Annotated in this window: 50 protein-coding genes (1 of these 50 cut by a window edge); 20 read left to right on the forward strand and 30 right to left on the reverse strand. The window is 71.5% G+C overall.

Features of this window, described 5'->3' with window-relative positions:
* Positions 1-468: 468 nt before the first annotated feature.
* From B7K25_RS08160 to B7K25_RS08195, 8 genes are all read right to left on the reverse strand, one after another.
* Positions 469-1,752 carry a sugar ABC transporter permease gene (locus B7K25_RS08160; protein ID WP_084105301.1) on the reverse strand — a complete coding sequence of 428 codons (1,284 nt, stop codon included), beginning with the start codon at positions 1,750-1,752 and terminating at the stop codon, positions 469-471.
* Positions 1,749-2,498, reverse strand: coding sequence for an ATP-binding cassette domain-containing protein (locus B7K25_RS08165; RefSeq protein WP_084105303.1), 750 nt, complete (start codon positions 2,496-2,498; stop codon positions 1,749-1,751). The genes B7K25_RS08160 and B7K25_RS08165 overlap by 4 nt, the downstream gene beginning before the upstream one ends.
* Positions 2,499-2,598: 100 nt before the next feature.
* Entirely contained in the window at positions 2,599-3,645 is a 1,047-nt protein-coding gene (locus B7K25_RS08170; RefSeq protein ID WP_234988137.1) for a sugar ABC transporter substrate-binding protein, read from the reverse strand.
* Positions 3,646-3,856: 211 nt separating this feature from the next.
* Positions 3,857-4,972 carry a glutamate 5-kinase gene (gene proB / locus B7K25_RS08175; protein ID WP_084105307.1) on the reverse strand — a complete coding sequence of 372 codons (1,116 nt, stop codon included), beginning with the start codon at positions 4,970-4,972 and terminating at the stop codon, positions 3,857-3,859.
* 54 nt (positions 4,973-5,026) lie between these two features.
* Positions 5,027-6,550, reverse strand: coding sequence for a GTPase ObgE (gene obgE, locus B7K25_RS08180; RefSeq protein ID WP_084105309.1), 1,524 nt, complete (start codon positions 6,548-6,550; stop codon positions 5,027-5,029).
* A 93-nt stretch (positions 6,551-6,643) separates the two neighbouring features.
* Positions 6,644-6,898, reverse strand: coding sequence for a 50S ribosomal protein L27 (gene rpmA / locus B7K25_RS08185; RefSeq protein WP_084105310.1), 255 nt, complete (start codon positions 6,896-6,898; stop codon positions 6,644-6,646).
* 14 nt (positions 6,899-6,912) lie between these two features.
* Positions 6,913-7,221 (reverse strand): 50S ribosomal protein L21, encoded by a 309-nt coding sequence (gene rplU, locus B7K25_RS08190; protein ID WP_084105311.1) that lies wholly within the window; start codon positions 7,219-7,221, stop codon positions 6,913-6,915.
* 138 nt (positions 7,222-7,359) lie between these two features.
* The gene (locus B7K25_RS08195; RefSeq protein WP_234988138.1) at positions 7,360-9,942 is read right to left on the reverse strand and encodes an Rne/Rng family ribonuclease; all 2,583 of its coding nucleotides are present in this window, start codon (positions 9,940-9,942) and stop codon (positions 7,360-7,362) included.
* 420 nt (positions 9,943-10,362) lie between these two features.
* On the opposite strand from B7K25_RS08195, the gene B7K25_RS08200 reads away from it, so the two are divergent.
* Genes B7K25_RS08200 through B7K25_RS08220 form a run of 5 tightly spaced genes read left to right on the forward strand, consistent with a single transcriptional unit; the run spans position 10,363 to position 17,736 of the window.
* Complete coding sequence (locus tag B7K25_RS08200; RefSeq protein ID WP_084105315.1) at positions 10,363-11,832, forward strand: cytochrome ubiquinol oxidase subunit I; 1,470 nt, start codon at positions 10,363-10,365, stop codon at positions 11,830-11,832.
* A 9-nt stretch (positions 11,833-11,841) separates the two neighbouring features.
* Positions 11,842-12,888 carry a cytochrome d ubiquinol oxidase subunit II gene (gene cydB, locus B7K25_RS08205; protein WP_084105317.1) on the forward strand — a complete coding sequence of 349 codons (1,047 nt, stop codon included), beginning with the start codon at positions 11,842-11,844 and terminating at the stop codon, positions 12,886-12,888.
* A 3-nt stretch (positions 12,889-12,891) separates the two neighbouring features.
* Entirely contained in the window at positions 12,892-14,478 is a 1,587-nt protein-coding gene (locus tag B7K25_RS08210) for an ABC transporter ATP-binding protein/permease (protein WP_084105319.1), read from the forward strand.
* Positions 14,475-16,133 (forward strand): thiol reductant ABC exporter subunit CydC, encoded by a 1,659-nt coding sequence (gene cydC, locus B7K25_RS08215; protein ID WP_084105321.1) that lies wholly within the window; start codon positions 14,475-14,477, stop codon positions 16,131-16,133. The genes B7K25_RS08210 and cydC overlap by 4 nt, the downstream gene beginning before the upstream one ends.
* Entirely contained in the window at positions 16,126-17,736 is a 1,611-nt protein-coding gene (locus B7K25_RS08220; RefSeq protein WP_084105323.1) for a GAF domain-containing protein, read from the forward strand. The genes cydC and B7K25_RS08220 overlap by 8 nt, the downstream gene beginning before the upstream one ends.
* A gap of 7 nt (positions 17,737-17,743) precedes the next feature.
* Here the strand turns inward: B7K25_RS08220 and B7K25_RS08225 are convergent, their stop codons facing one another.
* The 9 genes from B7K25_RS08225 to B7K25_RS08265 form a co-directional block, all read right to left on the reverse strand.
* Entirely contained in the window at positions 17,744-18,361 is a 618-nt protein-coding gene (locus B7K25_RS08225) for a response regulator transcription factor (protein ID WP_234988139.1), read from the reverse strand.
* 35 nt (positions 18,362-18,396) lie between these two features.
* Positions 18,397-19,320 (reverse strand): bifunctional DNA-formamidopyrimidine glycosylase/DNA-(apurinic or apyrimidinic site) lyase, encoded by a 924-nt coding sequence (mutM, locus tag B7K25_RS08230; RefSeq protein WP_084105325.1) that lies wholly within the window; start codon positions 19,318-19,320, stop codon positions 18,397-18,399.
* 9 nt (positions 19,321-19,329) lie between these two features.
* Positions 19,330-20,040, reverse strand: a complete 711-nt coding sequence (gene rnc / locus B7K25_RS08235; RefSeq protein WP_084105327.1) for a ribonuclease III — start codon at positions 20,038-20,040, stop codon at positions 19,330-19,332.
* 29 nt (positions 20,041-20,069) lie between these two features.
* The gene (gene rpmF, locus B7K25_RS08240) at positions 20,070-20,264 is read right to left on the reverse strand and encodes a 50S ribosomal protein L32 (RefSeq protein ID WP_084105329.1); all 195 of its coding nucleotides are present in this window, start codon (positions 20,262-20,264) and stop codon (positions 20,070-20,072) included.
* A gap of 2 nt (positions 20,265-20,266) precedes the next feature.
* Positions 20,267-20,644, reverse strand: coding sequence for a DUF177 domain-containing protein (locus B7K25_RS08245; RefSeq protein ID WP_371328296.1), 378 nt, complete (start codon positions 20,642-20,644; stop codon positions 20,267-20,269).
* Positions 20,645-20,951: 307 nt separating this feature from the next.
* Positions 20,952-21,440 (reverse strand): pantetheine-phosphate adenylyltransferase, encoded by a 489-nt coding sequence (coaD, locus tag B7K25_RS08250; protein WP_084105333.1) that lies wholly within the window; start codon positions 21,438-21,440, stop codon positions 20,952-20,954.
* A gap of 227 nt (positions 21,441-21,667) precedes the next feature.
* Positions 21,668-22,216, reverse strand: coding sequence for a 16S rRNA (guanine(966)-N(2))-methyltransferase RsmD (gene rsmD, locus B7K25_RS08255; RefSeq protein WP_084105335.1), 549 nt, complete (start codon positions 22,214-22,216; stop codon positions 21,668-21,670).
* Positions 22,213-23,460 (reverse strand): AGE family epimerase/isomerase, encoded by a 1,248-nt coding sequence (locus tag B7K25_RS08260; RefSeq protein WP_084105337.1) that lies wholly within the window; start codon positions 23,458-23,460, stop codon positions 22,213-22,215. The genes rsmD and B7K25_RS08260 overlap by 4 nt, the downstream gene beginning before the upstream one ends.
* Before the next feature lie 47 nt (positions 23,461-23,507).
* Entirely contained in the window at positions 23,508-24,242 is a 735-nt protein-coding gene (locus tag B7K25_RS08265; protein WP_084105339.1) for an SDR family NAD(P)-dependent oxidoreductase, read from the reverse strand.
* A gap of 184 nt (positions 24,243-24,426) precedes the next feature.
* Between B7K25_RS08265 and B7K25_RS08270 the strand changes: the two genes are divergently transcribed.
* Together B7K25_RS08270 and B7K25_RS08275 are read left to right on the forward strand one after the other, a co-directional pair.
* Positions 24,427-25,428 (forward strand): TIGR03557 family F420-dependent LLM class oxidoreductase, encoded by a 1,002-nt coding sequence (locus tag B7K25_RS08270; protein WP_084105341.1) that lies wholly within the window; start codon positions 24,427-24,429, stop codon positions 25,426-25,428.
* A 21-nt stretch (positions 25,429-25,449) separates the two neighbouring features.
* The gene (locus B7K25_RS08275; RefSeq protein WP_084105343.1) at positions 25,450-26,238 is read left to right on the forward strand and encodes a coenzyme F420-0:L-glutamate ligase; all 789 of its coding nucleotides are present in this window, start codon (positions 25,450-25,452) and stop codon (positions 26,236-26,238) included.
* On the opposite strand, the gene B7K25_RS08280 is transcribed toward B7K25_RS08275, so the two are convergent.
* The 4 genes from B7K25_RS08280 to B7K25_RS08295 form a co-directional block, all read right to left on the reverse strand.
* Positions 26,223-27,002, reverse strand: coding sequence for an ABC transporter ATP-binding protein (locus B7K25_RS08280; RefSeq protein ID WP_084105345.1), 780 nt, complete (start codon positions 27,000-27,002; stop codon positions 26,223-26,225). The two genes, B7K25_RS08275 and B7K25_RS08280, sit on opposite strands and share 16 nt — an antisense overlap.
* Positions 26,999-28,039, reverse strand: a complete 1,041-nt coding sequence (locus B7K25_RS08285; protein ID WP_084105347.1) for an iron chelate uptake ABC transporter family permease subunit — start codon at positions 28,037-28,039, stop codon at positions 26,999-27,001. Before B7K25_RS08285 ends, B7K25_RS08280 begins: the two co-directional genes overlap by 4 nt.
* A gap of 3 nt (positions 28,040-28,042) precedes the next feature.
* The gene (locus B7K25_RS08290; protein ID WP_084105349.1) at positions 28,043-29,077 is read right to left on the reverse strand and encodes a putative F420-0 ABC transporter substrate-binding protein; all 1,035 of its coding nucleotides are present in this window, start codon (positions 29,075-29,077) and stop codon (positions 28,043-28,045) included.
* Positions 29,078-29,272: 195 nt separating this feature from the next.
* Positions 29,273-30,643 carry an aminotransferase class I/II-fold pyridoxal phosphate-dependent enzyme gene (locus B7K25_RS08295; RefSeq protein WP_084105351.1) on the reverse strand — a complete coding sequence of 457 codons (1,371 nt, stop codon included), beginning with the start codon at positions 30,641-30,643 and terminating at the stop codon, positions 29,273-29,275.
* 150 nt (positions 30,644-30,793) lie between these two features.
* Between B7K25_RS08295 and B7K25_RS08300 the strand changes: the two genes are divergently transcribed.
* The 8 genes from B7K25_RS08300 to B7K25_RS08335 all read left to right on the forward strand — a co-directional run bounded on the left by B7K25_RS08300 (position 30,794) and on the right by B7K25_RS08335 (position 39,285).
* Positions 30,794-31,642 (forward strand): nitrilase-related carbon-nitrogen hydrolase, encoded by an 849-nt coding sequence (locus B7K25_RS08300; RefSeq protein ID WP_084105353.1) that lies wholly within the window; start codon positions 30,794-30,796, stop codon positions 31,640-31,642.
* A 10-nt stretch (positions 31,643-31,652) separates the two neighbouring features.
* Positions 31,653-33,089: a dihydropyrimidinase gene (gene hydA / locus B7K25_RS08305; protein WP_084105355.1), complete on the forward strand. Its 1,437-nt coding sequence runs from the start codon at positions 31,653-31,655 to the stop codon at positions 33,087-33,089.
* Between the two features lie 55 nt (positions 33,090-33,144).
* Positions 33,145-34,161, forward strand: a complete 1,017-nt coding sequence (locus B7K25_RS08310) for a TIGR03842 family LLM class F420-dependent oxidoreductase (RefSeq protein ID WP_084105357.1) — start codon at positions 33,145-33,147, stop codon at positions 34,159-34,161.
* Positions 34,158-35,084: an ABC transporter permease gene (locus B7K25_RS08315; RefSeq protein WP_084105359.1), complete on the forward strand. Its 927-nt coding sequence runs from the start codon at positions 34,158-34,160 to the stop codon at positions 35,082-35,084. The genes B7K25_RS08310 and B7K25_RS08315 overlap by 4 nt, the downstream gene beginning before the upstream one ends.
* Complete coding sequence (locus tag B7K25_RS08320; protein ID WP_084105361.1) at positions 35,081-35,881, forward strand: ABC transporter ATP-binding protein; 801 nt, start codon at positions 35,081-35,083, stop codon at positions 35,879-35,881. Before B7K25_RS08315 ends, B7K25_RS08320 begins: the two co-directional genes overlap by 4 nt.
* The gene (locus B7K25_RS08325) at positions 35,878-36,657 is read left to right on the forward strand and encodes an ABC transporter permease (RefSeq protein ID WP_084105363.1); all 780 of its coding nucleotides are present in this window, start codon (positions 35,878-35,880) and stop codon (positions 36,655-36,657) included. Before B7K25_RS08320 ends, B7K25_RS08325 begins: the two co-directional genes overlap by 4 nt.
* Before the next feature lie 53 nt (positions 36,658-36,710).
* Positions 36,711-37,904: an ABC transporter substrate-binding protein gene (locus B7K25_RS08330; protein WP_084105365.1), complete on the forward strand. Its 1,194-nt coding sequence runs from the start codon at positions 36,711-36,713 to the stop codon at positions 37,902-37,904.
* Between the two features lie 82 nt (positions 37,905-37,986).
* The gene (locus B7K25_RS08335) at positions 37,987-39,285 is read left to right on the forward strand and encodes an aminotransferase class III-fold pyridoxal phosphate-dependent enzyme (protein WP_084105367.1); all 1,299 of its coding nucleotides are present in this window, start codon (positions 37,987-37,989) and stop codon (positions 39,283-39,285) included.
* Between the two features lie 8 nt (positions 39,286-39,293).
* On the opposite strand, the gene B7K25_RS08340 is transcribed toward B7K25_RS08335, so the two are convergent.
* Both B7K25_RS08340 and B7K25_RS08345 read right to left on the reverse strand, forming a co-directional pair.
* Complete coding sequence (locus B7K25_RS08340) at positions 39,294-41,495, reverse strand: ATP-dependent DNA helicase RecG (protein ID WP_084105870.1); 2,202 nt, start codon at positions 41,493-41,495, stop codon at positions 39,294-39,296.
* Between the two features lie 47 nt (positions 41,496-41,542).
* A complete protein-coding gene (locus B7K25_RS08345) occupies positions 41,543-43,057 on the reverse strand; it encodes a DAK2 domain-containing protein (protein WP_084105369.1) in 1,515 nt (504 codons plus the stop codon).
* Positions 43,058-43,303: 246 nt separating this feature from the next.
* Between B7K25_RS08345 and rpmB the strand changes: the two genes are divergently transcribed.
* Positions 43,304-43,495, forward strand: coding sequence for a 50S ribosomal protein L28 (gene rpmB / locus B7K25_RS08350; protein ID WP_061962473.1), 192 nt, complete (start codon positions 43,304-43,306; stop codon positions 43,493-43,495).
* 88 nt (positions 43,496-43,583) lie between these two features.
* On the opposite strand, the gene B7K25_RS08355 is transcribed toward rpmB, so the two are convergent.
* The 3 genes from B7K25_RS08355 to B7K25_RS08365 form a co-directional block, all read right to left on the reverse strand.
* Complete coding sequence (locus B7K25_RS08355; protein ID WP_084105371.1) at positions 43,584-44,330, reverse strand: hypothetical protein; 747 nt, start codon at positions 44,328-44,330, stop codon at positions 43,584-43,586.
* A gap of 75 nt (positions 44,331-44,405) precedes the next feature.
* Complete coding sequence (gene thiL, locus B7K25_RS08360; protein WP_084105373.1) at positions 44,406-45,350, reverse strand: thiamine-phosphate kinase; 945 nt, start codon at positions 45,348-45,350, stop codon at positions 44,406-44,408.
* Positions 45,351-45,365: 15 nt separating this feature from the next.
* Entirely contained in the window at positions 45,366-46,730 is a 1,365-nt protein-coding gene (locus B7K25_RS08365; protein ID WP_084105375.1) for an MATE family efflux transporter, read from the reverse strand.
* A 65-nt stretch (positions 46,731-46,795) separates the two neighbouring features.
* Between B7K25_RS08365 and B7K25_RS08370 the strand changes: the two genes are divergently transcribed.
* From B7K25_RS08370 to B7K25_RS08380, 3 genes are all read left to right on the forward strand, one after another.
* Complete coding sequence (locus B7K25_RS08370; RefSeq protein ID WP_084105377.1) at positions 46,796-47,263, forward strand: DUF3515 family protein; 468 nt, start codon at positions 46,796-46,798, stop codon at positions 47,261-47,263.
* 530 nt (positions 47,264-47,793) lie between these two features.
* Positions 47,794-51,114 carry a PQQ-dependent sugar dehydrogenase gene (locus B7K25_RS08375; protein WP_084105379.1) on the forward strand — a complete coding sequence of 1,107 codons (3,321 nt, stop codon included), beginning with the start codon at positions 47,794-47,796 and terminating at the stop codon, positions 51,112-51,114.
* 111 nt (positions 51,115-51,225) lie between these two features.
* Complete coding sequence (locus B7K25_RS08380) at positions 51,226-52,167, forward strand: sugar phosphate isomerase/epimerase (protein WP_084105381.1); 942 nt, start codon at positions 51,226-51,228, stop codon at positions 52,165-52,167.
* A gap of 52 nt (positions 52,168-52,219) precedes the next feature.
* On the opposite strand, the gene B7K25_RS08385 is transcribed toward B7K25_RS08380, so the two are convergent.
* Genes B7K25_RS08385 through murA form a run of 4 tightly spaced genes read right to left on the reverse strand, consistent with a single transcriptional unit; the run spans position 52,220 to position 56,355 of the window.
* The gene (locus B7K25_RS08385; protein ID WP_234988140.1) at positions 52,220-53,311 is read right to left on the reverse strand and encodes a D-alanine--D-alanine ligase family protein; all 1,092 of its coding nucleotides are present in this window, start codon (positions 53,309-53,311) and stop codon (positions 52,220-52,222) included.
* Positions 53,312-53,328: 17 nt separating this feature from the next.
* Positions 53,329-54,330 (reverse strand): NAD(P)H-dependent glycerol-3-phosphate dehydrogenase, encoded by a 1,002-nt coding sequence (locus tag B7K25_RS08390; protein WP_084105383.1) that lies wholly within the window; start codon positions 54,328-54,330, stop codon positions 53,329-53,331.
* On the reverse strand, positions 54,327-55,040 hold the full coding sequence (locus B7K25_RS08395; protein WP_084105385.1) for a 1-acyl-sn-glycerol-3-phosphate acyltransferase: 714 nt from the start codon (positions 55,038-55,040) through the stop codon (positions 54,327-54,329). Before B7K25_RS08395 ends, B7K25_RS08390 begins: the two co-directional genes overlap by 4 nt.
* A gap of 4 nt (positions 55,041-55,044) precedes the next feature.
* Positions 55,045-56,355, reverse strand: coding sequence for a UDP-N-acetylglucosamine 1-carboxyvinyltransferase (gene murA / locus B7K25_RS08400; RefSeq protein ID WP_144018934.1), 1,311 nt, complete (start codon positions 56,353-56,355; stop codon positions 55,045-55,047).
* A gap of 75 nt (positions 56,356-56,430) precedes the next feature.
* Between murA and B7K25_RS08405 the strand changes: the two genes are divergently transcribed.
* Positions 56,431-57,265: the 5' portion of a PfkB family carbohydrate kinase gene (locus tag B7K25_RS08405; RefSeq protein ID WP_084105389.1), read on the forward strand. 53 nt of this gene lie beyond the right edge of the window; the window shows 835 of its 888 coding nt (coding positions 1-835); the start codon lies at positions 56,431-56,433; the stop codon falls past the right edge of the window.

The raw sequence follows: 57,265 nt of genomic DNA on the forward strand, positions 1-57,265 counted from the left end.
GGGGAAGAACACTTAGCGCCCGGATGGTGCGTGGCTGTCGACTTTCGGAGTGCGGCGTCTCACGATGGTGGTTCAGTGTCGCTAGGCGGCGGGACCGCTACGCGCAGCTGGGCCCGCCTCATCCGCGTACGGCGCCGCGTCGCAACGGGTCGAGGCGTGCCATCGCGACTCGACGGGGCTGATGACGGGCCATCGATCAAGGAGCGGCGGTCGTAGGCGACCGGCGCCGACGCGGCGTGCAGTGCGCCACGGACCCTCAGCCTCCATCACATGCCGGGCCGCTAGCGAAACCGACGACCAGCCACCAACCCGCCGCTCGGATGCGCGACCGCCCTCTCTCGACGCTCAGCCACCATCAGGTGACGCGAGACGTCCAGAACCGTCAGCGACGCACCATCTGAACGCTAAGGCGAGAGAAAGCGATCTGCGCGCGGGGACATCTGCGCGCGGGGTCATGTGCGCTGGGGATCAGGCGTTCGTCGAGCCTCCGCTCCTTCGCCGTGCGAGCGCGTCGACCGTCGCCGCGAGGATGAGCACGCCGCCCGACACCGCGAGCGTCGCTCCCGCCGAGAACCCCAGCAGGCCGAGGCCGTTCTCGATGGTCGCGATCACGAACGCACCGACCGCGGCATGCATGAGGCGCCCGCGGCCGCCGAAGAGGCTGACGCCACCCACGACTGCGGCGGCGACGCCCGACAGCACGATCTCGCGACCGGTCGACGCGTCCGCGGATCCGACGCGGGAGACGTAAAGCAGACCCGCGAGGACCGCGAGCGAGGAGCAGACCACGAACGCCGCCCACTTGACCGCTGTGACGTTGACGCCGGAGCGTCGTGCCGCCTCGCGGTTGCCGCCGATCGCGTAGATGTACCGACCGAACTTGGTCCGGTCGAGCACGAACGTCCCGATCAGACCGATGATGAGCACCACGGGGACCACGATCGGCACTCCCATGATCGCCTGCGCCGCGCGACCACGGTCGAGGCTCATGAACGCGACGAATCCCGCACCGAGGATCGCGATGGTGCCGAGCTTGAGGAGCATGATCGACACAGCAGGATTGGGCGCCCCGGAACGCGCGCGTCGCCAGCGGTCCCACACGGCGACGAGGACGAGGAGTCCGACGAGGCCGGCGAGCATCGCCCAGCCCGCCCACACGGGCATGTTCGAGTTCTGGATCGCCTTGATCGGCTCCGGGATGAGTCGGTACGTGCCGCCCGCACCGATGATGATGAGGATCACGCCCTGGAGGCCAAGGAACAGTCCTAGCGTGACCACGAACGATGGCACACCTATCTTGGCGACGAAGAAGCCGATGGTCGCACCCACCGCGAAGCCGATGCCCATCGCCAGCGCGAGGCCTACGGGCCACGACAGCCCGTCGGGTTGCGTGTACTTCACGAACACCGCCATCGCGACGCCGAACGTGACGCCTGCGGACAGGTCGATTTCCCCGAGCAGCAGCACGAACACGAGCGCCATGCCCAGGACCACGAGCGGGGCTGCTTGGGTCAGCAGGTTCGCCATGTTGCGCGGCGTGAGGAACGCGCTGTGCGCCGCGCCGAAGATGATGAACAGGACGAGCAGACCGCCGATCGCCGGCAAGGCGCCCATCTCGCCGCCGCGCAGCCGGCGCAGGTACGAGCGGGCATGCTCGAACACGCCCTGTTCCACGCCGCTGCCCAGAAGGCTCTGCGCCTCGGGACTCGTGCCGGCGGGCTCGACCACGGAGCTCTGCGGGTTCGCGCTCATGCCGCCGCCCCCCTGGTCTTGGTGCCGGTGATGTAGCCGACGACCTCGTCCGGATCGGTCTCCGCCGCGCGCACCCGAGCCGTCATGGTGCCGAGGTACAGCACGGCGATGTCGTCCGCGACCTGGAAGACGTCCTGAAGGTTGTGGGAGATGATGATGACCGCCACACCCGAGTCGGCGAGGCGGCGCACGAGGCTCAGCACCTGTGCGGTCTGGGCGACGCCGAGAGCCGCGGTGGGCTCATCGAGGATGACCACCTTCGCCTGCTTGACCACCGACCTGGCGATCGCGACCGTCTGGCGTTGTCCTCCGGACAGCGAGGCGACCTTCTGGCGCAGCGACTTCACGGTCTTGACGGACAGCGACTGGAGCGCGGCTGCCGCCTCGACCTCCATCCGACCCTCGTCGAACGTGCCCTGCGCCATCTCCTCGCGCCCCAGGAACATGTTCTGAACGATGTCGAGGTTGTCGCACAGCGCGAGGTCCTGGTAGACGACCTCGATGCCGTACCGAGCGGCCTCGCGCGGGTGATGGAGGTGCACAGGCTCGCCGTCGAAGAGCACGACCCCGCCGTCGTACGGCTGCACGCCTGCGAGGCCCTTGATGAGCGTGGACTTGCCGGCGCCGTTGTCGCCGACCAGGGCCGTGACGCGGCCCGCGTGGGCCTCGAAGTCGATGCCCTTGAGCACGTCCACGGGACCAAAGCTCTTGGTGACCTGCTTGAGTTCGATGATCGGCTGGTTCACGCCGGGTGTCTCCTTTGACGCTCGGGGGGGATGAGGGACGCCGAGGAGGGTTCCGCGCCGAGGCTCGGCGCGGAACCCTCCCCCTGATGGCGTGAGCGGGCTACTCGCCCGCCGACAGACCGACCTCGTCGCAGGCTGCCGCGACGTCGCCGGAGCAGATCTCGTCGTACGACGCGTTGCCGTCGTCGATGACCTGCTGCACCTCGCTCGGTCCGACCAGGATCGGGTCGACGGCGATGAACGGCGTGCCGTCGACCTCCATGCCGGGATCCTCAGGCGTCTCGCCATTCAGGAGCTGGATCGCCAGCTCCGACGCGGCCTCGGCCTCGACCTGGAAGGGCTTGTAGACCGTCGCGGTCTGCTTGCCGAGCAGCACGTTCTGCAGACCGGCCACCGAGGCGTCCTGTCCGGAGACCGGAACCGTGAGGCCGTTCTTGTCGAGGATGGTGATGACACCCGCGGCGTTCGTGTCGTTCGCGGCCCAGACCGCGTCGACCTCTCCGCCGAGGTCCGTCAGCGCCTGCTCGAAGACCGTCGCCGAGTGCTCGCCGTCCCACAGGCCCGGGGGCTCGGCGGCCGCGGTGATGCCCGCGCCCTCCATCACCGAGGTGGCCCCCTCGTAGAACATCGCGGCGTTGCCGTCGGCGGGGTCGCCGCCGATGTACACGACCACAGCCTCGGCCGGGTCGACGCCGTTGGCCTCGAGCCCGTCCAGCACGGCCTGACCCTCGAGCTCGCCCACGCGGACGTTGTCGAAGGACACGTAGTAGTCCGCGCCAGCGATCGGCCGGTCGTAGGCGATGACCGGGATGCCCTCGGCCTGGGCGTTCTCCATGACGGAGACCGCGGCGCCCTGCAGGTCGACCAGCAGCATCACGTCGCAACCCTGGGTGAGCTGCTGCTCCGCGATGGTCGCGTACTGGCCGGTGTCGCCCTCGGCGTTCTGGATGTCGACCTGGAAGCCGGCATCGGTGATCGCGGCCTCGAGGGCGGGTCGGTCACCGTTCTCCCAGCGCGGCGAGGATGCCGCGTCCGGGAGGATCACGCAGGCGCGGGCGTCGCTGTCGCCGCCGCCACCGCCGCTGTCGCTCGAGCAGCCCGCGATCGCCACCGCCGCGAGCCCGGTCGTCGCGACCAGTGCTGTCAATGAGTTCTTCCTCACATCACACCTCTCTGTGTCATGGAGGACCTCCCCCGGCCACTCGTCATTGAGTGACGTCTGTCACAGTAGCGATGTCGACCGCCCTCGCCTAGGGGCAGGCGCGCCGAATCGCATACGATTCGGTCACAATTTGATCAAGGCGTGAACAATTGAATCGCAACGATTCGCGCGAGATGGGACGTTCGCGACGTCCGACCTACATCACCACGAGGTCGTCGATGTGGATGAGCTCGCGGGCGAAGGCCTCGCCCAGGGACTCCCCCAGCACCTCGGTGCTGAGCCCCTGCATCTGGCGCGCCTCGTCGGCGGAGAAGCCGGCGAACCCGCGCGCGACGAGCGCGCCGTCCGGGCCGAGCAGGTCGACGGGCTCACCCGACTCGAACGACCCGCGAACCTCCGTCACGCCGGCCGCGAGCAGCGACGCGCGTCGACCGCGCAGCGCACGCGCCGCGCCCTCGTCGACCACGATCGCGCCGCGCGTGCGCGCGGCGTGCGCGAGCCACTGCAGGCGCGTGGTGTCGCGCTTGCCCGTCGGGTGGAACAGCGTTCCCACGGAGTCGCCCGCGACGGCGGAGGCCGCGTCCGCGCTCGACGCGAGCACCACCGGGATGCCCGAGGTCGTCGCGATCGACGCCGCCTCCAGCTTCGTGATCATCCCGCCGGTGCCGAGGTGGCTGCCGCGCCGGGAAACGTCGACGCCCACGAGGTCCTCGGGGCCGTGCACCTCGACGATGCGCGCGGCGCTGGGCGTGCCCGGCGCCGCCGTGTAGAGGCCGTCGACGTCCGTGAGCAGGACGAGCGCATCGGCGTGCGCGACGGTCGCGACGAGAGCCGCGAGGCGGTCGTTGTCCCCGAAGCGGATCTCGTCGGTGGCGACGGCATCGTTCTCGTTGACGATGGGCAGCACGCCGAGGTCGAGCAGCCGGTTGAACGCGCGCTGCGCGTTGCCGTAGTGGGACCGACGCACCATGTCGTCAGCCGTCAGCAGCACCTGGCCGACGGCGATCTCGTGGCGGGCGAACGCCCCGGAGTACGCCGCGACGAGCGCTCCCTGGCCGACCGACGCCGCCGCCTGGGCGGTGGCCAGGTCCTTCGGCCGGGTCGGCAGGCCCATGGGGCCGATGCCGGCGGCGATGGCTCCCGACGTCACGAGGATCACCTGACGACCACCGGCACGCAGCCCCGCGAGCACGTCCACGAGGCGCTCCACGGCGGCGAGGCTCAGGTGGCCGGCGCCGTCGGTGAGCGAGGACGAGCCCACCTTCACCACGACGCGACGCGCGGACGCGATCGCCTCCCTCGTGCCGGTCACAGAGCCTCCCGCTCGGTCGTGGTGTGCATCATGCCAGTGCGCGCGAGGCGCGGGTCACTCGTCGGCGTTCGGGTCCGTCCAGTGGCCGGCGTTGCGCTCGGTCCACAGCTCCTCGCGGGCCGCGGCCTTGGCGTCCATGCGCTCCTTGTGATCCGCGCGCTTCTCGGCGCGGGTCGCGCGCCCGGACCGCTCGTGCTCCTCGATGCGCAGGTCGGAGCCGCGCGAACCGAGCAGCTCGGCGCCGGTCGCCATGGTGGGCTCCCAGTCGAAGATGACGCCGCCCTCGCGGGGACCGATCACCACCTCGGAGCCCGGCACCGCGCCCGCGCGGAACAGCTGGTCCTCGACGCCGGCCTTGGCCAGGCGGTCGGCGAGGAAGCCGACGGCCTCGTCGTTGGCGAAGTTCGTCTGGCGCACCCAGCGCTCGACCTTGACGCCGCGCACCTGGTAGTAGTCCTCGGCGCCGTCGCGCACGTGGGTCACCGTGAAGCCGGAGTCGTCGACCGCCTTGGGGCGGATGATGATGGGCGCCTTCTCGAGCTCGGGCTCGGCGGCGCGGTGCTCGGCGACCATCGACGCGAGCGCGAACGACAGCTCGCGCAGCCCCTCGTGGCTGACGGCGCTGACCTCGAAGATCGGCATGCCCGTGGCCGCGAGCTCCTCGCGCACCATCTCCGCGAGCTCGCGGCCGTCCGGCACGTCGACCTTGTTGAGGACGATGATCTGCGGGCGCTCGGCGAGCGGAACGCCGCTGATGGCCTCGTCGCCGGTGTAGGCGCGCAGCTCGCCAGCGATGACCTCGAGGTCGCGGATCGGGTCGCGGTCCGACTCGAGGGTCGCCGTGTCGAGAACGTGCGCGATCACGGAGCAGCGCTCGATGTGGCGCAGGAAGTCGTGGCCGAGGCCCTTGCCCTCGGAGGCGCCCGCGATGAGGCCGGGCACGTCCGCCATCGTGAAGCGCGACCCGCCCGCCTCGACCACTCCGAGGTTGGGCACGAGCGTCGTGAAGGGGTAGTCGGCGATCTTGGGCCGCACCTTGCTCATCGCGGCGATGAGCGACGACTTGCCGGCGCTGGGGTAGCCCACGAGCGCGACGTCGGCGATCGACTTGAGCTCGAGGACGACCGTCGCCTCCTCGCCGGGCTCACCAAGCAGCGCGAAGCCCGGCGCCTTGCGCTTGGTGGTCGCGAGCGCCGCGTTGCCCAGGCCGCCGCGGCCGCCGGCAGCGGCGACGAACTCCGCGCCGTCGCCCACGAGGTCAGCGAGGACCTCGCCGTCCTTCGACTTGACGATGGTGCCGCTCGGGACGCCGAGGCGCAGATCGGCAGCGTTCGCGCCGTGGCGGTGGTCGCCGGCGCCCTGCGATCCGTTGGGGGCGTTGCGGTGGGGGCTGTGGTGGTAGTCCAGGAGCGTCGTGACCTGCGGGTCGACGACGAGCACCACGGATCCACCGCGGCCGCCGTTGCCGCCGTCAGGCCCGCCGAGGGGCTTGAACTTCTCGCGGTGGACGGAGGCCACGCCGTGGCCGCCGTTGCCGCCGGTCACGTGCAGCGTGACGCGGTCGACGAACGTCGCCATGATGCCTCCTCGAAGGGACCTTGCCCAGGATAGACGTCAGGGGCGCCACCGCATCGGCGACGCCCCTGACGAGAAAGACTGTGTGTGCGGCTCTTAGCCCGCTGCCACCACGTCGACGACGTTGCGGCCACGACGGCGACCGAACTGCACGGTGCCCGCCTCGAGGGCGAACAGGGTGTCGTCCTTGCCGCGGCCGACGTTCTGGCCGGGGTGGTGGTGGGTGCCGCGCTGGCGGACGATGATCTCGCCGGCCGACACGACCTCGCCACCGAAGCGCTTCACGCCCAGGTACTGGGGGTTCGAGTCACGACCGTTGCGCGAGGAGCTCGCGCCCTTCTTGTGTGCCATGAGTGTGTCCTCGCTTACTTGATGCCCGTGACCTTCAGGCGCGTGAGCTCCTGACGGTGGCCGATGCGCTTGCGGTAGCCGGTCTTGTTCTTGTACTTCAGGATGTCGATCTTGGGGCCGCGCTCGTCGCGAACGACCTCCGCGGTCACCTTGACCTTCGACAGCGCCTTGGCGTCCGACGTGACCTTCTCGCCGTCGACCAGGAGCACGGGGGTCAGCTCGACGGAGTCACCCGCCGCTGCCTTGAGACGGTCGACGACGATGACATCGCCCTCGGAGACCTTCTCCTGGCGGCCACCGGCCTTCACAATCGCGTACACCATGAATCTGAATCCTCTACGTCTGGATGGTTTCCTGCCGCTGCCGCATGGGGCGCAGGCAGGACCGTGGCGCTCGCGCGCCGACGTACAAATGTACCTGCTCGCCCCCGTCCCGGTCAAACCGGGCGCGCGGGTCGCGGACTAGCTCTGAGGCTTGTCCTCGTCGGGGTTCGACCCCTCGGTGGGCTCCGCCTCGGACGGCTGCTCCGACCCCTCGGCAGCCGGCTCCTGCGCGACGGCCGGGGCCGCCTCGTCGGACGACGGTGCGTCGGCCTCGACAGCGGCCTCAGCAGGGGCCGGCTCGGCCCCCTCCGACGCCTGCGCTGCGGGTGCTTCAGTCGCGGGCGACTCAGCGGCCGGGGCCGACCGGTCAGGCAGCACGATCTGCGGCTCGGACGCGGTCACATCGGCCGATGCGCCCTCGGGGGCGTCCTCGTCGTGGTGGTGCGCCTTCTCCGCGGCCGCTGCGATCGACGCGAGGGTGGCCTTCACCGCCGCGCGCGCCTCCTCGCGGTCGTCGAGCGCGTGCGTCTCGCCCTTGGGCTGCGTGTGCACGTGGTCGTCCTGAGGCTTCTTCGCGGGAGCGCCCCCGCCATTGCCGCCACCGCCGCCGTTGCCGCCACTGGCGTTGCCGGACTGCCCGCCGCGGCCGCCACGGCCGCTGCGGCGACGCTCGGGCTGCTTCTCGCTGGCCTCGGCCACGGGCTCGCCGTGCACGAGGAAGCCGCGGCCCTTGCAGTGCTCGCAGGTCTCGGAGAAGGCCTCGACGAGGCCCTGGCCCACGCGCTTGCGCGTCATCTGGACCAGGCCCAGCGACGTGACCTCGGCGACCTGGTGCTTGGTGCGGTCGCGACCGAGGCACTCGATGAGGCGGCGCAGGACACGGTCGCGGTTGGCCTCGAGCAGCATGTCGACGAAGTCGATGACGATGATGCCGCCGATGTCGCGCAGGCGCAGCTGGCGCACGATCTCCTCGGCCGCCTCGAGGTTGTTGAGCGTCATCGTCTCCTCGAGCGTGCCGCCCTTGCCGACGAACTTGCCGGTGTTGACGTCGATGACGGTCATCGCCTCGGTGCGGTCGATGACGAGCGAGCCACCGGAGGGCAGCCAGACCTTGCGGTCCATGCCCTTGGTGAGCATCTCGTCGACGCGGTGCTCGGCGAACACGTCGCCGTCGCCGGCGAACTTGTGGAGCCGCGGCATGAGGTCGGGGGCGACCTGGCCGACGTACGCGCTCAGCGAGTTCCAGGTGTCGTCGCCCTGGATGGTGAGCGACTCGAAGTCCTCGTTGAAGATGTCGCGGACCACGCGGATGGCCATGTCGGGCTCGCCGCGCAGCAGCTTGGGGGCCTTGCCGGTCTTGGCCTCGGCCTCGATGCCCTCCCACTGGCGCTTGAGGCGGTCCACGTCGGCGCGCAGCTCCTCCTCCGAGGCGCCCTCGGCGGCGGTGCGCACGATGACGCCGGCGTCCGCGGGGATGACCTCGCGAAGCAGCTTCTTCAGGCGCGCGCGCTCGGTGTCGGGAAGCTTGCGGCTGATGCCGGTGACGCCGCCGCCAGGAACGTAGACCAGGAAGCGGCCGGCGAGCGAGATCTGCGAGGTGACGCGCGCGCCCTTGTGTCCGATGGGGTCCTTGGTGACCTGGACCATGACGGTGTCGCCGGGCTTGAGCGCGAGCTCGATGCGGCGCGGCTTGCCCTCGAGCCCCGCGGCGTCCCAGTTCACCTCGCCGGCGTACAGCACGGCGTTGCGGCCGCGGCCGACGTCGACGAACGCGGCCTCCATGCCGGGCAGCACGTTCTGCACGCGGCCCAGGTACACGTTGCCGGCCATCGACTGCTGCGCCTGGTGAGACACGTAGTGCTCGACGAGGACGTCGTCCTCGAGCACGGCGATCTGGACGCGGTGGTCCTTCTCGCGCACGACCATGTCGCGCTTGACGGCCTCACGGCGCGCAAGGAACTCGGCCTCGGAGATCACGGGGCGGCGGCGCTGGCCGTCGCGGGACTCGCGGCGGCGCTGGCGCTTGGCCTGCAGGCGCGTGGAGCCCTGGAGCTGGTCGTCGGAACCGCCGGATCCGCCGGACGAACCGCCCGAGCCGGAGCCGGAGCGGGAGCCGCGGCGGCGTCGCCGGCGGCGCGAGCCGCCCTCGCCGTCGCCGGCCTCGTCGTCCTGGTCGCCCTGCTTGCCCCCGCCGGACTCGCCGTCGGCGTCCTGACTCGAGGGCGCATCGGCGCTCTGGCCGTCCTGACCGTCGCCGCTGGCGTCGCCCTCGGGCTTCTTCTTTCCCCGTCCACGGCCGCCGCGGCGGCGACGACGCTTGGGGCCGTCGCCGGACTCGCCGTCGCCGGAGCCTGGGCCATCGGAGTCGGCCGATGCGCTCGCCGGCTTCTCGTCCGACGTCGCCTGGGGCTCGTCCTTGGCTGCGGCGCCATCGGCCTTGTCAGCCTTCGCGCCCTTGGAGCCCTTCGAGCCCTTCGCCGAGCCGCCCTTGCCGGAGCCGCCCTTCGCCGAGCCGGCATCGCTCGCCTTCTTGCGCGAGCGCTGCGGCTTGTCCTCGGCCGTCGCCTTGTCGGCGGCGGGCGTGTCACCCTGCGCGGCGGCGGGCTTCGACGACGCGGGCGGACCCGCGGGAGCCGAGGCGCGGCGCGGCTGCGCGGGCTCGGGCGCCTGGAAGATCACGGCGGTGGTGGGAGTGTCTGTGGTGGTCTTGTCCTCGCTCAACGCGGGTACCTCGGGACGACGCGGCCCACACACCGCATCGACGCTCTCTCGTCGTTCGTGATCAGCGATCTGCTGCCACGGAAGTCTTCAGGTCGCGGCGGACAGCGGCGCCTGCTCTGGAGCGCCTATCCCCGATGTCTCCGCCTGCCGGCTGTAGCCCGGCGGGACCAGGACGGGACTGGCTGCTACGCAGTCGCTGCGTCTGTCGCGCGGTTGGCACCCGGTGTGGCTGGGTGCGACCTGCCCACCATTGTGACACACGGCGCGCGCGACGCCGTGGAGCTGGCCCGTCCGGCGATTCGGAACGCCTGGAAGAACGCCCCTCCTGGGACCAAGGTCCCGATGCGCGACCCCCGGCTCACCAGGTAGGTTGACCCCAAGAAGAATGTCCCGCTTCTGCACTTGGGAGAGAGTCCTCAGATGGAAGTCATCGACCTGGCACGGTGGCAGTTCGGCATCACCACCGTCTACCACTTCATCCTCGTCCCCCTCACGATCGGGCTCTCGACGCTCGTCGCGATACTCCAGACCGCGTGGGTGCGCACGGGCAAGGACAAGTACCTCAGGCTCACGAAGTTCTACGGCAAGCTGCTGCTGATCAACTTCGCGCTCGGCGTCGCCACCGGCATCGTCCAGGAGTTCCAGTTCGGCATGAACTGGTCCGAGTACTCACGCTTCGTCGGGGACGTCTTCGGCGCCCCGCTCGCGATGGAGGCGCTCGCCGCGTTCTTCCTCGAGTCCACGTTCTTGGGCCTGTGGATCTTCGGCTGGGATCGTCTTCCCAAGAAGGTGCACCTCGCGACCGTGTGGGCCTTCGCCATCGGCTCGATGCTGTCCGCGTACTTCATCATCGCGGCCAACTCGTGGATGCAGCACCCCGTGGGCGCTGAGTACAACCCCGAGACGGGCCGCGCCGAGATGACCGACATCTGGGCGGTGCTCACGAACAACACGACGCTCGTCGCGTTCCCGCACGTCATCGCGACAGCCTTCCTCGTCGCGGGAACCTTCGTCGCCGGCATCGCCGTGTACTGGATGGTGCGGCACTCGCGCCAGGACAAGGACCACGCCGACCTCCCGATGTACCGCACCGCGGCGCGCTTCGGCGCCGTCGTGATGCTGCTCGCCGGCGTCGGCGTCATCATCACGGGCGACGAGCAGGCCAAGCTCATGTTCGAGCAGCAGCCCCTCAAGATGGCCGCCGCGGAGGCGCTGTGCGAGACCGAGCAGCCCGCCGGGTTCTCGGTGCTCGCGATCGGCGACATGGGCACCACCGACTGCAACGAGGTCAACAACATCATCGTGGTGCCGAACCTGCTGTCGTTCCTCGCGACAGGCACCTGGGACGGCGAGGTCACCGGCCTCAACCAGCTGCAGCCCGAGTACGCGGAGCGCTACGGCGCCGTGGACGAGAACGGCGACGAGATCGTCTACCAGCCCAACCTCGTCGTGACCTACTGGTCGTTCCGCCTCATGATCGGCCTCGCGGCGTTCTCCGCGGCGCTGTGCGTCGCGATCTTCTGGTTCACGCGCAAGAACCGGGTGATCACGCAAGGGTGGCTCGGCAAGCTCGCCGTCATCTCCCTGCCCATGCCGTTCCTGGCGGCGAGCTTCGGGTGGATCTTCACGGAGATGGGCCGTCAGCCGTTCGTCGTCGCGCCCAACCCCACGGGCTCTGACCAGGTGATGCTGATGACCCTGTTCGGCGTGTCCGAGGCGACGTCCGTGGGCGAGGTCGCGACCTCGCTCGCCGTCTTCACCGTCGTCTACGCGATCCTCGGCGTGTTCTGGTTCCGCCTCATGCACCGCTACGCGGTCGAGGGAGCGCCCCACGCGACCTACGAGGAACCGACAGACGATGCCGACCGACCGATGTCGTTCGCGTACTAGGAGCCGACCATGGATCTCGATCTGCCCCTCGTCTGGTTCATCCTCATCGCCATCCTGTGGACCGGCTACCTGGTCCTCGAAGGGTTCGACTTCGGCGTCGCCATGCTCATGGAGAAGGTGGGCAAGGGCGACCGCGGGCGCCGCGTCGCGCTGAACACCATCGGCCCCGTCTGGGACGGCAACGAGGTGTGGCTGCTGACCGCAGGCGGCGCGACCTTCGCCGCCTTCCCCCACTGGTACGCGACGCTGTTCTCGGGCTTCTACCTGCCGCTGCTGCTCATCCTGCTCGCGCTCATCGTGCGCGCCGTGGCGATCGAGTACCGCGGCAAGATCAACGACGACTCGTGGCGCAGGCGCTGGGACTGGGTCATCATGGGCTCCGCCTGGATCCCGTCGATCCTGTGGGGCGTGGCGTTCGCGAACATCGTCCGCGGGGTGCCCATCGACGAGACCATGACCTACACGGGCGGCTTCTTCAACCTGCTCAACCCGTACGCGCTGCTCGGCGGCGCGACGACGCTCGTGCTGTTCCTGTCGCACGGAGCGATCTTCCTGTCGCTCAAGACCGACGGCGAGGTGCGGGAGCGCGCCGAGGCGGTGGCCCGCACGATGGCGCCCATCGCGCTGGTGGTCGCGGCGGCGTTCGCGATCTGGACCCAGCTCGCCTACTCCGTGCCGTGGACCTGGGCCGCAGTCGCCGTCGCCGCGGTCGGCCTCGTGGTCGCCCTCGGTGCAGGACGCGCCCGCCGGTACGGCTGGGCGTTCGCGGGCAACGCCGTGGCGATCGCCGCCGCGGTGGTGCTGATCTTCGGCTCGCTGTACCCGGACGTCATGCCGTCCAGCACGGACCCGGCGTACTCGCTCACGGTGGACAACGCCTCGTCGACGGACTACACGCTCACCGTCATGACGTGGGTCGCGGTGATCTTCACGCCGATCGTGCTGATCTACCAGAGCTGGACGTACTGGGTGTTCCGCCGCCGCCTGTCGGCGGACAACATCCCCGAGCACAGCTCGCTTACGTTCCTGCCCAAGAAGTCGAAGGCCAAGCAGTAGGGCGTGCGACCGCTCGACCCCCGGCTGATCGCGCGCATCGGCCCTGCGCGCCGCTACGTCATCGTGACGGCCGCGCTCGGCCTCGCGACCGCTGTCGCCATCGGCTTGCAGGCCTTCGTCATCGCGCGTGTGATCGGGCCGGTGCTGGCGCCGGCGCCCCTCACCGAGGACGGGCTGGGATGGCTCGGCTCGCTCGTGCCGGTCGCGGCGCGCGACCTCTCCGTCGCGATCGCCTGGCTCGCGGTGATCGTCGGGGCAAGGGTCGCCATCACGTGGCTCCAGGAGCGCCTCGCGCATCGCGCCGGCGTCGATGTGGTCGCGGAGCTGCGCGGACGCGTCGTCGAGCACGCGGCGCGGCTCGGGCCGCGCTGGGCGGCGTCGGGTGACGGCGCGAAGGTCACGACCACCGCGACACGCGGTCTCGACGGCCTGCTCCCCTACTTCGTGCGCTACCTCCCGCAGCTGCTGCTCGCATGCACGGTCACACCGCTCATGCTCACGGTGGTGCTCGGCCTCGACTGGATCTCGGCGGCCATCATCGCGGCGACGGTGCCCCTGGTGCCGCTGTTCATGGTGCTCATCGGCCTCCTCACCCGCGAGCGCTCCGCGCGCCACCTCGACGCCATGGAGAGGCTCGCCGCACGCACCCTGGACCTCATCGCCGGCCTGCCGACGCTGCGCGCGCTCGGGCGCCACGTGGGTCCGGCGAGGCGCGTCCGCGAGCTCGGCGACGCCCAGCGGCGGGCGACCATGGGCTCGCTGCGCATCGCGTTCCTGTCCGGCATGGTCCTCGAGCTGCTCACGACGCTCGCAGTCGCTCTGGTCGCGGTCACGCTGGGCTTCCGCCTCCTCTACGGCGAGGTGAGCGTGGAGACCGCGCTGGCCGTGCTGGTCCTCGCGCCGGAGGTCTACCTGCCGGTGCGCAACGTCGGCACCCACTTCCACGCGTCCGCCGACGGCCTCGCCGCAGCGGACGCCGCGTTCGCCGTGCTCGAGACCGAGCCGGTGGTCGTCGGCGGGAGCGCCGATGCGCCCGACCTCGCGGGCGCGTCCCTCGAGGTCGACGGTATCGCCGTGGCCACGCCCGACGGGATGAGGAACGCGCCAGCTGACCTCACGTTCGAGGCGCGTCCGGGTACCATCACCGCGCTGGTCGGCCCCAACGGCGACGGCAAGTCGACCGCTCTGCTCGTCCTCATGGGCCTGATGGCCGCAGACTCCGGGCGCGTCAGGGCAAGGCTCGCCGACGGCGGCGTCGCCGCGCTCGACGACGTCGACTCGCTCGGCTGGTCGCGACAGTTCGCCTGGGTGCCTCAGCGTCCGGACCTCGGTGTCGCGGGCCGCACGCTGAGCCTCGGTCAGCGCGAGCGCGTGGCCCTCACGCGCGCCCTCGAGTCCGACCGGCCGGTGCTCGTGCTCGACGAGCCCACGGCCCACCTCGATCACGCGGCTCGCGCCGAGATCGTCGCCGCCGCACGGGCGGCGGCCCAGGCGGGGCGCACCGTCATCGTGGCGACGCACGAGCCGGAGCTCGTCGAGGCGGCCGATGCGGTCGTCACGGTCGCAGCCCCACGCGAGGTCGCGCCGTGACCGGCGCGACCGCCGCCACGCGGGGCGCGTTGCGACGAGCGTTGCGCCACGCCGACGTGAGCCGCGGCAGGGCCGCGGTGGCCGTGTGGTGGGGCACGGCGGCCATCGGCTCGGCCGTCGGGCTCGCCGCCGTCGCCGCATGGCTGATCGCCCGCGCGGCCGGGATGCCGTCCCCCGCCGACCTCGCGATCGCGGCCGTCGTCGTGCGGTTCTTCGGCATCGGGCGCGGCCTGTTCCGCTACCTCGAACGCCTCTCCTCCCACGACATCGCGCTGCGCGGCGTCGTCACCCTGCGCGTCCGCGTGTACGAGCGCCTCGCCGCCGGCCACCCGTCGCGCGTGCTGACCCTCAGCCGCGGCCAGGTGCTCGCGCGCCTCGGCGCGGACATCGACGCCGTCGGGGACGCCGTCGTGCGGGGGCTCCTGCCGTGCGCGGTCGCCGTCACCGTGTCCGGCATCGCCATCGCGATCTCCGCGGCGCTCGTGCCCGCCGCGGGTGCGGCGCTGGCCGCGTGCCTGCTCGTCGCCGGCCTCGGCGCCGCCGCGCTGACGCTGCGCTCGGCACGCGCAGCCGCCGGCATGGGGGTGGAGGCCGATGCGCGCATCGCCGAGCGCGCTCTCGCCGCCATCGAGTCGGCCCCCGAGCACCGCGTGTGGGGCACCCAGGACGGTTCCCTGGCCGGACTTGCGGAGGCGGAGGTCGAGGGTCGCGCGGCGCACGAGGCTGCGGCGCGACCCGCGGCGCTGGCGAGCGCCGTCCAGACGCTCGCGGCGGGCGCGGCGCTCATCGCATCCATCGCGATCGCGGTGACCCAGGCGAACGCCGGGCTCATCGGCCCGACGACGGCCGCCGTCGTCGCGCTGCTCCCTCTCGCCGCGTTCGAAGCCGTGGGCGCGATCCCCGCGGCCGTCATGCAGCTCGCGCGCTCGAGCGCCGCGGCCGCGCGCATCGACGAGCTGGCCCCGACGAAGGCGACAGGAACGCCCGAGGCGGCGACCGCATCGGCCCCCACCCAGGCACGGCCGGTCACTCTCGAGGCACGTGACCTGTCGGCCGCATGGCCCGCCATGACGCCCACGACGCCGGTCTCGTTCACCGTCGCCCCGGGCGAGGTGGTCGCCGTCGTCGGCGCGAGCGGGATCGGCAAGACCACCCTGCTCGCGACGCTCGCGGGCGTGCTCGCCCCGCACGCCGGCGAGGCACTCCTGGACGGCCGGCCGGCGTCCGTCGAGGACCTGGGGCCGTCGGTCGCCGTCACGTCCGAGGACGCCCACCTGTTCGGCACCAGCGTCATCGAGAACCTCCGCGTCGCGCGCGGCGACGTCGACGAGGACGAGGCGGCGCGCGCCCTCGCCGCGGTGGGGCTGTCGTCGTGGCTCGACGCGCTGCCGGATGGCCTCGACACCCTGGTGGGCTCGGGCGGAGGCACGGTGTCGGGCGGCGAGCGGCGACGCCTGCTGCTCGCACGAGCCTCGCTCGCGCCGCAGCCCGTCCAGCTCATCGACGAGCCGGGAGAGCACCTCGACGCCGCCGGACGGGAGGCCCTGCGCGCGGTGCTCGACGGGATGCGCCAGCGAGGCCGTAGCGTGGTGATCGTGACGCACGACCTGTCCCTCCTCGACGCTGCGGACCGCACGGTGAGCCTCGATGCCTGACGCCCTGACCCGCGAGCGAGCGCTCGCCGAGGCGATCATCAGCCTCAACTCCGCGCTCGACCTGCCGGCGATCCTTGACGCGTTCCTCGAGGCCGCCACGGACCTCACCGGAGCCCGCTACGCCGCGATCAACGTGCTCGACTCGCACGGACGTTCACAGTCGTTCCACGCCCGCGGGATGGATGCCGCAGTCCTCGAGCGCATCGGCCGGCCGCCGGAGCCCGTCGGCGTGCTCGGCGAGATCCCCGTCGAGGGCACGCTCGCCGTGCACGACGTGCTCACCCACCCCGCGCGCACCGGCCTGCCCGAGGGCCATCCGCCGCTCACCACGTTCCTCGGCACCTCGCTGCGCGTGGGCGGCCGGGTGTTCGGCCAGCTCTACCTTGCGAACAAAGCCGAGGACTTCAGCGACGAGGACCGCCGCGACGTGCGCGCGCTCGCCGCCGCAGCGTCCGTCGCGATCGACCACGCACAGCTCTACGACCTGGCGCTGGCGCGGGAGCGCTGGCTCGCCGCGGCGCACGCGATCACCGCCCACCTGCTCGCGGACGACGACCCCGAGGAGGGGCTGCAGGCCATCATCGACACCGCGCTCGAGCTGTCCGGCGCGAGCGCCGCCGCCCTCGTGCTCCCCGGCGTCGACGACGCGTGGGTGATGGAGGTCACCGCCGGCGATGGCGCCGCGCAGCTCCTGGGACTCGAGCTGCCGCCGGAGGGCACCGGCGTGGGCGTCATCCGCTCCGGCGAGGGACTGATCGCACCCGAGCCGCCTGGCGCAGCGGTGCTCGAGGCGATCACCAGCTACGGCCCGAGCCTCTACGCCCCCCTCGTGACCCAGGGCCGTGCCGTGGGACTGCTGATGCTGTGGCGCGAGCGCGGCGGCGTCGAGTTCGAGTCCTCCGACCTGTCCGTGGCTCAGCGCTTCGCGAGCCAGGCCGCGGTCGCGCTGTCGATGTCGGAGCTGAGCCACGTGCGCTCGGTGTCGGCGCTGCTCGAGGAGCGCGCACGGCTCGCCGACGACCTTCACGACTTCGTCTCGCAGGAGCTGTTCGCCACGGCGATGCAGATCGAGGCCATCGCCGAGGAGGTCCCAGACGAGACGGCCACACGCCTGCGGTCGACCCTCGAGCACGTGAAGCGCGCGCAGCACGAGGTGCGGGGCGTCATGAGCTCGCTCGCGGGACAGCGCAGCACCGAGCCGATCGCGGAGCGACTGCGGCGAGAGCTCATGATCGCGCGCGGGTCGCTGGGCTTCGAGCCGGCCGTCACCGCGGAGTGGCCCGACCTCGCCGATGCGGTCGCCGGGGACTCGTCGCTCGCGGACGACCTCATCGCGGTCGCTCGGGAGCTGATCTCGAACGTCGCGCGCCACGCCGATGCGTCCGCCGTGCGCATCGTCCTGACCGCCGACGACGGACGGGTGGAGGTGCGCGTCGAGGACGACGGCATCGGGCCGTCGGGGGCGACCCAGCGTCACTCGGGGACGTCGAACCTGGCGAATCGCGCCCTGCGCCGCAACGGCACGTTCAGCCTGGTCGAGCGGTGGCCCGAGCGAGAGCGCCCTGGCTGCATCGCCGTCTGGAACGTCGAGGCGGCGCGCTGAGCGACGGCTAGCCGCGGAAGGACTGCGCCTTGCGCTGCGTCGCCCAGGCGACCACCTGGGTGCGGCGCTGGAGGCCCATCTTCGCCAGGATGCTCGTCACGTGGTTCTTCACCGTCTTCTCGGCGATCCCGAGGGAGTCCGCGATCTCCTTGTTGGACTTGCCCTCGCCGACGGCCTTGACGATCTTGCGCTCTGTGGGCGTGAGCGCCGCGATCGCGTCGTCCTCGTGGACGTCGATGTGCTGACCGTGCTCGCGGCCGCTCGCCGCGTCCTTCACGGCCTTCAGCACCTCTGCGGAGCTCGCAGTCTTGGCGACGAAGGCGTCCGCGCCCGCGGCACGCGCCGCGGCCTTCGCGTCGTCGTCGTCGTAGCTCGTGAGCACCACGATGTGGGTGTCGGGGTGGTGGGCGCGGACGTGGGCGATCACATCGAGGCCGGTGCCGTCCGGCAGACGCAGGTCGGACAGCAGCACGTCGGGACGCACGGCGTCGACCCTGCGGATGGCCTGGGCGACGTTCGCGGCCTCGGCCACGACCTCCACCCCGTCGGCACGGTCGAGGACGTCGCAGATCCCGCGACGCACGACCTCGTGGTCGTCCAGCACCAGCACTCGCACATCAGGCATACGAGGCATCGTATCCCTCCGGGTGCACCGCTTCGTCAGGCTCGCGGGGCGTAACGTCGTTGACAGGTGGCGCACCAGTGAGAGGCACGGCCGCCGATGCTGGCTCGCCTCAGGGGGCGGCCGCACCGCCGGCACGCCTCGCCTCCTCGGCCGTAGGCCTCGAGCGACCGTGAGAAGTAGCCGGACTCGCCGTTGACGTTGACGTAGAGCGCGTCGAAGCTCGTACCGCCCTGCGCGAGCGCGCGGGACATCACCTCGCGGCTGGCGTCGACGAGCGAGCGCGCCTGCGACGGGCTCACCGCGTGCGCCGGACGTTCCGGGTGCACGCGAGCGACCCACAGCGCCTCGTCGGCGTAGATGTTGCCGATGCCCGACACGAGGGTCTGGTCGAGCAGCACCTGCTTGATCCCGCGAGCGCCGCGCCTCCAGGCGCGAGCGGCGGCGACGGGGTCGAGGTGCGGGTCGAGCGCGTCTCGGCCGATGTGCGCGACCGAGCCCGGCACGGCGGCGAGCGCCGAGCCCTCTCCCCCGGCGAGCGCATCGGCCGTCTCGACGAGCGGCTCGACGTGCAGGTAGCCGAACGTGCGCTGGTCGAGGAAGTCGAGCGTCAGGGGCGAACCGTCGCGCTCGAGGGTGAGGCGCGCGCGACAGTGCGGGTGCGGATCAGGCGCATCGGCGCCCTCGTGGACGCGGAACTGACCCGACATGCCCAGGTGCGCGGACAGCGCCTCGGCGGGGGCGTCGTCGTCGGCGTGGAGCAGCGGAAGCCACAGGAACTTCCCGCGCCTGACCACGGAGGCGATCCGCGCATCGGCCGTCATGGCGGCGAACTGCGGCGGTCCGCCCGGCAGCAGCCGCACGCAGGAGTCGCGCCGCACCTCGGCGGCGACGATCCGTGAGCCCGCGACGAGGGAGGCGAGGCCCGCGCGAACGGTCTCGACCTCGGGGAGCTCGGGCATGGGGGCCCGTCAGTCGGCGCTGACCGACTGCGCGATGATCGCGGCGTAGGCCGCCTCGGCGGCCTCCTGCTCGGCAAGCTTCTTCGCCGTTCCCGTGCCGGTGCCGAGCACGCGTCCGTCCACCATCACCGTGGCGGTGAAGGTGCGGGCGTGGTCGGGTCCGGTGCCCTCGGCGGAGTAGACGGGCGCGCCGAGGCCGTGCTCGGCGCACACCTCCTGCAGCGACGTCTTCCAGTCGAGCGCGACTCCGGAGCTGGCGGCCGCGACGAGCGTCGGGCCCACCAGTCGCAGGATCACGTCGCGGGCGACGTCGATCCCGTGGGTGAGGTACACGGCGCCGAAGACGGCCTCGAGCGCGTCGCACAGGATCGAGTCCTTGTCGGCGCCGCCCGTCGCGGTCTCGCCCTTGCCCAGCAGGATGCAGGGCCCGAGCTCGATCTCGCGCGCGACCTGCGCGAGCGCGCGCTGCGACACCGAGGCGGCGCGCATCTTGGCGAGCTCGCCCTCCGGGAGGTCGGGGTGATCCCGGTACAGGCGGTCGGTGACGACCACGCCGAGCACCGAGTCCCCCAGGAACTCCAGGCGCTCGTTGGTGGGGATGCCGCCCGCCTCGTAGGCGAACGACCGGTGGGTCAGGGCAAGCACCAGTAGCTCGGGGTCGACGACGACCCCGAGCCGGTGTGCCAGAGCGTCGGCCGCGGCCTGCCCTGGGATGCTCATCTGCTCACCTCGCGCACGTGGCGCGGGTCTCAGCCCTCGTGCTCGGTGCGAACAGCCTCGGCGTACTGACGACCGTTGTAGGCGCCGCACGACGGGCACGCGGTGTGCGCAAGCTTCTCAGCCTTGCACGCCGGGCACGTGGTGAGGTTCGCAGCGGTGGTCTTCCACTGGGAGCGGCGGGCACGCGTGTTCGAACGCGACATCTTGCGCTTGGGAACTGCCACGGCTAACTCTCTTTCTCTTCTATCAAGCTCTGGAGTGCCGACCACCTCGGGTCGATCACGTCGTGGGCGTGGTCGGGATCGTCCGCGAGCCGCGCGCCACACTGGTCGCACAGGCCCGGGCAATCCGGCCGGCACAGCGGGGTGAACGGCAACTGTGTCGCCACCGCGTCCCGCACCACCTCCTCGAGGTCGATGGTCTCCCCATCGAACTCGAAGACGTCCTCTGGCTCCTCGTCCTCGTCGTCGACCTTGGGGTCGTCGAGCGTGAACAGTCCCTGGACCGGGGCCGCGACCTGCTGTCGCACCTCGTCCAGGCATCGTCCGCACTCGCCGACGGCCTCAGCCGTGACGGTTCCGGAGACCCAGATGCCGTCGGACACGGACTCGAGACTCACGTCGAGGCTCACCTCCGCGCCCTGCGGCACACCGATCACGTCGGTGCCGAGGACCGCGGGGGCCGGAAAGACCTCGCTCACCATCTTCTGCGTGCCGGGACGGCGCGCGATATCCCTCGCGGGAATGTGAAACGGTGAGGGAGCGGGACGCTGCGACATTCGCGACTCCCATCCTTCCGGTCCTCCTGGACCTCAGCCCGTGCTCGATCGGCAGGACCGACGAACTACTTTACGCGATGAACCGCCCTGTTCTCAACCTGACGTCCGCCGCGCGGCGGCACACCTGCGGCCGCTACGCACCAGTGTCGCGCACGAGAGCCTTCGCGACCGCATCGGCCACCCCGTCGGGGACGTACGCCGAGATGTCGCCGCCGTGGCGGGCGACGTCGCGCACGAGCGAGGAGGCCACATGGCTGAGCGCGTTGTCGCCGGTGATGAACACCGTCTCGACGCCCGTGAGCGAGCGGTTCATGAGGGCCATCGGGCGCTCGTAGTCGTAGTCCGCTCCCCCGCGCAGGCCCTTGACGATCGCACCGGCGCCGCGCCGCACGCAGAAGTCGACGAGCAGCCCGTCCACGAACTCGACGCTCACGCCGTCGAGGTCGCTCGTCGCGGCGCGCGCGAGGGCGACGCGCTCGTCCACGCTCAGCAGCGGGGCCTTGGTCGAGTTGTGCGCGACGGCGACGATCACCTCGTCGAACAGCGCACGCGCCCGGCGAGCGATGTCGAGGTGGCCCAGCGTCACGGGGTCGAAGGTGCCCGGCAGGACGGCGACGGTCATGGCTCGACGCTACCGGAGCCGCCCGGCGCGCGTCGCGAGCGTCGCTCATCCACCATCAGGAAACGCGGGGTGCGTGAAACCGACGACTACGCACCATTGCCGCGCTCAGATGGGGATCCTGCCGCCTGAGCGTCCCGAAGGTGGCTCAGCGTCGGATCTGCGTGCCCCGCGTCGTGCGATGGTGGCTCAGCGTCGGACTTACGCGTCGCGCGTCACGCGATGGTGGCTCAGCGTCGCTCGGCCCAGTGCAGGCGAGTCTCGCCGTAGTCCTTGGACCGCACCGCCTCGATGTCCGCCGGCCAGGGCGCGTCCCCGGCGCGCGAGGACCACTCGAGCACCACAGGAGCCCCCGAGGCGAGCCGCGGGGCGAGGGCTTCGAGCACCGCCGCCAAGTCGTCGCGCGCGATGTCGTACGGCGGGTCGAGGAACGCGAGGTCCCAGACCTTCGTCGCTCGCCCGAGCCCGCTCAGAGCCTTCTCGCGCACCAGCCGCGCGCGCGGCCCGAGGCCGAGGTCGCGGATGTTGCCCTGGAGCACGCGTGCGGCGGCGCTCGCCGACTCGACGAACGTCGCGTGCTCCGCGCCGCGGCTGAGTGCCTCGAGCCCCAGGGCGCCGGAGCCCGCGTACACGTCGACCACGCGTGCTCCGCGCAGCGCGTCCTCGTGGTCGAGCCGGGAGAACAGCGCCTCGCGCACGCGATCCGTCGTGGGCCGTGTCCCACGCGGCGGCACCGCGATGCGCCGGCCGCCGAGGTCGCCGGCGATGATGCGTGTCACGCCGCCACTCTACGCATGACCTCGAGACACGAGCGGCCGTTGTGGTACGGGCACTTCCACGGGCCGATGCGGCAGCTGCCCTCGGCCTCGACCATGGGCCTGCGGTCGCGGTCGAGCTGGGCCCACCACTCGCCGCCGGCGTGATCGACGATGTGCCTGTCGAGGAACTCCCACGCGTTGAGCGCCGCGGCGAGGTCAGCGTCGCGCCCGCCGATCTGGAACGCGTTGAGCCACCCCACGACGCCCTCTGCCTGGGGCCACCAGTGCTTCTCAGGGTTCGTGACGCCGTCGGGGTCGCCCTCGTACATCACGGAGCCGTCGGCGTCGACGCCGTGCGCCCTCACGGCCTCAGCGAGCGCCAGGGCCGCGTGGCGCGTGCGTCGCTCCAGCTCGGGCGTCGCTGCGCCGGCGCGCTCGAGCGCCTCGTAGGCCTCCCACAGCAGCCAGCTGCCCTCGATGTCGTGGCCGTAGCTGATGGTGTCGACCTGGGAGGTCCAGGCAGCGTCGAAGAACAGCGCGCTGAACGCCCACGGCTCGTGGTGCACGATGTGCGTCAGGCTCGCGTCGAGCAGCGCGGCGAGCGCCTCCGCGACGCGAGCGTCTCCGCTGACGTCGAGCAGCGTCGAGTACGCCTCGAGCACATGCAGGTTGGTGTTCATCGACTTGGGCACGTTCATGTCGCGGTCTGACAGCGCCATGTCGTCGAGCGCGCTCCAGTCGCGGGCATGGGCCTCCCAGTACCCGCCGAGCTCACGGTCGCGCGCGTACTCCTCGAGGAGCGCGAAGAGGTCGAGCGCTCGCGTGAGCGCGGCGTCGTCAGCGGCCGCGCGCGCATAGGCCGCGAGCCCGTAGATCGTGAACGCCTGGGCGTACACCTGCTTGCGGTCCGCCACGACACGACGATCGGCGTCGAGCGCCCACACCACTCCCCCGTGCTCGTCGTCCCAGAACGGGCCCGTCACGAGCGCGTGCGCGGTCCTCGCCACGGCGAGCCAGCGCTGGGACTCACCGCCCGCATCGGCCCGCGCGGCCTCGGCGAACGTCCACAGGATGCGCGAGGCGAGCACCGCGTGGCGCGGGGCTTCGACGTCGACCGTGAGGTCGTCGCGCACGGTGCCCGCGAGCCAGCCGTCGCCGTCGAACGCGCGCTCCTCCCAGAACGGCAACACGTCGTCCACGAGCTCGCGCTCGGCGCGCGCGCGGAGGTCGGACAGGGCCGGGGTGGGGTCGAGCGCGTGGGGCATGCGCTCACGCTACCGCCGCACCGACCGCGCGCGCGAAACGTTTCGCCTCAGGCGCGTCGGTGGATGCTCTGCGCCGAGACCTGGTCGCGCGGCATCACGAGCATGGTGTCGATGTTGACGCGCGCGGGCAGGGAGGCGATCCATCGCACCGTCTCCGCGATGTCTTCCGCGGTCAGCGCGTCCATGCCCTCGTAGAGGCTCGCGGCGCGCGCCTCGTCGCCGCCGAAGCGCACGATCGAGAACTCCGTCTCCACCATCCCGGGGTCGACTTGGGACACGCGCACGGGCTCGCCGCCGAGTTCGATGCGCAGTACGCGCGTCATCGCCGCGACGGCGTGCTTGGCGGCGTTGTAGCCCGCGCCTCCGCGGTACGGCTCGCGCGCCGCGATCGACCCGACGTTGACGACGATCCCGTCACCCGAGGAGCGGATCGCCGGCAGCAGCTCTCGGGTCATCCGCAGCGTGCCCATGACGTTCATCTCGAACATCTGCAGCCACTCGGCGTCGTCCGCCTCTGCGACCGAGGTCGTGCCCAGCGCACCGCCGGCGTTGTTGACGAGCAGGTCGCAGCGCGACAGGCCCTGCGCGAACGCCGTGACCGAGGCGGGGTCGGTCACGTCGAGGTGGAACGCCTCGCCACCGATCTCGGTCGCGAGCGCCTCGAGGCGATCGACGCGACGCGCGCCGAGCACCACGTGCCAGCCGTCCGCCGCAAGCGCTCGGGCCGTGGCGGCACCGATCCCACTGCTGGCTCCGGTGACGACGGCGACGCGCTGCGACATGCTCTCTCCTGGTGAGATGGGGGGGTGCGCCTCCCTGCATCGGGACGGCGATCAGGGCCCCATCTTGACCCCACCGCGGCACCATCGCCAAACCGGCACGCGTGCGTAATCCGCCCGTGTGCCAGGCGTTACACGCCGGAAATCGCGCGAGCCTAGTCTCGAGCCCTCACCCCAAGGAGACGCCATGGCTGACCTCACCATCGGATACGCAGCGATGCTCGAGCAGTTCGCGCCCATGGAGGCGGTGGAGCTCAGCGCGCACGCGGAGTCGCGCGGCTTCAGCGGCGTCATGGCCGCGGACCACTTCCAGCCGTGGGTGCCCCAGCAGGGCCAGTCGGCGTTCGTGTGGAACGTGCTGACGGCGCTCGGCGAGCGCACCGTGGGCGACATCGGGCCGGGCGTCACCGCTCCCACGTTCCGCTGGCACCCGGCGATGGTCGCGCAGGCCTCCGCGACGCTCGCGGCGATGTACCCCGGTCGCCACTGGCTAGGGCTGGGCTCAGGCGAGGCGCTCAACGAGCACATCGTCGGCCAGTACTGGCCCGAGCCTGCCGAGCGCATCAACCGCATGTTCGAGGCGATCGACATCATCCGCAAGCTGTTCACGGGCTCCCTCGCGGGCAAGGACGTCAAGCACACCGGCACGTTCTACAAGCTCGAGTCCACCCGCCTGTGGACCATGCCCGACGAGGCGCCGCCCATCTACGTCGCGACCGCCGGCCCGGTCACCGCCAAGCGTGCCGGCAAGGTCGCCGACGGCCTCATCACGGTCGGGGCTCCGGTCGACAAGATCGCGCACCTCTTCGACCGCTTCCACGCGGGCGCCCGCGAGGCGGGCAAGTCCCCGGACGAGATGCCGAAGGTCCTGCAGCTCCACATGTCGTGGGCCCCCACCTACGAGGAGGCCCTCGCCAACGCCATGACCGAGTGGCCCAACGGCGGCATGAAGTTCCCCAAGGGCGACATCCGCTCCCCCTTCGAGCTCGAGCAGATGGCGAAGCTGGTGCGCCCGGAGGACTTCGAGGGTCGCATGGTCATCAGCGAGGACCCCGATGTCCACCGCGCCCACATCCAGCAGTACGTCGACATGGGGTTCGACCGCATCTACCTGCACAACGTGGGCCGCAACCAGCGCGAGTGGATCGACGAGTTCTCCTCCTCCGTGGTCCCGCACCTGTCACGCTGAGGCCATGACCGCACGAGGACCATGGACGCCCTGAGCATCTGGGCGGTCGACGGCCTGCCCGAGGTGCACGAGGGCGACGACCTCGCATCCCTCGTGCACGCCGCCTGCAACGCCGACCCACGCGGACTCGAGGCAGGTGATGTGCTCGTGATCGCCAGCAAGATCGTCTCCAAGGCCGAGGGCCGACTGATGCCCGCCGAGGACCGCGAGGCCGCGATCACCTCCGAGTCCGTGCGGGTGGTCGCGAGCCGCGAGGGCGCGCACGGCACCACCCGCATCGTCGAGACCCGGCACGGTTTCGTGATGGCCGCCGCGGGTGTCGACGCCTCCAACGTCCCCGACGGCCACGTCCTGCTGTTGCCGCTCGACCCCGACGCGTCCGCGCGCTCGATCGCCACGACGGTGCGTGAACTCGCCGGGGTGCGCGTGGGCGTGATCATCACCGACACGTTCGGCCGCCCGTGGCGCGAGGGACAGACGGACCTAGCGATCGGGGCGGCGCACGTGGCCGTGCTCGACGACCTCCGCGGTAGCGCCGATGCGCACGGCCGCGCCCTCAACGTGTCCGTCACCGCTGTGGCCGACGAGGTCGCGGCGGCGGCGGACCTCGTGAAGGGCAAGGCGTCCCAGCGTCCCGTGGCGGTGGTGAGGGGCCTCGATGTGGTCACCGAGGACGCAGGGCCCGGGGTGCGGGCGCTCGTGCGCGGCGCCGACCGCGACCTGTTCCGCTGGGGCGCGCGCGAGGCCTACGAGCTCGGGCGAGCTGGGGCACCGCTCGAAGCCGATGCTGAGACTCAGCCTCGGAGCTGACCGTCCAGGGCGATCACTGCACGCCCGTCGTCGGGGTGGCTGAGCACGGACGTCGCGACGCCAAAGACCCTCGCGATCGTCTCGGTCGACAGCGCCTCCCGGGGGTCGCCCAGAGCGTCGAGCCGCCCGCGGTCGAGCACGGCGACGGTGTCGCAGTACCGCGCCGCGTGGTTGAGGTCGTGCAGCGCGGCGACCACGGTGATGCCCAGGCCCGCGACGAACTCCAGCGTGGCGAGCTGCGCGGCCACGTCGAGGTGGTTGGTCGGCTCGTCGAGCAGCAGCACCCGCGGACGTTGTGCGAGGGCTCGCGCGATGCTGACCCGCTGCCGCTCCCCTCCCGACAGCTGGGCCCACGCGCGCCGAGTCAGGTGCGCCGCCCCTGCCGCGTCGAGGGCCCCTGAGACCGCATCGGCCTGGCGCGAGCGCGTCCAGCCGCGCTCGCGGTGCGGGAACGTGCCCAGCCCGACGATCTCCTCGACGGTCATCGCGATGTCGCGTTCGCTGTGCTGCTCCATCCACGCGACCGAGCGTGCGACCTCGCGGCGGCTCAGCGTCGCGAGGTCGCGCCCGTCCAGGAGGACCTGTCCGTCGGACACGGGCAGGATGCCGGCGAGCGCACCGAGCAGCGTGGACTTCCCGGCACCGTTGGGCCCGACGACGCCGAGCACCGCTCCCCGGTCGAGCGCGATCGACACGTCGTCCAGCACGCGGCGTCCGGCGCGCGTCACGCTCAGGCCCTCGATCCTGACCTCGGCGCCGGTCATGCGGCGCTCCTGCGCCGCGCCCGCACGAGGACGACCACGAAGACCGGGACGCCGATCGCCGCGGTCACCACACCCACCGGCAGCTCGCGCGGGTCGACGATCGTCCGCGCCAGCGTGTCCGCCCACACCAGGAACACGGCCCCACCGAGGGCGGCGGCGGGCAGCAGCCGGCGGTGCATCCCGCCCGTAAGCCCCCGCACGAGATGCGGCAGGATCAGCCCGACGAACCCGATGGCGCCCGAGGCGGACACCATCGCGCCCGTGAGCAGCGACACCGCGACGAACAGCACCAGCCGAGTGGAGCGCACCGAGAACCCGAGCGCCTGCGCGGCGGTGTCGCCCAGGGCGAAGGCGTCGAGCCGGGCGACCCACGCCGCGACCACCGGCAGCACGACCACGAGCGCGGCAACGGTGACGACGACGGTGGTCCACGTCGACCCCGCCAGCGAGCCGAGCAACCACGACAGCACCTGCCGGTAGGAGTCGCCCTGGGCGGTGAGGAAGATCACCAACGACGTGACGGCCGCGAAGAACTGCGACACGGCGAGCCCCGCCAGCACCACCGTCGCGGGCCCGATCGCTCCGGCGGCGCGCGCGATCGCGAGCGAAGCCGCGAGCGCGAGCAACGCACCCGCGAACGCCGCAGCAGGCAGCGCGACGGACAGCGCGACGGCGCTCCCGAGCCCCAGCAGCAGCACCGCCACCGCGCCGAGCGAGGCGCCCGAGGACAGGCCGAGCAGGTAGGGATCGGCGAGAGGGTTGCGGGTCAGCGACTGCATCACCACGCCGGCGACCGCGAGGCCCGCGCCCACGGCCGCGGCGGTGAGGGCTCGCGGGACCCGGATGTCCCACACGATCGCATCGGTCAGGGCGCCCACCTGTGCGGCGGGAAGCCCGAGGTGCCCCGCCACCACGGACCACACGGTGCCCAGGCTCAGTCCCGCGACGCCGATGCTCGCGGCGGCCGCGAGCGAGGCGATCAGCATCAGCGCGAAGCCCACGTTGAGCCCCCAGGCCGAGCGGGCAGAAGCCACCATCGCTCAGTCCTCGACCTCGATCGCGCCGAGCTGGTCGACGATGCTCGCGACGGCGTCGACGCTGCGCACGCCCGCCTCGCTCGCCGCGAACGGCACGACGACGTAGTTGCTCTGTTGGACCGCGCTCAGCTGCGCGGTCGCGGGGTTGTCCTCGAGCACCGCGATCTTGTCGTCCGCGGTGTTCCAGGCCGCGTCGACGAGGACGATCACGTCCGGGTCCTCGGCGGCAACCGCCTCCCAGCTCGCCGACGTCCACGTGTCCTCGACGTCTCCGACGATGTTGGCGAGGCCCGCCGCCTCCATCACCATCTGCGGCGCCCCGATCCCCGCGCCCACGTAGGGGGTGTCGGAGCCCGAGGAGTACCACAGGGCGCTGAGCCCACGGGCGTCGGGCGCGATCGCCGCGAGCTGGTCCTCGAGATCCACCGCGAGCTCCTGCGCTTCCGTCTCCGCACCGAAGACCAGTCCCGCCTCGCGGACGTGGTCCATCAGCAGGGGGAACGTCATGGGGTGCGGCTGATGCTCGGCGTCCTTGCACGCCGACGGCGCGACATAGGTGAGGATCCCGAGGCCCTCGAGCTGCGGGCGCTCGCCGGCGCCGTCGACCGACAGGTTGGACTCCCACCCGGCGAAGATCGCGTCCGGCTCGAGGGACAGCACCGCCTCCTGGCCGGGCAGCCCGTCGCTGACGATCGGCACCTCGTGTCCGGCATCGCCGGCCCGCGGCGCGAGGGGTCCATCGAGGAACGCGGCGCCCACGATGCGGTCCTCGAGGCCGAGGGCGAGGAGCAGCTCGGCAGCGCTCGACTTGATAGCGACGATGCGCTCGGGGCTCTCCCCGACCGGCACCTCGGTGCCGCAGTTGTCGACAGTGGCGGGGGCGGACGCGGCTGTCGCCGCCACCTCGGGCGCGGGGTCGGAGACCGATGGCGTGGCAGTGGCGGGCGCTGCGGCGTCAGTGGTTGCGGCGTCGGGGGCCGCGCATGCCGCCAGGATCAGGGCCGATGCGGCCGCGAGAGGGGTGCGGAACGTGGGCATGGGAGCTCCTTGCGCGCGCCGAGGCGCGATGGCGAAACGCGGTGGTGGAACGCAACTGTCGAACCTGCCGCCAGACCCGGCGGCGTGCACCATGCCATGACCGGCCAGGGGCTCGCAGACCACACGCTAGCGCCGCCGTGTTGCGCCGGCGTTTCGCGTGCGGGCGGCTGTGCGGACGGCCGCGCGGGCGGGGCGTCAGGCGGCGGCGCGCGCGAGCGCGGCGGCGACCTCGCCGACGGCGCTCCTGAGCATGCCGATGCTCACCCGTACGTGGTCGCCAGCGGGTCCCGCCGTGGCGTCCCGCGCCGAGGTGACGTCGAATGCGCTGCCCAGGGTCACGCGGATGCCGTGCGCCGCAAGATTCACCTGGGCCCTGCGCTCGTCGCCGACCGGCATCCACACGTTGAGCCCGTCCGCGGCGCGCATCGGCAGCCCCAGCGCCGTGAGCGCGGTGGACAGCTCCCGCTGGCGCACGTAGTAGGCGTGCCGCGCCCGGGCGATCTGCCGGCGCGGCTCGTCGTGGGTGAGCAGGTCGAGCACGACGGACTGGATGAGGCGCGACGTCCAGCCGGGGCCGAGCACGCGGTGCGCGACGAGCTCGTCGACGAGGTCCTGCGGCGCGCCGAGCGCGGCGATCCTCAGGTCCGGCCCGAGCGCCTTCGAGAAGCCCAGGATCCGCACGGTCCGCTCGGGAAGGTGCGATCCGAGGCTGACGGCGCTCGCGGTGGCGATCGCGCCAGAGTGGTCGTCCTCGATCACGGTCACGTCTCGCGCCTCGGGATGAGAGACGAGCACCTCGGCGAGCTCCCGTGCTCGATCCGCGTCCATCGAAGCGCCCGTCGGGTTCTGCGCCCTCGGCTGCAGAACGACGGCTGCGGGACGAGAGTCGAGGGCGAGGCGGAGAGCCTCGGGGCGCATGCCGCGCTCGTCGAGCGCGACCGGCACCGCCTCGAGGTGCATATGCGCGAGCAGGTCGAGCAGCAAGGGGAAGCCGGGGCTCTCGACGACGACGCGGTCGCCGAAGCGCGACACCGCCGCGAGCGTGCGCTGCACGCCGTCCATCGCGCCGTCGACGACGGTCAGGGCCCGCGGGTCGTACGGCCACAGCTCCCGGAGCACGGGGTCCAGCTCGGGCAGCAGCGGCGGCTGCAGGTAGCTGGTGACCGCGGCGCGCGCCGGCGCCACGCGTTCGAGGCTGGGGCGGATGTCCGGAAGCAGCAGCGGATCCGGCTGCCCGCCGGCGAGGTCGAGCCGCACCGCGACGGGATCCGCCCCGGTGGCCCGCGCCGCGAGTCCGCGCGAGTGCCCGGGCAGGGGCGGCGTCCGGGGCTCGAGCACGACCGTGCCGGCCCTGCCTCGCGCCTTCACCAGCCCGGCGCCGTGCAGCGCCTGCCAGGCGTGGGACACGGTGGCGGGGCTGACCCCGAGAGCGGCGCCGAGCTCGCGGACGGTCGGCAGCCGCGTTCCCGGCGGCAGCTCGCCGGTGCGGATGAGCATCGCGATGGCCGCCGCGATGCCGCGGGGCGTCGGCTCGTCCACCTCGGCGACGATCACGTCGAGCGTCATGGCTGGCTCCCGGGCGGTTTGCGCCGAATTCGTGTCCTCGCCGTAACCGCGATGTCACCTCGGGAAACGGCAGGGAAATGTTTAGGTTCCAGAATATCAAATCATCACCGCACTCCCCCGGACCTCTGCACCCCAGATCAGGAGCACGCCATGACTGTCATCCGAGCGGCCATCACCCAGACCACCTGGACGGGAGACAAGGAGTCGATGCTCGACAAGCACGAGCAGTTCGCCCGCGACGCCGCGGCGCAGGGCGCGCAGGTGATCTGCTTCCAGGAGCTGTTCTACGGCCCGTACTTCGGCATCACCCAGGACAAGAAGTACTACCGCTACGCGGAGCCCGCCGACGGCCCGATCGTGCAGCGCTTCGCCGCGCTCGCGGAGGAGCTGTCCATGGTGATGGTGCTGCCCATCTACGAGGAGGACCAGACCGGGGTGTACTACAACACCGCGGTGGTCGTCGACGCCGACGGCACCATCCTGGGCAAGTACCGCAAGAACCACATCCCGCACGTCGAGAAGTTCTGGGAGAAGTTCTACTTCCGCCCGGGCAACATGGGCTACCCGGTGTTCGACACCGCCGTCGGCAAGGTCGGCGTGATCATCTGCTACGACCGCCACTTCCCCGAGGCCTGGCGCGAGCTGGGCATGAACGGCGCGCACCTGGCCTTCAACCCCAACGCCACCAAGCCGGGCCTGTCGAACCGGCTGTGGGAGGTCGAGCAGCCTGCCGCGGCCGTGGCGAACGGATACTTCGTCCTCGCGCCCAACCGGGTGGGCCTCGAGGACAACGAGTACGGCGACGAGGCGGTCAACTTCTACGGCACGTCGCAGATCGTCGACCCGCGCGGCAACTACGTGGGAGAACTCGGCTCGGGCGAGTCGGAGGAGCTGATGATCCGGGACCTCGACATGGACCTCGTGCAGCAGATGCGCGACGACTGGCAGTTCTATCGCGACCGCCGCCCCGACACCTACGACGAGATCACCGCACCGTAAGGAGACGCTGATGTCCACCACGCTGATCAAGGGCGGCACCGTCGTCTCCGCCACCGGCCGCGTCGCCGCGGACGTGCTCGTCGACGGCGCGCGCATCGTCGCGGTCCTCGAGCCGGGCTCGACGGCCCTGGGCCACGACCTGGCCTCGACCGTCGACGCCGTCATCGACGCGACCGGCAAGTACGTCATCCCCGGCGGCATCGACGCCCACACTCACATGCAGCTGCCCTTCGGCGGCACGTTCGCCTCCGACACCTTCGAGACCGGCACCGCGGCGGCCGCCTGGGGCGGCACCACGAGCATCATCGACTTCGCGGTGCAGCGCACCGGCGAGAAGGTCCAGGACGGGCTCGCCCACTGGCACGAGCTCGCGGCAGGCAACTGCCACGTGGACTACGGATTCCACCAGATCATCGGCGGCGTCGACGAGGACTCGCTCGCAGCCCTGCCCAAGCTCATCGACGAGGGCATCACCAGCTTCAAGATGTTCATGGCGTATCCCGGAGTGTTCTACTCGGACGACGCCCAGATCCTCAAGGCCATGCAGATCTCCGCGGACACGGGCCTCATGACGATGATGCACGCCGAGAACGGGCCCGTCATCGACGTCCTCGCCGAGCAGCTCGTCAAGCAGGGCAAGATCGAGCCGTACTACCACGGCATCGCGCGCGCCTGGCAGGCCGAGGAAGAGGCCACCCACCGCGCCATCATGCTGTCGCACCTCACCGGCGCGCCGCTGTACGTCGTGCACGTGTCGGCCAAGCAGGCGGTCGCCCAGCTGGCGACGGCCCGCGACAACGGCCAGAACGTCTTCGGCGAGACCTGCCCGCAGTACCTGTACATGTCGCTCGAGGAGCAGCTGGGCGCCATGAGCGACGAGTGGGGCGGCTTCGAAGGCGCGAAGTACGTGTGCTCCACGCCGCTGCGCTCTCGCGAGGAGGGCCACCAGGACCACATGTGGCAGGCGCTGCGCACCAATGACCTGCAGATGGTGTCGACCGACCACTGCCCCTTCTGCATGAAGGACCAGAAGGAGCTCGGCAAGGGCGACTTCCGTGCGATCCCGAACGGCATCGGCTCGATCGAGCACCGCATGGACCTCATGTACCAGGGCGTCGTCACCGGCCAGATCACGCTCGAGAGGTGGGTCGAGCTGACCTCGACCACGCCCGCGAGGATGTTCGGCCTATACGGCACCAAGGGCGTCATCCAGCCGGGAGCCGACGCGGACATCGTCGTGTACGACCCGAACGGCCACACCTCCATCGGCGTGGACAAGACGCACCACATGAACATGGACCACTCCGCGTGGGAGGGCTACGAGATCGACGGCCACGTCGACGTCGTCATCTCCCGCGGCACCGTGCTCGTGAGCGACGGCGAGTTCCACGGCACCAAGGGCCACGGCTCGTTCCTCAAGCGCGGCCTGTCGCAGTACCTGATCTAGACGACCGCCACCCCCTCGCAGCCCGGTGCGACCGGGACAGGCTCAAGGAGGCCCCATGGACTTCGGAGTGGTCCTACAGACCAACCCGCCCGCCCAGCGCACCGTCGCGCTCGCCCGCATGGCAGAGGAGCACGGCTTCTCGCACGCGTGGACGTTCGACTCGCACCTGCTGTGGCAGGAGCCCTACGTGATCCACAGCGCGATCCTCGCGCAGACCCATCGCATCAAGGTGGGCCCCTACGTCACCAACCCGGCGACCCGCGACTGGACGGTGACGGCGTCGACGTTCGCGACGCTCAACGAGATGTACGGCAACCGCACGGTGTGCGGCATCGGCCGCGGCGACTCCGCCGTTCGCACGCTCAACGGCAAGCCCGTGAGCGTCCGGGAGATGCGCGAGTCCATCCACGTGATCCGCGAGCTCGCCAACTGCCGCGAGGTCGAGCACAACGGCGCGACCCTGCGCTTCCCGTGGGCGAAGACGAGCGAGCTCGAGGTCTGGGTCGCGGGCTATGGTCCGCTCGCCCTCAAGGCCGCGGGCGAGGTGGGCGACGGGTTCATCCTGCAGTGCGCGGACGTCGACATCACCCGCTGGATGATCGACACGGTCAAGAGCGCGGCTGACGACGCCGGACGCGACCCCGAGTCGCTGCAGTTCTGCGTGTCCGGGCCCATGTACGTGGGCGAGGACTGGGACCACATGCGCGAGCAGTGCCGCTGGTTCGGCGGCATGGTGGGCAACCACGTCGCGGACATCGTGGAGAAGTACGGCGACGACGGCTCGATCCCCACGGCGTTGTCCGACTACATCAAGGGACGCCAGGGCTACGACTACAACGAGCATGGGCGTGCGGGGAACTCCCACACCGAGTTCGTCCCCGACGAGATCGTCGACCGCTTCTGCGTCCTGGGCACGGTCGACGAGCACATCGACAAGCTCAAGCAGCTGCGCGACGCGGGCTGCACGCAGTTCGCCGGCTACCTCCAGCACGACAACAAGGAGGAGACGCTCCGCCAGTACGGCGAGCACGTCATCCCCGGTGTCGCGGAGCACGTCACGGCCACCGCATGAGCGACCGGACGACCACCCGCGCCGCTCGTCGCGCGCCGCTGCGCGCGTCGAGCGTCGGGTGGGGCGTCACCGGCGTCCTCGCCGTGATCGTCCTCTGGGAGCTGTACAAGTACCTGGGGCCGGAGGAGGGCGTGACCGTCGGCGACACCGACGAGGCAGGATCGGGTCAGATCATCCTGCCGCGCACCCACGATCGCGCCATGCCGCACGTGTGGGCGATGGTGACGCGGCTCTTCGAGCCCACCTCCGGCGGCGACTCTCCCCTCCTCATCGTGTCCGTCGCGACCGCCGCCGCCGTGACCCTCGGGATCGCTGCGGTCGGCTGGCTGCTCGGCGTGACCGTGGGCCTCGGCCTCTCCCTCGTCATGCAGCGCTGGCGGCTGCTCGAGTGGGGGCTGCTGCCCTGGATCGTCGTGAGCCAGACCGTGCCGCTCATCGCCCTCGCGCCGGTGATCAACGCGATCGGCAACCAGATCGACCGGTCGGGCACGCCCTGGCCCCAGTGGCTGTCCGTCGCGGTGATCGCGTCGTATCTCGCGTTCTTCCCGGTCGCTGTCGGTGCGCTGCGCGGGCTGCAGTCGCCCGACCGCATCCACCTCGACCTGATGCGCACCTACGGCGCGGGCTACTGGCCCACGCTCGTCCGCCTGCGCCTGCCGGCCGCCGTGCCGCACCTGCTTCCGGCGTTGCGACTCGCAGCGGCGAACGCGGTGCTCGGCGTCGTCGTCGCCGAGGTGTCGATCGGGATGCGCGGCGGGCTGGGACGCATGCTCATCCAGCTCGCGGGCCAGGGGTCGTCCGACCCCGCGGCACCGTGGGGACCCATCTTCGGTGCGGTGGTCCTGGGACTCATCGCCGCCGGCTCCGTCGCCCTCATCGGCGTGGGGCTCAAGGACTACAGACGAGGAGAGGCCACCTCATGACCAGCGCACTGCCGGCCGCCGTGAAGGCGACGGGCGTCGACAAGGTGTTCACCGGCTCGCGCGGCGAGGTCGTCGCTCTCACGGGCGTGGACCTCGAGGTAGCCGCGGGCGAGTTCGTGTCGCTGATCGGCCCCTCGGGTTGCGGCAAGTCGACGCTGCTGCGACTCATCGCCGACCTCGAGACCACGAGCGCCGGACATCTCGAGATCTTCGGGAAGTCGGCCAGCCAGGCACGGCAGGACCAGGACTACGGCATCGCGTTCCAGCAGGCGGGCCTGCTCCCGTGGCGCACGGTGCGCGACAACATCGGGCTGCCGCTGCAACTGCGCGGCCAGGACCGACGCCGCCGTGCCGACCGCGTGTCCGAGCTGACCGCGCTCGTGGGCCTCGAGGAGTTCGTCGACCACTACCCGGATCAGCTCTCGGGCGGCATGCAGCAACGCGTCGCCATCGCGCGGGCGCTCGCGTCGGAGCCGCGTCTGCTCCTCATGGACGAGCCGTTCGGCGCCCTCGACGAGATGACGCGTGAGTACCTGCAGTCCGAGCTCACCCGGATCGCGGCGGAGACCAAGGCGGCCGTGGTGTTCGTGACCCACTCCATCCCGGAGGCCGTGTTCCTGTCCGACCGCGTGGTCGTGATGAGCCCGCGCCCTGGGCGCATCACCGACGTCGTGACCGTCGGCCTCGACGGCCAGCGCGACGAGGCGCTGCGCGAGTCGCCCGCGTACTTCGAGCGCGTCACCGCAGTCCGAGAGGCGCTCCACGGCACCCAGGTCGACAGGCCCAACGAGCGATGACCGCCGCCGAGCCCCGCACGCTGCCCGGATGGGCGCGCTACGTCGCGCCCATCGTGGTCGGCGTCATCGGCTTCGCGCTGTGGATGCTCTACACCTCGGTGCTCGGCGCCGCGCCGCGCATGCTGCCCGATCCCGTGTCGATCCTGCAAGAGCTGGTCGCACGCTGGGACATCATCTGGGCGGACATGATGGTCACTGGCACCAACGCGCTGGTCGGCCTGCTCGTTGGTTCGGCCATCGCCATCGTCCTCGCCGCGCTCGCCGCAGCGGCGCGCCCCTTCGACGGCATGACCGCTCCCCTGGTCGCCGCGCTCGCGGTGGTGCCGATCGTCGCGATCACCCCCGTCCTCAACACCATGTTCGGCGCCTCGAGCCAGTTCGGCCGCCAGGCCGTCGCCGGCCTCGCCGCCTTCATCCCGGTGTTCGTCAACGTCCTGCGCGGCCTGCGCCAGACACGCGCCGTGCATCGCGACGTGTTCCGCGCCTCCGGGGCGACGCCCGACCAGACCTTCCGCCTGCTCACGTTCCCCACGGCGCTTCCCTACCTCACGACGGGTCTGCGCCTCGCGAGCTCGCTGGCCGTCATCTCCGCGCTCGTGGCGGAGTACTTCGGGGGACCCGCCGAGGGCATCGGCACGGCCATCGCCACCTACGCGAAGTCGGGACGCGCCGACCTCGCGTGGGCGTACGTGGCCGGCGGCATCCTCATCGGCCTCGCATTCTTCCTCGTCGCGTCGCTGCTCGAGCGGCTCGCGTCGAGGCGTACGTCGGCCTAGCCGACAGCACCACCCGCAGCACCCACCAGCAGCAGCACCAGGAAAGGTTCAGCATGAGACTCAGCACACGACGCGGCCTGATCGCCGCGTCCACCGTCGCCCTCACCACGCTCACGCTCGCCGCGTGCTCGAGCGGCGAGTCCGAGGAGGAGCCCACCGACGGCGCCACGACCGAGGAGACCACCGAGGACTTCGAGCCGCTCACCGAGGTCGCCCTGCAGCTGCAGTGGCTGCCGCAGGCGCAGTTCGCCGGCTACTACGTCGCTCTCGACCAGGGCTACTTCGAGGAGCAGGGCTTCGACTCCGTCGAGATCGTCCCGTCGGGCGGCGACATCGTGCCGCAGGACGCGCTCGTCGCGGGCGACGTCGACTTCGCGATCGCGTGGGTCCCGAAGGTCCTCGGCACGCTCGAGGCCACCGGCGTCGAGCTGACCGACATCGCGCAGGTGTACCAGACCTCCGGCACCCTCCAGGTGTCGTGGGCGGACAGCGGCATCGAGTCCGTCGCGGACTTCGAGGGCAAGCGCATCGGCTCGTGGGGCTTCGGCAATGAGTGGGAGATCTTCGCCGCGATGGCGGACGAGGGCCTCGACTCGACCACCGTGTCGATCACCACCCAGGACTTCTCGATGAACGCCCTCCTCGACGGCGACGTGGACGCCGCCCAGGCGATGACCTACAACGAGTGGGCGCAGATCCTCGAGGTCGTGAACCCCGACACGGGTGAGCTCTACCAGCCCGAGGACTTCAACGTCGTCTCGTACGAGGACACGTCCGGCGCGATGCTCCAGGATGCGATCTGGGCGGACACCGTGCGCCTCGACGAGGACCCGGCCTACGCGGACGCCGCCGTGCGCTTCCTCAAGGCCGTCACGATGGGGTGGATCTTCGCCCGCGACAACCCGGAGGAGGCCGCGACCATCGTCTACGACTACGCGGTCAACGCCGAGCTCGCCTTCCCCGTGGGCCCCGTGCACCAGCTGTGGCAGATGAACGAGGTCAACAAGCTCATCTGGACCGGAGCTGACTTCGGCGTGGTCGACGAGGCCGCCTGGGACCAGACCGTCGCGGGCGCGCTCGCAGCCGTGAACCAGGACGGGCTCAACCTGATCACCACGGAGCCCGCGGAGTCGGCATACTCGAACGAGTACATCGAGGCAGCGCTCGCGGAGCTCGCCGACGAGGGCGTCGAGGTCGAGGGGACCTACACGCCTCTCGACGTCGAGCTCACCGAGGGCGGCCAGTAGCAGTCACCGTGGTGGAGGGGCGGCGGTCCTACTGTCGCCCCTCCACCCTCCCTCCCCGCACGATCCCGACAGAGGTGGCCCCATGACCGACACGCTCAGCAACGACCGCTCGTACGTCTTCCACTCGTGGTCCGCGCAGGCCACGCTCGCGCCGCTCACCATCGCGCGCGCGGAGGGCACCCGGCTGTGGGACGAGGACGGCCGCGAGCTGCTCGACTTCTCGAGCCAGCTCATCAACGCGAACATCGGCTACGGCAACCGCGCGATCGTCGACGCGATCAAGGCGCAGGCTGAGCTGCTCACCACGGTCGCCCCGCAGCACGCGATCGCGGTGCGTGGCGAGGCGGCGCGCAAGGTGGTCGAGCGCGCGCCGGACGGGTTCACCAAGGTGTTCTTCACCAACGGCGGCGCGGACGCCAACGAGAACGCGATCCGCATGGCGCGCCAGCTCACCGGCCGCCGCAAGGTCATCTCGGGCTACCGCTCGTACCACGGCAACACCGGCGCCGCCGTGGTCGCGACCGGTGACTGGCGTCGCGTGCCCAACGAGTACGCGACGGACCACGTCCACGTCTTCACGCCGTACCTGTACCGCTCGGAGTTCCACGCCGCGACCCCGGAGGAGGAGTGCGAGCGTGCGCTGCGACACCTGCGCCGCACCATCGAGGCGGAGGGCCCGGCCGGCATCGCCGCGATCATCCTCGAGACCATCCCCGGCACCGCCGGAGTCCTGGTCCCGCCGGACGGCTACCTGCCCGGCGTGCGCGCGCTGTGCGACGAGTTCGGCATCGTGATGATCCTCGACGAGGTCATGGCGGGATTCGGCCGCTCCGGCGAGTGGCTCGCGCTCGACGCCTTCGGCGCGACCCCCGACCTCATCACCTTCGCGAAGGGCGTCAACTCGGGCTACGTGCCGGTGGGCGGCGTGATCATGTCGGAGCGCATCGAGCAGCACTTCGAGGACAAGGTCTTCCCTGGTGGGCTGACCTACTCGGGGCACCCGATCGCGATGGCGTCCATCGTCGCGAGCCTCGATGCGCTCGCCGCCAAGGGCGTGATCGACAATGCCAAGGCCGTGGGCGAGGACGTGTTCCGGCCGCGCCTCGACGCGATCGCCGCCGCGCGCCCCGACGTCGTGGGCGAGGTGCGCGGCAAGGGCGTGTTCTGGGCCGTCGAGCTGGTCGCCGACGCGGTCACGCGCGAGCCGGCCTCACCAGCGACCGTCGGCGCGGTCAAGAACGGCCTTATCGAGCGCGGCGTGCTGCCGATCGTCGCCGACAACCGCATCCACATGGTGCCGCCGTGCGTGATCACCGCAGAGGACGCGCACGCCGGGCTCGACGTGCTCGCCGAGGTCATCGGCGCGTTGCCACAGGCGTAGGGCGGGGCTCAGCCGCGCTCGAGGAACTCCTCGCGGTCCTCCCCGAGCCACGAATCGATCGCGGCGGCGAGCGCCGGTGCCTCGTGCAGCTCGGGGTCGGCGTCGACGATGCGTCGCGCCACCGCGCGCGCCTCGTCGATCAGCGCGGCGTCACGCACGACCCGGAGGAGCCGCAGCGAGTTGCGCCCCCCGGACTGCGCGGCGCCGAGCACGTCGCCCTCGCGGCGCAGCTCGAGGTCCTTCTCGGCGAGCTCGAAGCCGTCGGTGGTCGCCGCGAGCGCGTCGAGGCGCTCCTTGCCCACCGTGCCCTCTTCAGCGCGCGACACCAGCAGGCACACGCTCGGCAGGGAGCCGCGGCCCACGCGGCCGCGCAGCTGGTGGAGCTGAGAGATGCCGAAGCGCTCGGCGTCGAGGACGACCATCATGGTCGCGTCGGGCACGTCGACGCCCACCTCGATCACCGTGGTCGACACGAGCACGGGCGCCTCGCCTGAGGCGAACGCGGCCATGGCGGCGTCCTTCGACTCGGGCGCCAGCCGCCCGTGCATGACGCCGATGCGCACGCCGGCGAGCTCGGGGCGCTCGCCGAGCATCACAGCCGTCTCGGACACGGACGCCAACGGCGCCTTCGGCGCCTCACCTGCACCGTCGTCCAGCTCGAGCGCTCCCCCGGCGTCGGACTCGGGGGCCCCAGCGAGCGCATCGGCCTCCTCCGGGGCGTCGTCGGCGTCGATGCGCGGGCACACCACGTAGACCCGGCGGCCCTGGTCGACCTCCTCGCGCACGCGCGCCCAAGCGCGCGCGAGCCACGCCTCGTTGTCGGCGGGCACCACGTGCGTGGCGATCTCCGCGCGGTGCGCGGGCTTCTCCGTCAGGAGCGACGTCTCGAGATCTCCGAAGACCGTCATGGCGACCGTGCGCGGGATCGGCGTAGCCGTCATGACGAGCATGTGCGGCGGGTGCGCGCCTCGGGCGCGCAACGCGTCGCGTTGCTCGACGCCGAAGCGGTGCTGCTCGTCTACCACCACGAGCCCGAGGTCCGCGAACTGCACGCCCTCGCTCAGCAGCGCGTGCGTGCCCACCACGATGCCGGCCGCGCCCGAGGCGGCCTCCGCAAGGGCGACGCGGCGAGCCTTCGAGCCCTGGGATCCGGTGAGGAGCGCGACCCTCGTCGCGGTGTCGGCGCCCCCGAGCATTCCCCCGTGCCCGAGCGGCCCCAGGAGCTGCTCGAGCGTGCGCAGGTGCTGCGCCGCGAGCACCTCGGTGGGCGCGAGCAGCGCCGCTTGCCCGCCCGCGTCGACCACCTGCAGCATCGCGCGCAGCGCGACCACCGTCTTGCCTGCGCCTACGTCGCCCTGCAGCAGCCGCAGCATGGGCGTGGCCGCGGCGAGGTCCTGCGCGATCGTGGCGCCGACCTCGCGCTGCGAGCCGGTGAGCGGGAACGGCAACCGGGCGTCGAGCGCATCGACCAAGCGACCGCCGGCCCGCGGGCGAGGGACCGCGGCGAGCGCCTCTCGGGCCGCACGGCGCCGCGCGAGGGCGGTCTGCAGCACGAGCGCCTCCTCGAACCTCATGCGATCGCGCCCGCGCCGCCAGTCCTCGGGGTCGTCCGGCACGTGCACCGCGCGCAGCGCCTCGAGCAGAGTCGGCAAGCCGCGCTCCTTGCGGATCTCCTCCGGCACAGGATCGGGCACGTCCTCCTCGACCAGCGGATCGAGCACGGTCCGCACCGAACGGCCGATGCGCCACGTCGGGACGGACGCGGCCGCAGGGTAGATCGGGATGGGGCGAGAGGCCTCGAGCATCGCCTCGTCCTGGTCGGCGGCGTCGACGCCGACGATGATGTAGTCGGGGTGCGTGAGCTGGCGGCGACCGCGATACTCCCCCACGGTCCCCGTGAACAGACCGGCGCGGCCCGGCACCAGCTTGGACTCGTGCATGCGGAGCACGCCCGCGCGCTTGGCGAAGAACGTCAGCTGCAGGGTGTCCCGCCCGTCGGTCACGACCGCCTCGAGCATCGCACCGCCGCGGGAGCGCATGGTGCGGACCTGCGCGGTGCGGACCTGCGCCATGACGGTGACGTGCTCGCCCGGGACGAGCCTGCCGATCTCGGTCATCTCGCCGGGGCTGCCGTAGCGGCGCGGGTAGTGGCGCAGCAGGTCCTCGACGGTCTCGAGGCCCAGCCTCCCGAGCCCTCCGGCCGTGCGCATGCCGAGCACCTTCCCGAGCGGCTCGTCGAGCCGTGAGGCGGCCACGCTCACTGCTGCCGTTCCACCCCGATGAGCACCGCCGGCGCGGCCTGCTGCCCGCGGTAGACGTTGACGTCCGCCTGCGGTGACGTGCCGTGCACCGACAGCCGCACCGCGTCGGCCACGGCGTCAGGCACGCCTGCGGCAAGGATCAGCGTGACGATCTCTGTCCGGGGATCGATCATGCGGTCGACGTCCTCGTCGAGCGCGTCGCCCGTCGACTGGCCGACGACCGTGTCCGCCGCTGCGGCCGCCATCTGCTCGGCGAGGTCCTGGCCTGGCGTCGTCAGCGCCGCCGCGGCCACGGCGGCGACGACCTGCGCCTCGTGCTGGGCGTCGAGGACGGTGAGGACCGGCTTGCGCCGCTTGCGCGCGAGCTCGAGCGCGGCGGCTCGCAGCGCGGGGTGCCCGGCGACGACCACGGCCGCTGTGCCCGAGGCGTCCTTGACGGCGCGCCTCAGCGCGCGCCGCTTGAGCGCCGTGGGGTCGGGCACCACGAGCACGACGGCGCCCGCATCGGCGAGCGGCTCCGCGATGCCGGGGCACGACGTCAGGGCCACGATGCCCGTGGCCGCGCGGTCCGCGTCGTGGCCCAGCCGCACGTTGCGCACCACGATCTGGTGAGCCTTGGACGCGATGCCGCGCTCGACCGCGAGGTGCGGCTCGTCGGTGTGGACGTGCGCCTGCCACAGGTCGTGGGCGCCCGTGACGGCGACCGAGTCCCCGATGGTCTCGAGCTCGCCGGTCAGCGCGTCGCGGATGTCCTCCTGCGAGCGCGCGACGAACATCACCTCGTACGCGCCGCCCTCGTCCTCGTGCTCGTGGCCCCGCGCGATATCGCCGACGAGTCCACGGGAGCGGTCGTCGACCTCCCACTCGACCTCGTCGAGCGACGCGAGCGCATCGCTGCCCGCGAGAGTCTCCGCGAGCATCTCGAGCTGGAGCACGAGCCCGGCCGCCCCGGCGTCGACCACGCCGGCGGCGCGCGCGCTCGGCAGCTGCTCGTGGGTGAGCGCGAGCGCGGCCCGACCCGCGACGACGGACGCCACGGCCGTCGCCTCGCGACCAGCGCCCGCCTCGACAGCGTCGGCTGCGCCCTTGGCTGCCGCGCGCGCGACCGTCAGGATCGTTCCCTCGACGGGCGATCCGACCGCGCGATACGCGGCCTCGGCCGCGAGGTCGAGCGAGCGCGCGATGCCGGCCGCGTCGACCCGGCTCAGGCCGCCCTCGCCGTCGATGGACGACAGGAACGCCGTGAGGTACTGGCTGACGATCACGCCCGAGTTGCCACGCGCGCCCATGAGCGCACCGCGCGCGAAGGCGGCGACCACCTCTCGGTGCGTGGCGTCGTGAGCGAGCTTCGCGACGGCGCGATTGCCCTCCTGGAGCGTCAGGTAGAGGTTGGTGCCCGTGTCCGAGTCGGGCACGGGGAAGACGTTGATCGCGTCGAGTCGCTCGCGGGCGTGCTTGACGGCGCGCGCGCCAGCGTCGAGCCAACTGCGGAGGTCGGCGCTCTCTGCCATCGGGGCCTCTCGTCGTGATCCTGTGCGTGCGCTCGATCCGGTGCCGGTCGAGACTGCGGTGACTTCCGGGACTATGGTGTCACGTGGTCCGGACACCGCGGGCGCGTCCCTGAGCACCGCGATCACGCGGCCGTTTGCCCGATGTGCCCCACGTCGGCTACCCTAGTGCGGTTGCCTGACACCAGGCTGTCGAACGTGGCGCCGCCCAATCGGGGCGAGGCGCAGGTATTTTTTAGGAGAACTATCGTGGCTGCCAACTGCGACGTCTGCGGCAAGGGACCGTCCTTCGGTCACTCGATCTCGCACTCGCACCGCCGGACCAAGCGTCGCTGGAACCCCAATATCCAGCGTGTGCGCGCCGTCGTGGCGGGTACCCCCAAGCGTGTGAACGTCTGCACCTCCTGCCTCAAGGCGGGCAAGGTCCAGCGCGCCGTCTGACCCGGCGCACCTCGCAAAGGCCGATGATCCCCTCGGGGACATCGGCCTTCTGCATTCCCCTGGAGACCCCGTCGGCGGGCGAGCTGGGTCAGCGGCGCTTGCCGCCGTCGCGGCCCTTCCACCACCAGCCCTCCTGATGTCGCTCGTGATGGCGCTTGCCGGCATCGGCGGAGCTCCACGAGCGCTGGTGACCATCCTCGCGGCCGCCCCACGGCGGCGCGCCGTCGCCGCCACGGTGGCCGGCCGATCCATCGGAGAGGCCCCCCGGCGAGCCCGTGCCGCGCGCATCGGAGCGCGCCGTCCCCTCACCGTCACCTGAAACGGCCGACGAACCCGACGCACCCGACTTACCCGAGGTCGAGCCTCCCCCGGTTCCCCCGCTCGCACCGGGCGTCGCGGAGCGGCCGTCGGTCGCGGTCGAGGCACCAGTTGCCGGAGCGCCTCCCGCCCCGGCGCCACCCGTGCCGTTGGCGGGGCCGGCCAAGGCGCTCGCCTGCGCCTGAGCGACCTCCGGCTGCTCGACGACGACCTCGACGCGCACTGCCGGACCCTCCGGGTCGTCGTCCATGTTCGGGATCACGATCTGCGCGAGGTCAGCGGCATGCGCGGACGGGGCGACCGGTCCGCCGACGCCGACGCCGGTACGTTCCGCCGGGCCGGCGGCCTGACCCGACACCCACACGAGACCCAGTGCCGCGATCGCCACGGCGCACGCGCTCGCGGCGGCGGTTCCGGTGATGCGAGCGACGAGGTCGGTCGACGCCGCGGACGCGGCCTCGCCGCGCGCGCCGCGACGCCCGTCGCCGCTCAGCGCGGCATCCCCCAGCCCCCTCATGGTGACGAACCTACCAGGAGGAAGACTCGCAGATGTGGAGTTGCTCACACCGGCGGGGCGCCTGCCGCCGCACGCTCAGCCGAAGTGATCCCACCCGGCGACGCTCGGCGGCGCACCGTCGACGACGAGCCCGCTGCCCTCGCGCACCTCGCCGATGACGCGCCAGGTCGACGGCACGGCGGAGGTCCGCGGGAACGCGGCAAGCATGTGATGGTCCTCCCCACCGCCGAGCGCCCACGCGAGCGCCGCGTCGACGTCCAGACCGAGACCTCGCGCCGTGCGCACGGCCGCGTCGTGCACCGGCACGAGCGACGAGTCGATGGAGAGCTCGACCTCGGATGCACGGGCGATGCGTGCGGCGTCGCGCACCAGCCCATCGGAGAGGTCCATCATCGCCGTCGCGCCGTGGAGCGCGCCCTCGAGACCCGCACCGATCCGCGGCGCGGGACGCAGGAAGAGACCGATCGCCTCCTCGTCGACGCGGCTGCCCCGCTCGAGCTGCTCGAACCCCGCGCGGGCCGCCCCGAGCGCCCCCGACACGGCGAGCACGTCGCCAGCGACCGCATCGGCCCTCGTGATCGGCTCCGTGCCGTGGGTCTCGCCCAGGACGGTCACGGCGACGACGATCTCGCTGGCCCCCGAGAGGTCGCCGCCCACGACGCCGACGCCGTGAGGCTCGCACGCCTCGCGCAGGCCGTCGGCGAGGCCCAGCACCCAGTCGACCGGAGTGCTCGGCGGCGCGCACAGCGTGACCTCGAGCGAGGTCGCGACGGCGCCCATCGCGTCGATGTCGGCGATGTTCTGCATCGCCGCGCGCCATCCCACGTCCTCGCCCGTCGACCACGCGGACCGGAAGTGGCGGTTCTCGACCAGCACGTCGGCGCTCACCACGAGGTGCCCGTCGACGGCCAGGACCGCCGCATCGTCCCCGGGTCCCAGGATCTCCGCATCGGAGCGCGGCAGGCGCGGCGAGAAGAGAGCGATGAGGGCGTCCTCGTCCATGTCACCGATGGTCGTCATGTCACGAGCCTAGGGTCACGCCTCGGCGGTACGAAGCCAACCGCGCGTGCGGCTGAGCCGCCAGTACGCGGCTCCGAGCAGCACGCCGCGGGCAACGTTGAGCAGCGTGAAGGCGAGCCACAGCGCGTCGTTGCTCGCCTCACCCGCGATCCACGCGGGGATGAGGAAGGCAGGCAGGTACACGCCGAGCACGGCGAGCAGCATGGTGTTGCGCATGATGCGCGACTGCCCGGTGCCGATGAAGATGCCATCGAGCTGGTAGGCCGCGACCGAGATCAGCGGCAGCCACGCGGCCCAGTGGTAGTACTCGGCCGTCGTCGCCGAGAGCCCGGGAAGGTCGGTCATGAGGGCGATGAACTGGTCCTGGGCGAGCAGGAACACCGCGGTGAAGGCGCCCGCGATGACGAGCGCCGGCACCGTCGCCGCGAGGTTGACCCGGTGCAGCTCGCGGACGTCCTTGGTGCCGATGGCCTTGGCGCTCATCGCCTCCGCGGCGTGGGCGTAGCCGTCGAGACCGTAGCTCGCGAGCAGAGTCAGCTGCAGGAGGATCGCGTTCGCCGCCAGCACGTCCTCGCTGATGCGCCCGCCCGCCGCCGTGAGGAAGGTCAGCGCGACGTACAGCAGCGTCGTGCGGATCGCGAGGTCCGCGTTCATCGTGAGCAGTGACCGCCAGCGCCGGCGCAGCCCTTGGCCGCGCCAGCGCCGCAGGCGAGCGCGCAGCTCGGGATCGAGGAAGCGCCACAGGAGCACGATCGCGAGCGCCAGACCCACCCACTCGGCGGCCATGGTCGCCCAGGCGGCGCCCGAGGCTCCCCATCCGAAGCCCCCGACGAAGGCGATGTCGAGGCCGAGGTTGAGAACATTCACGGTGACAGCGATCGCGAGCGGACGGCGGGTGTCCTGCGAGCCGATGAAGTAGCCCGTGATCACTGACGTGCCGAGGACGGCGGGAAGTGAGTGGATGCGGATCTGCGCATACGTGGTCGCGAGCTCGCGCACCTCGCCCGGCGGCGCGACGATGGTCATGGCCAGCGGGATGAGCACCCACTGGATGACGAGCAACGCCGCGGCGATGACGCCGGCGAGCAGCAGGCTCCGCTGCAGGTGGGAGATGGTGTCGAGCCGGCGCCCCGCCCCCAGCGCCCTGCCGACGAGGCTCGTCGTGCCGAGCCGCAGGAAGGACAGCACCCAGTACGCCGCGGACAGCACGATCGACCCCGCTGCGACGGCGCCCAAGTTCGCGGTGTCCGAGAAGTGGCCGAGCATCGCGGTGTCGACGAGGCCCACGAGGGGAACGGACACGTTGGCGACGATCATCGGCCAGGCGAGGGCGAAGGCGCGCCGATGCGGCAGTCCGGCGAGGAGGGCGCGCGTGGTCACCGGTCAAGGCTACGAGGTGCCTCACGCGGTCAGGGACCGGCTCGGTGCCCGATTACGCTGGATGCATGCCTCGCCGTGCCACGATCGCCGCTCTCGTCGCGACGCTCGCCGCACCGCTGCTGGCAGGGTGCGCGCACGCCGTGGTCGTCGAGCCCGCGACGTACGCCGCGGATCCGGACTGCGCGCGAGTGATGCTCGCGATCCCCGAGGTCGTGGGCGGGCTCGAGATGCGCGCCACGACGTCGCAGGCGACGCAGGCCTGGGGCGACGAGTTCGAGATCCTCGCGCGCTGCGGCGTCGAGCCGCCTGGGCCGACCACCGAGCAGTGCATCGCCGTCGAGACGCCGGCCGCCCAGGTCGACTGGCTCATGGCGGAGCAGGACGACGCGTGGGTCGCGGTGACGTTCGGACGCTCCCCCGCCCTCGAGCTGACCGTCCCCAAGATCCGCGCGGATGAGGCCGTCGGGGACGTGCTCGCGGAGCTGTCGCCCGCGGCCGCCCTGGCGCCCGCCAACGGGCTTGAGTGCCGCTGACGGGCCGCTTCGAGCCACTGCGCTGAGTCACCCGCCCCGACGCTGATGCTTGCGCGCGACGCGGGCAGCACGTGGCGCCGCACCGCGAGCCCGCGCACGGCCCGACGAGCGTGTCGGGGGCGGTCGAAACGTCATATGTGGTCCGACTTGCGGCTTTTGATTGACATGCGTCATAAGTCGCTTTAGGTTCGACTCATGGTCAATGCCGATCATCACCCGGAGCACGCGAGCCCCTTCTCGACGAACCTCCGGATGACGCCCCCTCGGATGCCCCACGGTCAGGCCACTGCGCGCCTGGGCCTGTGCCGCGGCACCACCGGCGCGACCCGTCGCGCCACCTCATCGACGCGCGCCGATGACGGCGTGGCGCTGCGACCGCGAAGGGAGGCATCCACCTCCTGAAGGGGCCCCGCCGCCCGTGATCCTGGACAGACACGCGGACGGCGGGACCTCAGCATCACCCCTCAGACGAGAGCGTCGACCCCCGGTGGAACGGTCCGCGACGCCTCATCACCGGAAGGAAATGCCACATGCAGTCTATCCGAGCGGGCGCCACGGGCGCCGCTGCCGCATTTGCGCTGATCGTCACTGGACTGGGGACGTCAGCGCAAGCGCACGACGGCATCGATCACGATGCCGAGCCAGGAGCCGCCGAAGCCCTGGACTGGACGAACTACGAGAAGGTCCTTCTCACCAAGGACACGGGCGAGCCCATCGGCCTGACGGTGATGCCGGACGGTTCTGTGCTGCACACCGCTCGCAACGGCGACATCCGTCACACCGACCCGTCGACGGGCGTCACCGAGGTCGTCACCACGGTCGACGTGTACGCCAACTCCGAGGACGGCCTGCAGTCAATCGCGATCGCGCCCGACTTCGCCGAGTCGGGCTGGGTGTATCTGTACTACGCACCCCGCGTGATGGAAGGCGACGACTACCCGGAGACCACCCCGAGTGGTTCCGCACCCAACTCCCTCCCCGCGGGCGAGGACGAGTCGTACTGGGACATCTGGAAGGGATACAACCAGCTCAGCCGCGCGCAATGGGACGAGTCATCCGGCTCGATCGACATGACCACCGAGCAGGTGCTGCTGACCGTCGAGGTCCAGCGCGGACAGTGCTGCCACGTCGGAGGTGACATCGACTTCGACGGCGAGGGCAACGTCTACGTGTCGACGGGCGACAACACCCCCGCGGGCACGCCCGGCGCGAACGGCTTCGCCCCCAACAACAACGCCCCGGGCATGAACCCCGGCTTCGACGCTCGTCGCGGCGCCGGCAGCACCAACGACCTTCGCGGCGCGATCCTGCGGATCCACCCCGAGGACGACGGCTCGTACACGATCCCGGAGGGCAACCTCTTCGAGCCCGGCACGGACCTCACGCGTCCCGAGATCTTCGTCATGGGGCTGCGCAACCCGTTCCGCATGGAGGTCGACGATGTCACCGGCGCGGTGAGCTGGGGAGACTACGGCCCCGACTCCGGCGTCGCGAGCGCCGAGCGCGGCCCGCTCGGCTACGTCGAGTGGCAGAGCACGACCGCGCCGCTGAACGGCGGCTGGCCCTACTGCCACGGCCCGAACGCGAACTACAACGAGTGGGACTACGCGACCGCCACCCCGGGTGAGTGGTTCGATTGCGAGGCGGGGGCCGAGAACAACTCGACCTGGAACACCGGCCTCGAGGTGCTGCCGGCGGCGACGGCGCCGCAGGTGTACTACGGCGACAACCCCGGAGACCAGCCCTTCGACGAGTTCGTCACCTTCGACGCACAGGGCGGCCAGGGACCGATGGGCGGACCCACCTTCCACTTTGACCCGGACGGCCCCGCGTCACAGTGGCCCGAGTACTGGGACGGCAAGGCGTTCTTCTACGAGTTCTCGCAGGACTACATCGCCGCGCTCACCATCCCGGACCCCGACGGTCCCGTGACCCACGTCGAGCAGGTGCTGCCCAATGAGGCCCTCACGGACAACGTGCAGGCGATCACCGACAGCCCCATCGACATGGAGTTCGGGCCCGACGGATCGCTGTACATCCTCGACTACGGCAACGGCTTCTTCCGCCAGAACCCCGAGGCGGGCCTGTACCGGGTCGACTACGCGGCGGGCAACAAGAGCCCGACGGCGGTCATCTCCGCGGACCCGATCTCATCCTCGACGGCCCCGCTGTCGGTGACGCTCGACGGATCCAACTCCACCGACCCCGAGGGCGAGGAGCTCACCTACGAGTGGGACACCGACGGCGATGGCACGTTCGACGCCACTGGCGTGAGCGTGAACCCGACCTACGAGGACCTCGGCCAGTACACCGTGCGGCTGCGGGTCACTGACCCCGCGGGACGCACCGGACTCACGTCGACGCTCATCACCGTCGGCAACGTCGCGCCGACGCTCGTGGCCGATCTGCCGCTCGACGGCGGATTCTTCGCCTGGGGTGACGCGGTGCCGTACTCGTTCACCACCTCGGACCCCGAGGACGGTGCGGGCACCGTCTGCTCGAACCTGAGCTGGACGTTCGGCCTCGGCCACGACACCCACGCTCACCCAGAGGTCCTCGGCAGCGGCTGCTCCGGCGCATGGCTGACACCGGCCGACGCCCCCGAGCACGGCGCGACCGAGAAGCTCTACGGCGTGGTGGTCGCGACCTACACGGATCAGGGCAACGGTGACATCCCGCCGGCACAGGCCGAGGTGTCGCTGATCCTCAACCCGTTCGTGCAGGAGGCCGAGCACGCCGATGCCCTCTCCGGGGTCGAGGTCGTGGCCGACGACACCGCGGGTGCGTTGTCGAAGGTCACCAGCCTCGACGCCGGCGACCACCTGTCATGGGATCCCGTGAACTTCGCGGGGATCGACGGAGTGCTCGTGCGCGGCACGGGCTCCGGCACCATCGAGCTGCGGTGGGGCGGTGCGGACGCCGAGCCGTTCGCGACGGCGGACCTCGACTCGAGCTCCTGGAGCGAGGTGGCGGCTGACGTCGTCGCGTTCCCGGAGGGCACGGGCGAGCTGTTCGTCACGTCCTCCGGCGGCGTCGACCTCGACACCCTCACGTTCGAGGGCCCAGGCGTCACCGACGTCACGGCGCCGACGGCGTCCATGGTTGCCGACCCGGCCGAGCCGACAGGCTCCAACGGGTGGTACACGGGACCCGTCACGCTGCAGATCCAGGCCGAGGACAACGGTGCGATCGCCAACGGCGAGGTCTCGTACGACGGTGGCGAGACGTGGACCAGCGTGCGGCACCCGTGGTTCGGCACCCTGCAGCCCGTGACTGTCGACGACGAGGGCGTCACCGAGGTGCAGTACCGCGCCACGGACTCGGGCGGCAACGTCTCCGAGGTCGGCTCGATCACGGTGAGCATCGACGGCACCGCGCCCGAGGTGTCCCTGTCTGGGGTGGCCGACGGCGACGTCGTGGGCTCCACGGCGACGCTCGACGTCGCGGTGGAGGCCACGGACGCCGTGTCGGGCGTGGCCTCGACGACCCTCACGCTCGATGGCGTGGAGATCGATCCGGGCGAGCTCGATGTGTCCACGCTGGACCTGGGCGCACACGAGCTTATCGCGACGGCCACCGACGAGGCGGGCAACTCCGCCGACTCGGTCGTGACCTTCACGATCGAGCCCACCGCGGACGACCTGGGAGCCCACGTCGAGCGCCTGCTCGCCGGGGACGACCTGCCGTCGAACGAGGCGGCGCAGCTGAGCGCCTTCCTCGATCAGGCTCTGCGTCACCTCGACGCGGGCCGTGACGCTCAGGCGTTCAAGGCTCTCGAGCGACTGGCGAATACCAGTGACGACGAGCTCCTGACGCGCGACATCGCGGCGATCATCGCATCGCTGCAGTGAACCGTGGGGCGGGGCGCCTCCCCTGGCGTCCCGCCCCGCACCGCCGTTCCCGGCTCGCGGGACGGCTCCCCCACCACGGCGGCGACGGCGCTGCCGAGAAGGAGAAGCACCATGAACACCACGCATTCCCTCAAGCGCAGGACCGTCGCGGCACTCGCGACCGCGGCGGCCGTCGCGGGCGGCGCTCTCGCGCTGAGCGCCCCGGCGACGGCGGGACCGAGCGAGAAGGCGAACGAGCGGGCCCACGAGGCCACGCAGTGCGCCGGCCGCTCGGTTCCGGCCAGCAAGATCTCGTTCCAGTTGTACAGCTACTTCGGCTGGCAGCGCGAGATCGGCATCGACGCTCTTCTTGACGAGCTCCAGGAGATCGGCATCAAGAACGTGGAGCCCTTCGGCGCCTCCTACGAGGGCTACTCGCACGCAGAGTTCCGCGATGTGCTGAAGGAGCACGGAATGAAGGCCCCGTCATCGCATGGCAGCACCAACGAGGCGTCCTTCGCGACCACGCTCGCGAATGCGAAGGACCTGGGCCAGAAGTACGTGGGTTCGGGAGGCTTCGCATCTCCGGGCATCGGCTCCTACGAGAACGTGCTCGCGACGGCCGAGACCATGAACCGCCTCGGCGAGCAGTCGGTCAAGAACGGCACCGGCAAGCTCTTCGGACACAACCACGCCTCCGAGTTCACGACCCAGTACGAGGACCCGGCCACGGGTGAGATGAAGTCGGCGTGGCAGATCCTCGTCGAGAACACCGACCCGCGATACGTCGCCTTCCAGCTCGACGTGTTCTGGGCCGTGAGCGGCGGGGTCGACCCGGTCCAGCTGCTCAACGCCTACGGCGACCGCATCGAGCTGCTCCACATCAAGGATGGCGTCGCACCCTACGGGTTCGGCGACATCACCGACGTGGGCGAGGGCGACATCGACTGGGCGCCCATCCTCGACGCCGCTCAGGGCAAGGTGAAGCTCTACGTGCTCGAGCGCGACGGCGCCCCGGCGACCGCCGAATTCGCTCGGGACAGCTTCGAGTTCCTCACCTGCTACACCTACTGATCGCTCAGCGATGCGCGCACGCCTCGGCCTTCGGGCCGGGGCGTGCGTGCGTCTACCGCAGCCCGGTGCCGCGCGCGAGCGCGCCCTCGAGCAGCGTCTGCACGAGCTCGGGGTAGCTCACGCCCGCGGCGGCCCACATCCGCGGGTACATGCTCGTCGACGTGAAGCCTGGCATGGTGTTGATCTCGTTGACGGTGACGGTCCCGTCCTCGCCGACGAAGACGTCGACGCGCGCGAGCGACTCGGCTCCCACGGCCTGGAACGCGCGCACGGCGATGTCCGCGACCTGGGCGGCGACGTCGTCGGGCAGCTCGGTCGGGCACCGCAGGTCGACGGCCGCCTCGTCGAGGTACTTCGCCTCGAAGTCGTAGAACTCGTGGTCGCCGCCGGTGACGATCTCCCCCGCCGGCGAGGCGGCGAGCCCCTCCGGGGTCGCGAGCACGGCCGTCTCGATCTCGCGGCCCACGACGCCGCGCTCGATGAGCACCTTGGGGTCGTGCTTGACGGCCGCGGCGATCGCCGCGTCGAGCGTGGCGAGGTCGCTGACCTTCGAGATCCCCATGCTCGAGCCCGCGCGAGCGGGCTTGACGAACACCGGGAGGCCGAGCGCCTCGATCTCGGCCCACCGCGCATCGGCGCTCTCCCCCGGGCCGAGGACCACGTCGGGCGTGACGGGGAGGCCTGCGCCGCGCAGGGCAGTCTTCATGTACTGCTTGTCCATGCCGATCGCGGAGGCGAGGACGCCTGCGCCGACGTAACGCACGTCGACGAGCTCGAGCGCTCCTTGGATGGTGCCGTCCTCGCCGAACGGGCCGTGCAGCAGGGGGAACACCACGTCGACGTCGGCGAGAGCGGTCGTCGAACCGTCGGCCTCGAGCACCCGCCAGGTGCGCTCGGCGGCGTCGCGCGGCGGCAGCACCGTGCGCTCGCCGTGGGGCACCCGCGGCAGCTCACCGTCGCGCAGGAGCCACTCGGACGCGTCGCTCGACGCGGGCACCCAGCGGCCCTCGTCGGTGATCCCGACGGCCACCACGTCCCAGCGATCACGGTCGATGGCGCCCAGCACGCCGCCCGCGGTGGCGCACGAGACCCCGTGCTCCGACGAGCGGCCGCCGAACAGCACGGCGACGGTGGGGCGACTCACGCAGGACACCTCGCCATTCAGGACACCTCGGCCTTGCGCGGCCGCGACAGCAGTCGGCTGAGCACCTCGCCGATGGGCAGCTCGTGGTGCAGCGTGTCCACGACGGCGTCGCAGATGGGCACGTCGACGCCGTGCTCGCGCGCGAGCTCCTGGATCGACAGCGACGTCTGCACGCCCTCGGCGGTGCCACCGGTCTGCGAGATCGCATCCGCGAGGGACGAGCCCCGTCCGATGTGCGCGCCGAGCGTGTGGTTGCGCGACAGCGGCGAGGCGCACGTCGCGATGAGGTCGCCCATGCCGGCGAGTCCCGAGAAGGTGTCCGGGTGCGCCCCGACCGCGACGCCCAGTCGGGTGATCTCGGCCAGGCCGCGGGTGATGACCGTCGCGGTGGTGTTGTGGCCGAAGCCCATGCCGTCCGTGATCCCGACGCCGACGGCGATGACGTTCTTGAACGCCCCGCACAGCTCGACGCCGACGACGTCGGGGTTCGTGTAGGGACGGAAGTAGGCCGATGCGGTGGCGGCGGCCACCATCTCCGCCGCGTGGGTGTCCGTACCGGCGACGACGGTCGCGGTGGGCTGCTTCACGGCGATCTCTCGCGCCAGGTTGGGGCCCGACACGACGAGCGTGCGCTCGGCCGGAAGGCCCCAGACCTCGCGCAGGACGTCGCTCATGCGCGCGTGGGTGCCGACCTCGATGCCCTTCATCAGCGACGCGACCACGGCGTCGGACGGCACGGCGTCGGCGTACTCCCCGATGATCCCGCGCACCTTCTGCGCCGGCAGCGCGACGGCGACGATGTCGGCGCCCGCAAGCGCCTCGCGCGCATCGGTGGTCGCGACGATCCCCTCGGGCAGGTCCATGCCGGGCAGGAACCGCTCGTTGCGTCGCTCGGCGTTGATCTGCTCGGCGGCCACCGCATCGCGGCCCCACAGGGTCACGTCGGTGCCAGCGTCGCGCAGGACCGCCGCGAACGTGGTGCCCCAGGCGCCCGATCCGAGCACTGCAGCGCGGGTCATCGGCCGCCTCCATCTCGTCGCATGTCCCAGGGCGTCTCCGGAGCGGACTCGCCGCGGATCTCCTCGAGCATGCCTGTCAGCGTAGCCATGATGCGATCGGTCGCGCCGCGCATGACGTCGATGTCGAGCGCACGCCCGCGGTACTCGTCGAGGTCGATGGCGGGACCGGCCTTCACGATGACCTTCTTGCGCGGGAACAGGTCCACCTTCTTCGAGTACGGCGCGAGCAGCTGCTGCGCGCCCCACTGAGCGATGGGGATCACGGGGACGTCGTGCTCGAGCGCCATGCGCGCCGCGCCGGTGCGAGCGAGCATGGGCCACTGGTCCGGATCCCGCGTGAGCGTGCCTTCGGGGAACACGGCGATGGAGTCGCCCCGTCCGAGCAGGGTCACCGCTGCGTCGACGGCATCCTTGGCCTTGGCACTGCCGCGGTGCACCGGCACCTGGTCGAGCCCCTTGAGCGCCTTGCCTGCGACGGGGATGTCGAACAGCGACGCCTTCGCCAGGAAGTGCGGAGCGTAGCCGTGGTCGTAGAGGAAGTGCGCGAGCGTGAACGGGTCCGCGTACGTCACGTGGTTGGACACGGCGATGAAGCCGCGGTCGGTCGGCAGGTGCTCGCCGCCGGACCACTCACGCGTGGTGGTCGCGAGCAGCGCGGGCTTGACGAGGACCGCGGCGGCGCGGAAGCCTGCGGGGATCTTGGGGGCCATGGGCCTACTCGACCGAGGCGCCGAGCGCCGCCAGCTTGCCGCGGAAGTTCTCGTAGCCGCGGTCGATGATCCCGATGCCGGACACGGTCGACGTGCCCTCAGCGGCGAGCGCCGCGATGAGGTGGGAGAAGCCGCCGCGCAGGTCGGGCACCTCGATGTCCGCCGCCTTGAGCGGCGTCGGACCCGAGATCACGGCCGAGTGCAGGAAGTTGCGCTGGCCGAACCGGCACTGCTTGTCACCCAGGCACTCGCGGTACAGCTGGACGTGCGCGCCCATCGCGATGAGCGCCTCGGTGAACCCGAAGCGGTTCTCGTACACCGTCTCGTGGACGATGCTGAGGCCCTTGGCCTGCGTGAGCGCCACGACGAGCGGCTGCTGCCAGTCGGTCATGAACGCGGGGTGCACGTCCGTCTGCAGCGCCAGCGAGTTGAGGTCGCCGCCGGGGTGCCAGAACCGGATTCCCTCGGGGGTCACCTCGAACTCGCCGCCGACCTTGCGGAAGACGTTGAGGAACATGCCCATCGTGCGCTGCTGCGCGCCATGGACGAGGATGTCGCCGCCGGTGGCGAGGGCAGCGCTGGCCCACGAGCCCACCTCGATGCGGTCGCCGAGCGACGTGTGGTCGTAGCCGTGGAGGCGGTCGACGCCCTCGATGGTGATCGACCGGTCGGTGTCGACCGAGATGATCGCGCCCATCTTCTGCAGGGTGTCGATGAGGTCCTTGATCTCGGGCTCGACCGCGGCGTTGTCGAGCCGCGTGATGCCCTCGGCCAGCACGGCGGTGAGCAGCAGCTGCTCGGTCGCTCCCACCGACGGGTAGTCGAGGGTGTGCTTGATGCCGTGCAGCCCATTCGGTGCGGTGAGGTGCAGGCCGTCCCCGGCCTGCTGCACCTGCGCGCCGAACTTCGTGAGGATCTCGAGGTGGAAGTCGATGGGGCGGTCGCCGATGCGGCACCCGCCGAGGTCGGGGATCACCGCGACGCCGAGGCGGTGCAGCAGAGGCCCGCACAGCAGGATCGGGATGCGGCTCGAGCCCGCGTGGGTCGCGATGTGCAGCGCGTCCGCGGGCTGGAGGCTCGAGGTGTCGGCGTGCAGCACGCCGGTCTCGACGTCGTAGTCGACGCCGGCTCCGTGCAGGCGCAGGAGCTCGGACACGACCTTCACGTCGCGGATGTCAGGCACGTTGCGCAGCGTCGACGGCGTCGATCCCAGCAGCGCCGCGACCATCGCCTTGGAGACGAAGTTCTTGGCGCCGCGAACGGAGATCTCGCCGCGTAGGGGCACGCCGCCGTGCACGCGGATCGAGTCAGTCATGGGCTCCATCATCCCTCATTCCGAGCCGGACACCCGCATCGGCGCGTGCGCACGCCCGCGTGCGAGGATGACCCCGTGCCGCACCCCGCCCAGCCCCGCGCCCTCTTCGCCGGCCTGTGCACCCTCGACGTCATCCAGTCGGTCGAGAGGCTGCCGTCGCCCAACGAGAAGGTCGCCGCGTTGGACTTCCTCACCGCCGCAGGCGGTCCGGCGACCAACGCCGCCGTGGCGTTCGCCCACATCGGCGGCTCCGCGGCCCTCGCCACCCGCCTGCCCGAGCATCCGCTGGCCGACCCCATTCGCGCCGATCTCGCCGCGTGCGGCGTCGAGCTGCACGACCTCGGCGGCGTCGACGGACCGCCGGTGACCGCCTCGATCCTGGTGACCCGAGCCACCGGCGACAGGGCCGTGGTCTCGCCGAGCGCATCGGCCCTCTCCCCGAACGGCGGCGCCCCTGTCGTCCCGCCGCCCCTGGGCGACGCCCGAGCCGTACTCGTCGACGGCTACCACCCCGACCTCGCGGTCGCGCTCGCCCGGGAGGCCCGCGCAGCGTCCGTGCCCGTGCTCATGGACGCCGGCAGCCTCAAGCCCCACACCGGCGTCGTCGCGGGCGAGGTCGACATCGTGGTCGCCTCGGACGACCTGACCACGCCGGACGGCGCCGGAGAGCCCGAGGCAGTGTTCGCCTGGCTGGCGGAGCTCGGCGCGACGACCGCCGTCATCACCCGCGGCGCGAGGCCGCTGCTGTGGCGCACGCCTGCCGCGAGCGGGGAGGTCTCGGTCGCGCCGGTGCGGGTGGTCGACACGTTGGGCGCCGGCGACTTCCTTCACGGTGCCCTCACGTTCCGCGTTGCCTCCCTGGGAAGGGACGATGCGCGCCTCGCCGAAGACCTCGCCTGGGCCTCGGCGG

It is taken from the genome of Demequina sp. NBRC 110056 (assembly GCF_002090155.1).
Taxonomy (GTDB): domain Bacteria; phylum Actinomycetota; class Actinomycetes; order Actinomycetales; family Demequinaceae; genus Demequina.

Coding starts and splice junctions, on each gene's coding strand:
- B7K25_RS08160 (WP_084105301.1), bottom strand. CDS start 1,752: ATGAGCGCGAACCCGCAGAGCTCCGTGGTCGAGCCCGCCGGCACGAGT.
- obgE (WP_084105309.1), bottom strand. CDS start 6,550: ATGGCGACGTTCGTCGACCGCGTCACGCTGCACGTGACCGGCGGCAAC.
- rpmA (WP_084105310.1), bottom strand. CDS start 6,898: ATGGCACACAAGAAGGGCGCGAGCTCCTCGCGCAACGGTCGTGACTCG.
- rplU (WP_084105311.1), bottom strand. CDS start 7,221: ATGGTGTACGCGATTGTGAAGGCCGGTGGCCGCCAGGAGAAGGTCTCC.
- B7K25_RS08200 (WP_084105315.1), top strand. CDS start 10,363: ATGGAAGTCATCGACCTGGCACGGTGGCAGTTCGGCATCACCACCGTC.
- cydB (WP_084105317.1), top strand. CDS start 11,842: ATGGATCTCGATCTGCCCCTCGTCTGGTTCATCCTCATCGCCATCCTG.
- B7K25_RS08220 (WP_084105323.1), top strand. CDS start 16,126: ATGCCTGACGCCCTGACCCGCGAGCGAGCGCTCGCCGAGGCGATCATC.
- B7K25_RS08225 (WP_234988139.1), bottom strand. CDS start 18,361: ATGCCTGATGTGCGAGTGCTGGTGCTGGACGACCACGAGGTCGTGCGT.
- mutM (WP_084105325.1), bottom strand. CDS start 19,320: ATGCCCGAGCTCCCCGAGGTCGAGACCGTTCGCGCGGGCCTCGCCTCC.
- rnc (WP_084105327.1), bottom strand. CDS start 20,040: ATGAGCATCCCAGGGCAGGCCGCGGCCGACGCTCTGGCACACCGGCTC.
- coaD (WP_084105333.1), bottom strand. CDS start 21,440: ATGACCGTCGCCGTCCTGCCGGGCACCTTCGACCCCGTGACGCTGGGC.
- B7K25_RS08260 (WP_084105337.1), bottom strand. CDS start 23,460: ATGCCCCACGCGCTCGACCCCACCCCGGCCCTGTCCGACCTCCGCGCG.
- B7K25_RS08265 (WP_084105339.1), bottom strand. CDS start 24,242: ATGTCGCAGCGCGTCGCCGTCGTCACCGGAGCCAGCAGTGGGATCGGT.
- B7K25_RS08270 (WP_084105341.1), top strand. CDS start 24,427: ATGGCTGACCTCACCATCGGATACGCAGCGATGCTCGAGCAGTTCGCG.
- B7K25_RS08275 (WP_084105343.1), top strand. CDS start 25,450: ATGGACGCCCTGAGCATCTGGGCGGTCGACGGCCTGCCCGAGGTGCAC.
- B7K25_RS08280 (WP_084105345.1), bottom strand. CDS start 27,002: ATGACCGGCGCCGAGGTCAGGATCGAGGGCCTGAGCGTGACGCGCGCC.
- B7K25_RS08285 (WP_084105347.1), bottom strand. CDS start 28,039: ATGGTGGCTTCTGCCCGCTCGGCCTGGGGGCTCAACGTGGGCTTCGCG.
- B7K25_RS08290 (WP_084105349.1), bottom strand. CDS start 29,077: ATGCCCACGTTCCGCACCCCTCTCGCGGCCGCATCGGCCCTGATCCTG.
- B7K25_RS08295 (WP_084105351.1), bottom strand. CDS start 30,643: ATGACGCTCGACGTGATCGTCGCCGAGGTGGACGAGCCGACGCCCCGC.
- B7K25_RS08300 (WP_084105353.1), top strand. CDS start 30,794: ATGACTGTCATCCGAGCGGCCATCACCCAGACCACCTGGACGGGAGAC.
- hydA (WP_084105355.1), top strand. CDS start 31,653: ATGTCCACCACGCTGATCAAGGGCGGCACCGTCGTCTCCGCCACCGGC.
- B7K25_RS08310 (WP_084105357.1), top strand. CDS start 33,145: ATGGACTTCGGAGTGGTCCTACAGACCAACCCGCCCGCCCAGCGCACC.
- B7K25_RS08315 (WP_084105359.1), top strand. CDS start 34,158: ATGAGCGACCGGACGACCACCCGCGCCGCTCGTCGCGCGCCGCTGCGC.
- B7K25_RS08320 (WP_084105361.1), top strand. CDS start 35,081: ATGACCAGCGCACTGCCGGCCGCCGTGAAGGCGACGGGCGTCGACAAG.
- B7K25_RS08325 (WP_084105363.1), top strand. CDS start 35,878: ATGACCGCCGCCGAGCCCCGCACGCTGCCCGGATGGGCGCGCTACGTC.
- B7K25_RS08330 (WP_084105365.1), top strand. CDS start 36,711: ATGAGACTCAGCACACGACGCGGCCTGATCGCCGCGTCCACCGTCGCC.
- B7K25_RS08335 (WP_084105367.1), top strand. CDS start 37,987: ATGACCGACACGCTCAGCAACGACCGCTCGTACGTCTTCCACTCGTGG.
- B7K25_RS08340 (WP_084105870.1), bottom strand. CDS start 41,495: ATGCGCACGGCCGGAGGGCTCGGGAGGCTGGGCCTCGAGACCGTCGAG.
- B7K25_RS08345 (WP_084105369.1), bottom strand. CDS start 43,057: ATGGCAGAGAGCGCCGACCTCCGCAGTTGGCTCGACGCTGGCGCGCGC.
- B7K25_RS08355 (WP_084105371.1), bottom strand. CDS start 44,330: ATGAGGGGGCTGGGGGATGCCGCGCTGAGCGGCGACGGGCGTCGCGGC.
- thiL (WP_084105373.1), bottom strand. CDS start 45,350: ATGACGACCATCGGTGACATGGACGAGGACGCCCTCATCGCTCTCTTC.
- B7K25_RS08370 (WP_084105377.1), top strand. CDS start 46,796: ATGCCTCGCCGTGCCACGATCGCCGCTCTCGTCGCGACGCTCGCCGCA.
- B7K25_RS08375 (WP_084105379.1), top strand. CDS start 47,794: ATGCAGTCTATCCGAGCGGGCGCCACGGGCGCCGCTGCCGCATTTGCG.
- B7K25_RS08380 (WP_084105381.1), top strand. CDS start 51,226: ATGAACACCACGCATTCCCTCAAGCGCAGGACCGTCGCGGCACTCGCG.
- B7K25_RS08390 (WP_084105383.1), bottom strand. CDS start 54,330: ATGACCCGCGCTGCAGTGCTCGGATCGGGCGCCTGGGGCACCACGTTC.
- B7K25_RS08395 (WP_084105385.1), bottom strand. CDS start 55,040: ATGGCCCCCAAGATCCCCGCAGGCTTCCGCGCCGCCGCGGTCCTCGTC.
- murA (WP_144018934.1), bottom strand. CDS start 56,355: ATGACTGACTCGATCCGCGTGCACGGCGGCGTGCCCCTACGCGGCGAG.